A 54,093-nucleotide genomic window follows, 5' to 3' on the forward strand; every position below is an offset into this window, starting at 1 on the left:
TGTGGGCCGCGCCGCAAGCCCGCGGGATCGGAGGACCGCCTGAACCAGCCCCAGCCCCTCGCGCCGCTCATTCTCACGCTGCGCTTCGACGACCCGGCCTTCGCGCGGCTGGATTCGCTGCGCCGGGCACATTTTCCGCCCGAGCGGAACCATATCCCGGCCCATCTCACCCTTTTCCACGCGCTGCCGGGCGAGGCGCTGGAGGAGGTGCTTTCCGGCCTGCGCTTCGCCTGCGCTGCGACCCCGCCCTTCGTCCTACGCTTCACCGGCGTGCGGTCGCTCGGCCGCGGAGTGGCGCTGGAGGTCGCCTCGCCCGAACTCGTGGCGCTGCGCCGGGCCCTGGCCGCGGGATGGTCGCATATGCTGACGCGGCAGGACGCAGGGGGCTTCCGCCCGCATGTAACGGTGCAGAATAAGGTGGCCACGGAGGCCGCCACCGGGCTGCTGAACGAGATGACCGCGGGCTTCGAGCCATGGGAGGCCCGCGGCGAGGGCCTGCTCCTCTGGCACTATCGCGGGGGCCCCTGGGAGCCCGCCGCCACTATTCCCTTCGGGGGTTGAGGGGCCTCAGCGATGGGCCTGCCTGGAGGAGCGGCGCGGCTGCGGCGCGGCCACGCCCTGCGCCGCGGCGGCCCGTTGCCGCACGAGTTCGTTCCGCGTCAGGGGCCGACCCTGGGTGTTGAAGTCGGAAGTGGGGGCGCCGCCGCGCGACCAGCCAGGACGGGAGATGGCGCCGGTCGCGCCCTGCGCGAGAGCGGAGGTGCCGGCAGACACGCCAGCCAAGACAATAAGCATCGCGACACGGGTGTTCATTGTCTCTGCTCCGGGACGTTTTGCACCGTTACTTAATCGCGCGCTCGTGATCATGATGCAAGCGCTTGCCGGGCGCCATCACACGCTCGCCAGCAGCCCCGCGAGCAGCTTGGCCCGGGGAACGATGCTGTCCTCGCGAATGTACTCGCCGAGCGTGTGGTAGCCGGCGCCGAGCACGCCCAGCCCGTCCAGCGTCGGAATGCCCATCGCGCCGGTGAAGTTCCCGTCCGAGCCGCCGCCGGCGCTCTCATGGCCCATGCCGTGGCCGAGCGCGGCGGCGAGGGTTCTGGCGCGTGCGTAGAGATCCATCACCGCCGCGTCCGGCTCCCACACGGGGCGGGTGACGCCGCGGCGCACCTCGAGCACCGTGTCCGGCGCGCTGGCGCGCAGGCCCAGCATCCGCGTCACCGCCTCGTCCAGGTCGGATTGCCGGCGGGCCATGGTCAGCGCCTCGGCGTCGCAGTGAGTGGCGACGCAGTTCACCCACTGCCCGCCATGGATGACGCCGACCGAATAGGTGGCGGCGTCGGTGGTCATCGCCTCGATCGCCAGGATCTGGCGGCACATCTCGCGGATTGCCGAGCGTCCGTCCGAGAGCTTTGCGCCCGCGTGGCTCGGGCGACCGGTGGTACGCAGGTTGAAGCGGGCGATGGCGTAGCGGCCGGTGACCACGCCGCCCATCGGACTGTCGCCTTCCGGCCGCCCTGGCTCGGGCACCAGCACTACCGCGTGGCGCGCGGCCTCCGCCTCGATCAGGTCGCGGGTGGAAGGCGTGCCCACCTCCTCGTCCGGGGTGAGCAGGACGGTAACGGGGCGGGAGGTCGGGATGCCCGCGCGCGCCAGCTCCCGCAGGGCTTCAAAGGCGAGCAGCGTGCCGCCCTTCATGTCGCAGATGCCAGGGCCGTAGCAGCGCCCGCCCTCCCGCCGGAAGGGCAGGGCGGAGAGGGTCCCGACGGGGTGCACGGTATCGAGATGCGCGAGCACGAGGATGCCAGGCGCATCGCCTGCCGCGTGGGGGAAGCGCGCCCGCACGGCATCGCCGAAGCCCATCCGCCTGGGGATGCGCTCCACCCGCGCGCCCATCATCGCAAGGTCGCGCCCGGCAAGGTCGAGCATCCGGTTCACCGCCGCCGCATCGAAAGTCGGGCTCTCACACTCCACCCAGGGCCGCAGGCGGCCGAGAATCGCCTCCGCGTCGAAGGGCAATGCGAGGGCGGGATGGGCCGGCAGGGCGTCCATGGGGCGGGCTCCTTGGCAATGGAAGAGTCAGCCTGCGCGCTCCGGGGCGCGGGGTGAAGGGCTGCATCCTTTGGCGCCGTGCTGCTCGCCGCGGTAAGGAGGGGCGGATGAGTGACCCCCTGAACGTCGTCCCGCGCCGCCTGGTGCCGATTGCCGGCACGCTGGCCTGGCTTCCCGCCGACCTTCCGCCGAGCGAGCAGATGATCCCGCTCGGCGCCGAGCACGCCGCGGAGCTGGCTGGTTCCGGCCCCACCCCGCGGCTCGACGCGCTGGCGGAGGAACTGCGCCCCCGGCTGGACCACGGCCGCGGCTTCGCCCTGCTGCGCGGCCTGCCCATGGGGGAGGACCCGGCGGCGCCACTTCAGACCCTGACCGCGCGGCTCGGGACGCCCGTTCCGCCCGGCCCCAGCACGGGCACGCGGCATGTGGAGGCCTGCGACGTGCTGCTGCTGCGCGCGACCGCGCCGGCTTTGACCGTGCTGCGCGCCGCGGCGGGCGTGCACAACGCCCTCCTCCGCAGCGACCGCGCCGCCCTAGCTGCGCTATACGAGGCGCGCGGGGAGCCCCCCGTGCCGGTCTTCTGCCATGACGGCGGTATTTTCGCCGCCCGCTGGGACGACGCGGTGTTGCCGCCGGATCGCCTGCCCTCGGCCCTGCCGGAGGCGCTGGGCGAGGGTCTCGCGCTGAGCCTTCGCACCGGCGACATCCTCGCCCTCAACCCCTTCCTCGTCTGGGCGGACCGGGTGCCCGGTGCCATCGCGGCCGCGTGCCGGGCCGATCCCTCGCGGCTGGACAGCGCGGCCTTCGCCGGGCTCGCATAGGGCTATGCGAATCCTCCTGGCCAACGCCAACACCACCGAGGCCATCACCGAGCGCTGCGCGGAGGCGGCGCGCGCCACGGCCTCGACGGGCACCGAGATCGTGCCGGGCACGCCGCGCTTCGGCCCGGCCGTCATCTCCTCCCTGCTGGAGAACGCGATCGCGGCCCATGGCGTGCTCGATCTGCTGGCCGAGCACGCGGGGGCGGTGGATGCGGTGGTGCTGGCCGTCTCCCTCGACACGGCGCTCGATGCCGCGCGCCAGCTCATGCCCTGCCCGGTGGTTGGCATGACGGAAGCCGCCTGCCTGACCGCCTGCATGCTCGGCAACCGCTTTGGGCTGGTGACCTTCGGCGGGACGGAAGCCTACCGCCTGCTGATCGAGCGCCACGGCCTCTCCGGCCGGCTTTCCGGCCTCATCGGCGTGGACTTCACCCCTCAGCGCGCCCTGGCCGACCCCGAGGGCGCGGTGCGCGCGGTGGCGCAGGGAGTGGTGGCGCTGGCAGCGGGCGGGGCGGACAGCGTCGTGCTCGGCGGCGCGGCGCTCGCGGGGATGGAGCCGGCGCTGCGCGCCGCATCGCCCGTGCCCCTGCTCGACGGGATCATCTGCGGGGTGCGGATGGCGGAGACCCTCGTCGCGCTCGCTCCGCCCCGCGCGCGGCAAGGACCGATGGCACCGGTGCGCGGGCGGGATTCAGTCGGCCTCTCCCCGGCCCTCGCGACGCTGCTGCGGGGCGGCGACTAGACGGGGATCGCCTCCAGCACGCGCAGCAGCAGCGCGAGATCGTGCGGGCGCGAGAGGCGGTGGTCGCCGTCCTTGATGAGGATCAGCTCCACGTCCGGGCCGGGCAGGGCCTCCACGAGGCGCAGAGCGTGCCCCCAGGGCACGTCCGGGTCCGCCATGCCCTGCAGCAGCCGCACGGGGCCGGTGTAGGGAATGGGGCCGGGCAGCAGGAGGTGCGCGGCGCCTTCCTCCAGCAACCGGCGGGTAATCGGGATGGGCTCGCCATATGCCGAGGGGGCGCGCAGCACGCCGGCCCGCTCAAGCGTCGCGCGATGCTCCTCCGTCAGGGCTGGGCGGATCAGCGCCTCCGTGAAGTCGGGAGCGGCGGCGAGGCCAATCAGCCCGCGCACGCGCGCCTCGCCCAGCCGGCGCGCGAGGAGAAGCGCAATCCAGCCACCCATGGAGGAACCGACCAGTACCAGCGGTCCGGGCGCTTGCGCCTCAATCACCAGCGCCGCGTCCTCGGCCCAGGTGCCGATGGTGCCCGCCTCAAAATCCCCGCCGCTGGCACCGTGGCCGGAATAGTCGAGCCGCAGGAAGGCGCGGCCGCGCGCGGCGCAGGCGTCGCGCAGGTGAAGCGCCTTCGTGCCCTCCATGTCTGAGCGAAAGCCGCCGAGGAAGACCACAGTCGGGCCGCTGCCGGGCACGGCGGCCCAGGCAAGGGGGGTGCCGTCGGGGCGGGGGAGGGTACCGCGGGTCTCGTTCATCGGATGGGGCTTGCCGCACCCCGGCCAGGGGCACAAGCGCGACCAGGGTGACGCACGGCCCGGCGCCTTGTAAGGGGCAGCGCAATGTCCGCGCCCCCGCCTACCGTCCTGCAGGTGCTGCCCGCCCTCGGCGCGGGCGGGGTGGAGCGCGGTACGCTGGAGATCGCGCGCGCCCTGGTCGAGGCCGGCGGCCGCGCCCTGGTGGCCTCCGCCGGCGGCCCCTTGGTGGCGGCACTGGAGGCTGCGGGCGCCCGCCACATCGCCCTGCCGCTGGACCGGAAGAACCCCGCCGCGCTCCTCGCGGGCGCCGCCTCCCTAAGCCGTCTCATTAAGGAGGAGGGGGTGCGCATCGTCCACGCGCGCAGCCGCTTCCCCGCCTGGTCCGCGCTGATGGCGGCGCGGGCGACCGGCACGCATTTCGTGACCACCTATCATGGCACCTACAACGAGGACTTCCCGGGCAAGCGCCTCTACAATTCCGTCATGTCCCGGGGCGAGCGGGTGATCGCCATCAGCGAGCACATCGCAGCTCTGGTGCGGGAACGGCACGGCATCGGGCCGGACCGGCTGCGGGTGATCCCCCGCGGCGTCGATCCGGCGCGCTTCGATCCGGCCGCCGTGGACCCCGCGCGGGTCGAGGCCCTGCGCCGTGCCTGGGGCCTGCCCGCCAACCGCCCTGTGGTCCTGCTGCCCGGGCGGCTGACGCGCTGGAAGGGGCAGGTGGTTCTCCTGCGCGCTGTCTCCCTCATGCCCGAACCCCGCCCGCTGGTCGTGCTCGCCGGCGACGCCCAGGGGCGCGAAGCCTATCGCGCCGAGCTACAGACGCTGGCCGCCGGCATCGAGGTGCGGTTCCCCGGCCCGGTCGAGGACATGCCCGCCGCGCTGCTGCTGGCCGACCTCGTCATCCACGCGAGCACCGACGCCGAGGCCTTCGGCCGCACTGTGATCGAGGCGCAGGCCATGGGGCGCCCTGTCATCGCCTCCGACCTCGGCGGCCCGCGGGAGACGGTGGAGGACGGGGTGACGGGCTGGCGCGTGCCGCCGGGGGACCCGCGCGCGTTAGCCGGGGCCCTTGCCCGTGCCCTCTCGCTGCCGAAGGAAGCGCGCGCTGCCATGGCGCGGGCCTCCCGCGCCGCGGTGCTTGCGCGCTACACCACCCGCGCCATGCAGGAGGCCACCCTGGCCGTCTACCGGGAGCTGACGTGAGCGCGCGGATTCTCGTCATCAAGCTCGGCGCGCTCGGTGACTTCGTGCAGGCCTTCGGGCCCTTCGCCGCCATCCGTGCGCACCACCCGGGGGCCGAGATCACCCTTCTCACCACCCCACCCTTCACGGAACTGGCCCGGCGTAGCCCGTGGTTCGACCGGGTCTGGGACCACGGCCGACCGCGAGGCGCCGACTGGCGGCGGCGGCTGGCGCTGCTCACCACCCTGACGCGCGAGCGCTTCGACCGGGTCTATGACCTGCAGACTTCCCCGCGCTCCTCGCGCTACCGCCTGTTGGTGGGGCGGCGGGCGGAGTGGTCCGGCGTTGCGCACGGCGCGAGCCACCCGCACGCGAATCCCGATCGCAACGCGATGCACACGGTGGACCGGCAGCGTGAACAGCTGCGGAGCGCCGGGATCGACCGTTTCCCATCGCCGGACCTCTCCTGGCTCGAGGCCGATCTTTCCGGGCTGTCGCTGCCACCTCGTTTCGCCCTGCTGATCCCCGGCGCGAGCCCGTCGCGGCCGGGGAAGCGCTGGCCGGGCTTTGGAGCACTGGCCGCCGCCCTCTCCGCCGCCGGCCTGCCATCGGTGGTGGCGGGCGGACCGGGGGAGGCGCCTCTGGCAGCGGAGATCCTGGCCGCGGCTCCTGGGGCGATCGACCTTACGGGCCGCACGAGCCTTTTCCAGCTCGCGGCCCTCGCGCGGCGCGCAGCGGTCGTCGTCGGCAACGACACCGGCCCGACCCATCTTTCCGCTGCTGCCGGCAGCCCCACCCTTGCCCTCTTCGGCGAGGAGAGCGACCCTGCCCGCTGCGCGCCGCGTGGCGCCGAGGTTTCCGTGATGCGGCGGGAGCCGATCGCGGCGCTGACGCCCGCGGAGGTGGCAGCGGAGGCTCTCCGCCTCGCCGCCCTGCCCGGATAAGCGGCACGGCTCGCCGGCCTTAGGCGCCATCGGCCCGAGCCCGCCCTTGCGCGCGCCCCGCCGCGGTGTCGAAGATGCTTCCGGAATCGTCCCGGCACCCCCGGCGCGCAACGGAGCAGACCCATGGCCCTTACCCGTCGGAACCTCGTCGCAGCCGGTACTGCCGGCGCCGCAAGCCTCGCCGCCCTCTGCGAGGCCCGCGCGCAGGCGGCGACGCGATGGCAGTTCGCCACCCCCTACGCGGACACCAATTTCCACACCCGCAACGTGAAGGCCTTCGTGGAGGACATCCAGAAGGCGACGAACGGCGCGCTGCAGGTGCAGCTCCACACCAACGGCTCCCTCCTGCCGATGCCGCAGATCAAGCGCGGCGTGCAGCAGGGCCAGGTGCAGCTCGGCGAGATCCTCATCTCCGCCTATGGCAACGAGGATCCATTCTTCGAACTGGACGGCGTGCCGCTGCTGGCCCCGAACTTCGAGGCGGTGGTGAAGCTGGCCGCGGCGTCCCGCCCCTTCATCGAGGCCCGCTTCCAGCGCACGGGCCTCACCATGCTCTACAACGTGCCCTGGCCCCCCGGCGGCTTCTACAGCAACGCGCCGATCGAGAACCTGGACGCGCTGAAGGGCACGCGCTTCCGCACCTTCAACACCATGACCAACCGCTTCGCGACGCTCGTCGGCGCCAACCCCACGCTCGTCCAGGCGGCCGAGGTCCCGCAGGCCTTCGCGACGGGCGTGATCAACGCCATGGTCACCAGCGCCGCGACGGGCGTCGATTCACAGGCCTGGGACTACTGCAAGGTCTTCACCCCCGTGAACTTCAGCTACACCAACAACGTCGTTTTCGTCGGCCGCCGCGCGCTGGAAGCACTTCCGGCAGCGCAGCGCACGGCGGTCATGGAAGCCGCCAAGGAGGCGCAGGCGCGCGGGCTGGAAATGGCGCGCGCCTCCGACAAGGAGGCGCAGGACATGCTCGCCTCCCGCGGACTGAAGATCGAGCAGCCGAGCGCGGCCCTTAAGGAGGGTCTGAACCGCATCAGCGCCACCATGACCGACGAATGGGTGGCCAAGGCCGGCGAGGACGGCAGGAAGCTGATCGACGCCTACAAGGCCGCCTGAGCGCGGCCCGGTGATCCGGCGCGGGCTCGACGCCCTCTACGCGGTGGGGGCGGCGCTGGCCGCGCTGTCCCTCCTCGGCATCTTCCTCGTCATGATGGCGCAGGTGGCCTGCCGCTTCCTCAACACGCCCTTTCCGGGCGCGGACGACATCAGCGCCTATCTCTGCGTCTCGACCACCTTCTTCGCTCTTGCCCTGACGTTCAAGCGCGGCGAGCTGATCAGGGTCGGGCTGCTGCTGGAGAAGCTTGCACCCGGGCCGCGCCGGATCATGGAGATGCTCGCGCTGGCGCTCGCCGCCATCGGCTGCGCCTATGCCGTTTGGTGGACGGCGGACGACGTGCGCTTCTCGATCGAGATCGAGGACGTCGCCCAGGGCGCGCTCGCCATCCCGCTCTGGATCCCCAAGCTCGCCATGCCGCTCGGCGCGGGCATCCTCCTTGTCGCGGTGCTGGACGAGCTGGCAACCGTGCTCCGCGGCGGGCGCCCGAACTACGTCATCGCCGCGGAGGAGCGCGCCGCGCGCGGCGACTTCTCGGCCGAGGTATAGATCCCGATGGAATTGCTGGAACTCTCGGGCCTGCTGCTCCTGCTGCTGGGCCTCCTCCTCGCGGGCGGGCTCTGGATCGGGATGAGCCTCGCGCTGGTGGGCTTCGTCGCCGTCAGCTTCGTCCATCCCCAGCCCGGCACCTATCTCGCGAGTGCCTTCTGGGAGGCGACCGGCTCATGGACACTGGCCGCGCTGCCGATGTTCGTGTGGATGGGCGAGATCCTGTTCCGCACGAAGCTGTCCGAGGAATTGTTCAACGGCCTCGCCCCCTGGGTGCGGCGCATCCCCGGCCGGCTGCTGCACGTGAACATCCTTGCCTGCGGCATCTTCGGCTCCGTCTCCGGCTCCTCCGCCGCCACCTGCGCGACGGTGTCGAAGATCGCGCTGCCGGAACTCAAGCGCCGCGGCTACGACGAGGACGTGGCGATCGGCAGTCTCGCCACCTCCGGCACGCTCGGGATCATGATCCCGCCCTCGATCATCATGGTCGTCTACGCCGTCGCGGCGGAGGTCTCGATCGTCCGGGTCTTCATCGCCGGCTGCATTCCCGGCCTCATTGTGATGGTGCTGTTCAGCCTCTACATCGCGGTCTGGGCGCTGCTGAACCCGAAGAAGCAGCCGCCGATGGAGCCGCGGATGTCGCTTCGGGAGAAGTTGCGGGAATCCGCTCAGCTCATTCCGTGCGCTATCCTCATCGTCGGCGTCATCGGCACGATGTTCGTGGGCTGGGCGACGGCGACCGAGGCCGCAGCCTTCGGCGTGCTCGGAAGCCTGCTGCTGGCGGCGGTCACGCGCTGCCTCACCTGGGAGAGCTTCCGCGACAGCCTGACGGGCGCGACGAGGCTCTCCTGCATGATCATGTTCATCCTGGCAGGCGCCGCCTACCTGACGAAAGCGATGGCGCTGACCGGCATCCCGGCCGCGCTCGCCACCGCCGTCGCAGGGTTGGGGCTTGGGCCCTACGGCATCATCGCGATGCTCACCGTGGTCTATGTGCTGCTCGGCACCGCGCTCGACGGCACCTCGATGATCGTGCTCACCACATCCATCGTCGTGCCGATGATCCAGCAGGCCGGCTTCGATCTCGTGTGGTTCGGCATCTTCATCGTGCTGCTCGTGGAGATCGCCGAGATCACCCCGCCGGTCGGGTTCAACCTCTTCGTCATGCAGACGATGACGGGCAGGGAGCAGACGGCCGTCGCCAAGGCGTCCCTGCCGTTCTTCCTCATGCTGGTGGTGACGGTCGCGATCATCACGCTCTGGCCGCGCACCGTGACCTGGCTGCCGGACGTCCTGCTGAGCCGCTGACATGAAAAACGCCGCCGGGACCTGCCCGGCGGCGCTTCTCGACCTTTCCCGGGGCCTCGCGGCCTCGGGGCCTGCTCACATCACGGGGCGCAGGCTGCCGTCGGGGGCGCGCTCGAAGACGCCGCCGCCGCCCATGTAGGCGCCGTCCGGGTTGTTCGCGGCGCGGCGGTTGGCGCGCATCTCGCGGCGCATCGCCTGGCGCTCGCGCATCGCGCGGCGATGGTGCATGCCGCTGTGCGGCATATCGGAAGCGGCCGTGCCGGAGGACATCGTGCCGCTGGTGGCGGGCGCCATCGCGCGGCCGCGCGGCATAGGGGCGCCGGACATGCCGGCGGCCGGGTTCGCGCCCGGGGCGACCATGTCGCTCTGGGCCTGGGCATGGGCACCCGGCGCGGCGGCGACGAGGGCGGTGAAGGTGAAGGCGGCGGCGAGCACCGTCAGCTTGCGGGACATGGAAGTCTCCTGTTCTGCGATCCCTCGGGCGCGGCGAGGGCCCGTCCTCGGTGGATCGGGGACGCAACGTGGCGAAGGTGTCGCGGGTTTCCCGCAACTGTCCCGCCGCCGGCAACCGCGGCTGGGCATCCTCGTTGCGCCCCTATGTGGGAAGCGCTGAAAGCCTTGTTCCGTTCCTGGGGGCTGGTGGCGCTTGCCACGCTGCTCGGACTGCTGGTGGCTTGGCGCTTCGTTTCCCCGCCGCCGCCCGAGACCATCCGCTTCGCCATCACCGCCGAACCCGGCAGCGCCTATAACCGTGCGGTGGACCGCTATGCTGAGGAACTCGAGGCCGAGCGCTTCAAGGTGGAGCGGGTGCCCGCGCAGGGATCGGTCGAGAACCTCCGTCTCCTGCGGGAGGGACGGGTGGACCTCGCCCTCGTGCAGGGCGGCGTGCCGTCCTCCGTTGGGGCTGCCGGGCTGGCGACGCTCGGGCAGGTTTTCTACGAGCCGACCTGGGTGTTCGTCCGCTCCGCGCCGGAGGGAGGCAATCCGGTCGCGGCGCTGCGCGGCCGGAGGGTGGCGGTAGGGCCGGAGGGAAGCGGCACGCGGGTGCTGGCGCTGGCCCTGCTGGCGGCGAACGGCTTGCCGGCGGAGGCGGTCGAAGCGGTGCCGCTCGCGGGGATGGCCGCAGCGGAGGCGCTCCTCAGCGGCGACGTGCAGGCCGCGGTCCTGGTCGCCGCCGAGCCGAGCGCGGGGATCGAGCGCCTCGTCCGTGCACCGGGGATCACGCTGTTGAACTTCGCCAGCCGCGCTGCGGCCTACGAGGCCCAGCTACCTTACCTGTATCGGGTCGTGCTGCCCAACGCGGCGCTCAGTCTGGCCGAGGGGCTGCCGCGGGGTGACGTGACGCTGATGGCGCCGGCCGCCTCGCTGCTTGCGCGCGCCGACCTCAACCCGCAGGTGGCCGCGCTGATGATGCGGATCCTGCGCGACACCCATAAGAACCGCCCCCTCTTCGCCCCGGCGGGGCGCTTTCCGTCGGGCCTGGACCACGAGGTGCCGCTGCAGGCCGATGCCTCGCGCTTCTACGAGAAGGGCATCTCCTTTCTGCAGACTTACCTGCCGTTCTGGCTGGCGATCACGGTGGAGCGGCTCTGGGTGCTGCTGATCCCGCTCGTCACCTTGCTGCTGCCGCTCGCCCGCATCGCACCGCCCATCTACACGTGGCAGATCGAGCGCCAGCTCTGGAGCATCTACAGCCGCGTGCGGAAGGTGGACGAGGAGAGCGAGAAGGGCCTCTCCATCCGCACCGCTGCGCGGCTGGACGCTCTGGAGAAGGAGGCTGCCGCGCTGCAGCTGCCCGACAGCTACGCGGACCGCATCTACGAGCTGCGGCGTCACATCGCCTGGTTGCGGGAGCGGAAGACGGGAACCGTGCCCGCCGTGCCGCTAAGCTAACAGCCGTCCTAGAAGGAGACGCGCCCGAACAGCGCGTGCAGGATCGCGAAGAGCGCGCCGCCTGCGAGCGCCCCGACCACAGTGCCGTTGATCCGCACGTATTGCAGGTCGCGCCCCACGCGCAGCTCGATCTTGTCCACGACGGTCGCCGTGTCCCAACCCGCGACCACGTCGCCGATGAAGCCGGCGATCCGCCCCTGCGCCGCCGGCAGCACCGCGAGCAGGGCGGCCTCGATCCCACGGTCCAGCCGCGCCCGCGCCGCGCCGTCCTGCTCCAGCAGGTCGCCAAGATTCGTCAACAGACCTGCGATCAGGGACACCGTGCGGCCGGAGGGGCGGCCCGCATCCGCCTCCAGCGCGCCACGCAGCCGCGTCCAGGCATCGCCTAACCAAGCGGCGACGGCGGGGTGGGAAAGGGCGCCGCGCAGGGCTGCGGAGATCGCTTCCGCCCGGCCGGGATCGTTCTCCAGCCGGTCGATCTCCGCTTCGAGCCAGGCTTCGAAGGCGGCACGCAGCTCGCTGTCCTCCGGGTCCATCTTCTCCAGTTCCGCGTTCAGCGCGGACAGGACGCGCCGGGCCACGGCGGCGCCGGCCATCCAACCGACCAGCGCGCCCCCTTCCGCCCGCACGCGCTGGGCAATGGCGGCCTTCAGGCTCTCCTCCTTCGCCGCCATCAGGGCGCGCAACTGGGAGAGGGCGAGGTCGAACACCTCCTGGTGCCGCCCGCCTTGCATGAGCAGGCGAAGCGCCCGCGCGACCAGCCGGGCGGCGGCCGGGCCGGAAACCATGCGCGGCAGCAGCCGGAACAGGAGCCGCCGCGCCCGGCCGTCCTCCAGCGACCGCAGGATGCGGGGAAGGGCGGCCGCCACACCCTCGGCCATCGGGCGCACCGTCTCAGGGTCCGAGAGGAAGCGGCGCAGCAGGGCAGGGGCGTCGATCCGCCCAGCCACGCGCCGCACCTCCGCCTCGGTCAGCACATGGTTGGCGACGAAGCGGCCCAGACCCTGGCCCAGCCGTGCTTTCTCGCGCGGGATGATGGCGGTGTGCGGGATGGGAAGGCCCAGCGGGTGGCGGAACAGGGCAGTGACCGCGAACCAGTCCGCCAGCCCGCCCACCAGCCCGGCCTTGCCCGCTGCCTGGAGCAGCTCGGTCCCATAGCCCGGCGGCAGGGCGTAGGAGCCGAGCGTCACCCCGGCCATGCCCGCGAGGAGCCCGTTCGCGATCCTCCGCTGCCGGCCCAGGCGCGCCCGCAGGGCATCGTCGCCACGGTCCACCCGCGGGGGTTGGAGAAGAGAGGCATTGGGGGGCGTCATGTCCATCCTGGCGAAGAGTGGCGATCCGGCCACTGCATCTCCAGGGCTGCCGTTCCTTACCCGGGGACCGGCGGGCGTTGAACGCGGGGGAGGGGAGGCGTATGTTATGTCGTAACACCATGACCGATACCCGCCGCCTCCGCCTGGAAGACCCGCTCTCGCTCGCTGCCGGCGCCCTGCCGCGGCTGGGCTGGGGCGCTGCCGTTTCGGCCCTGCTCTGGGGTGCGGTCGCCTGGGCGCTCGCGGCGTGAGCGGGGCGATTCGCCTCCGCGACGTGACGCTCTCGCACGAGCGCCACCCTGCGGTTCACCATCTTTCCGGCGAGTTCGCCCCCGGCAGCCTCACGGCGGTGGTGGGCCCGAACGGCGCCGGCAAGACGACGCTTCTGCGGGCTATCGCGGGGCTCCACCCGCTGGACGAGGGACGGATCGAGTGGCCGGAGGGGCGCATTGCCCTCCTGCCGCAGATGTCGGCCCTCGACCGTTCCTTCCCGATTGCCTGCCTGGACGTGGCGCTGCTCGGCCACTGGTCCCGCACCGGCGCCTTCCGCGCCATCGGCGCATCGGAGCGCGCGCGGGCGGAAACGGCGCTGGAGGCGGTCGGGCTCGGGGGCTTCAGCCGCCGGCCAGTTGGCAGCCTCTCAGCAGGGCAGTTCCAGCGGCTGCTCTTCGCGCGGCTGCTGGTGCAGGACGCCCCCATCATCCTGTTGGACGAGCCCTTCAACGCCGTGGACGCGCGCACCGCGGCCGACCTGCTCCGCCTCGTGCGGGAATGGCACGGGCAGGGGCGTACCGTCATCGCGGTGCTGCACGACCTCGACCTCGTGCGGCGGGAATTCCCCGAAACCCTTCTTCTCGCCCGCGACCCCATCGCCTGGGGCGGCACGGAGGAGGCGCTGGGCGCCGCCAATCGGATGCGCGCCCGCATGATGGCCGAGGGCTGGGACGCCGCCGCCGTGCCCTGCGAGCGGGCCGCCTGATCCCCTGCTGTCCGGTTCCCTTCCCTACGACCTCCTGATCGCGCCCTTCGCCGAGTTCGGCTTCCTGCGGCGCGCGCTGGTCGGTTGCCTCGCGCTCTCGGTCGCGGCGCCCCCGCTCGGCGTCTTTCTCGTGTTGCGCCGGATGAGCCTGACGGCGGACGTGCTTGCCCACGGCATCCTGCCGGGCATCGCCGCAGGCTTCCTCGTCGCGGGCCTCTCGGTCACGGCCATGTCGCTCGGCGGGCTGGTGGCGGGGCTGGTGGTGGCGCTCGGCGCCGGGGCGCTCTCCCGCGCGACGGGCGGGCGGGAGGATTCGACCCTCGCTGCCCTCTACCTCGTGGCGCTCGCCCTCGGCGTGGTGATGATCTCGATGGGCGCGGGATCGGTGGAGCTGACCAACCTTCTCTTCGGCAGCGTCCTCGGCGTGGACGACCCGGCGCTGCTGATGATGGCCGGAGTGGCGACGCTGACCCTCCTCGCCCTCGCCCTCGCCTGGCGGCCGCTGGTGCTGGAGTGCTTCGACCCTTCCTTTGCCGCGGCCGAGCGCGCGGGCGGCGGGCTCTGGCACATGCTCTTCATGGGGCTGGTGGTGCTGAACGTGCTGGCGGCCTTCCAGGCGCTGGGCACGCTGATGGCAGTCGGGCTGATGATGCTGCCCGCCGTCGCCTCACGGCACTGGGCGCGCGGCGTGGGTGGCATGGCCTATGCGGCCTCCAGCATCGCCATCCTCTCCTCAGTCGCGGGGATCCTCGCCTCCTATCACCTGGACGTGCCCACCGGGCCGGCGGTGGTGCTGGCAGCCGGGCTGGCCTGGCTGGTCTCGGTCCTCGCAGGACCGGTCGAAGGGGTGCTCGCACGGGTGCTACGGCGCCGGCATCTCGCGGGCTGAGCGGGACGCCTGCCACGCGCCCGCGCCTGCCGCGTTTCTCTTCGATCCCCGCAAGGATGACGAAGGAGATGGACATGGCCTCGAAATGGGACGACCGGCTGCGCCAGGCGGCGGAGACCCGCGGCACGGTGACGATCACCTGCACCGAGGGTGAGAAGGACGATATCGCCGCGGCGGCCGAGGCGGTCGGCGCGCGCTACCGGCTGCACCCGCAACTCGACCGGGCGCCCGCCAACGGCATGCGCGTCGGCTTCCGCCACGTCGGCGGCGAGGGCGAGCCGCCGCTGAGCTGAGCGTGCCGCGGCCCGCTGGCGGCCGCACGGCGCGCCCGCGCCGGCAGCAGGCGCCTCGCCCCGCGAGGGTGCCCCGCCGATCCCTTCCCGCAGCCCCTTGCTGGCAGGCCCGGCCGGGCGGCACAACGGCCCCGCTAGGATAAGCGGCAGTGAGGACAGGACATGATGGCAATCCGGCGTCTGGCGGAGGAGGAGCGTCTGAGCGGCGCGACGGTGGCGGGCGGCTTCGTCTTCCTGGCCGGGCAGGTGGCCGACGACGCGACCCTCGACGCCGAGGGGCAGACCGCCGACATCCTCCGCCAGATCGACGCCCTGCTGGTCGAGGCGGGCACGGACAAGCGCGCGCTGCTCCAGGTGCAGATAATTCTGGCGGACATCAAGGACGCGCCCGCGATGAACCGGGCCTGGGATGCCTGGCTCGACCCTGGCGCAAAGCCCGCGCGGATGACGATCCAGGCGCCGCTGGTGAACCCGTCCTGGCGGGTGGAGATCACCGGCATCGCCCTGGCCCCCGCGGGATGAACCTGACCGGCCAGCACGCCTGGCTACGGCCGTTCCTCGCCACGATGGGTCTTGGCGGCCTCGTGGCCTTGGGGGTGGGGGATGACGGGATCTGGTTCCCCATCGTCGTGCTGGCGACGGCCGGCTTTGGCTTCGCGGTGCTCTTTCGCGTCTTTCCGAGGGGGCTCGACTTCGCGCTCGGGGCCGCAATCGGCTTCGCGACCTATGCCGCGCGCTTTGCGGTTATCGCGCGCACGGCTTTTCCTGAGGCGCCGGACGCGTTGGTGGGCCTCGCCTTCCTCCTTCCCATGGCGAGCTTCCTCCTTGCGGTGCTGGCGAGAGAGGCCTCGCTCCGCCGCATCGTCGAGGAGGGCGAGACGCCGGACGAGCGGCACTTGCGGCGCATCGGCCGCATCATCCTGCTGCTCGCCATCATCGCGACGGCGAGCCTCTCCTTCCCGTTCAACCGGCTGGCGCCGTTGTGGCAGGGGATCGTGATGCTGGGCGGTGCCGGCCTGATCGGCGCGCTGGCCGCCGGCACCGTGCGGGAACTCGTCCGCCTGATGGTGGACATGGCGCAGCTGATGGACGCGATGAGCGGGCGGGTGGTGGCGCTGGTAGTGCCGATCGCGGCCTATGCCGCGCTCTTCTCCCTCATCACCATCGTCTTCGCCTGCCTGTTCCGCATCGCGGACGGCCATTCGCAGATCGCCCTCTTCTCCGGCCCTGGCGGGCCGATGCGGCTGAATTTCCGCGACGCCCTGCACTTCAGCATCGTGACCATCTCCACCGTCGGCTACGGCGACATCTGGCCGGTGGACGACGGGGCGCGGCTGCTGGCGGCGGTGGAGGTGTTGGCGGGGCAGATCCTCCTTCTCTTCGGCTTCTATGAGATCACCCGCAGCCGCCTCTCCTCCGGAGACGGTCCGGGCGAGGGAGGGTCATGAGCCCGCCGTTCCGGCAAGGCACCCCCTGGACAGTGCCCGGCCGTCGCCGCAATTCGGTCCCTCTTCCGCCCCGGCCAACGGCCAGGATGGGCGATGCCGGGCAGCCGGCGCGGTGCAAGGGGCGGCGATGAGCGGGGTTTGGCACGGCAGGCGGGTTCTGGTCACGGGCGGAGCGGGCTTCCTCGGCTCCGCGCTCTGCCAGGCGCTGGGAGAGGCGGGGGCGGAGGTCGTGGCGCTCGACGCGCTCATGCCCGGCACCGGTGCCCGCCGGCGCAACCTCGACGGCAGCGGCGCGCGCCTAGTCGAAGGCGACCTGCGGGACATGGACCTGCACCCGCTGGCCGAGGGCGTTGATGTCCTCTTCAACATGGCAGGGCAGACGAGCCATGCGGGCAGCCAGGCCGATCCCTTCACGGACCTCGCGATAAACGGCCATGCCCAGCTAAGGCTGATCGCGGCGCTGCGCGAGGCGGCACCGCTGGCCCGCGTGGTGCACGCCTCCACCCGCCAGTTCTACGGCCGCCCGCGGAGCCTGCCCGTGGCCGAGGACCACCCGATCGTGCCGCCCGACGCCAACGGCGTGTCGAAATTCGCGGCGGAGCAGTACTGGCTGCTGGAGAACCGGGTGCATGGGCGGCCGGTGACGGCCCTGCGCCTGACGAATTGCTACGGGCCCCGGATGCGCGTGGTGGATGCCCGCCAGACCTTCCTTGGCATCTGGGTGCGCCGCGTGCTGGAAGGGCAGCCCTTCGAGGTCTGGGGCGGCGAGCAGCTGCGCGATTTCTCCTATGTCGATGACGTGGTGGCGGCCTTCCTTGCCGCCGCTCTCGCGCTTGAGACGCCCGGCGGCGCGGCGGGCCGGCCCTTCAATCTCGGCGGGGATGCCCCGGTGAGCCTCCAGTCCTTGGGCGACGCGATGGTGGCGGCAGCCGGGGAGGGGAGCTACCTCCTCAAGACCTTTCCGGCCGAGCGCGCGGCCATCGACATCGGCTCCTACCACGCCGACGATTCCGCCTTCCGGGCGTTGACCGGATGGGCCCCGCGCGTCGCGCTGGCCGAGGGGCTGCGCCGCACGGTGGACTGGTTCCGCCCCCGCCTTGCCGCCTACCTCGCCGACGAGATCTGAGGCCTGCCCCGATGAACGCACAGGATGTCACTGTTCCCCAGGCCGATCTCGGCGCCGCCTATCGGGCGCACAAGGAGGCGATCGACGCGGCCGTGGCGCGGGTGCTGGCCAGCGGCTGGTACATCCTCGGCCAGGAGGGCGCCGCCTTCGAGCGGGAATTCGCCGGCTGGCTCTCCGTCGGCGGGCCCGGCATGACGGCGGTGGGCTGTGCGAACGGCACGGATGCCATCGCCCTTGTTCTCCGCGGCCTCGGCATCGGGCCGGGCTGCACGGTCGCGACCGTCTCCCACACCGCGGTCGCCACGGTCGCCGCGATCGAGATGGTCGGTGCGACGCCGCTGCTGATCGACATCGATCCACGCACCTTCTGCATCGACGCGGCCGAGCTGCTGGAGGTCCTGCGCAGCCCGCCCCCCGGCCTGCCGCCGATCCGCGCCGTGATCCCCGTGCACATCTACGGCCATGCCTGCGACATGGACGCGATCGTGGGTCCCTGCCAGGCCGCAGGCATCGCCGTGGTGGAGGACGTGGCCCAGGCCCATGGCGGGCGCCTCCACGGCCGGATGCTCGGCACGATTGGGGATGCCGCGGCCTTTAGCCTCTATCCAACAAAGAACCTCGGCGCGTTGGGGGATGCCGGCATCACCGCAACGTCCGATGCCGCGCTGGCCACGCGCATGGGTGCCATCCGCCAGTACGGCTGGCACCGCCGCTACATATCGGACGAGCCCGGCGTGAACAGCCGGCTGGACGAGATGCAGGCCGCGATCCTACGCGTGCGCCTGCCGCTGCTCGACGCCGGCAACACCCGCCGCCGCGAGGTCGCCGCCGCCTATGACGCCGCCCTGACCGATGGCCCCTTTGCCGCCCCCTATCGCGCCGTGGGCGTGGAGCACGTGTTCCACCAATACGTGCTGCGCGTGCCGAACCGCGAGGCGGTGATGGAGCGCCTGCGGGTGCAGGGCGTGGCGACTGCCATCCACTACCCCGTGCCGGTGCACGAGCAGGCTGCCTACAAGGGCCGCACCGCCCTCGGCCCCGCCAGCTGCACCGAGACCGCCCGGGCGGCGGGGGAGGTGATGAGCCTGCCGATCTTCCCCGAGATCACCGACGCCCAGGTGGAGCGCGTCTGCGCCGCGCTGCGCTCGCTCTAGTCGGCCGCAATTCCCGCCGCCCGGTAGCCCTGGGCATAGAGCAGGGCGCGTAGGTCGTTGTGGTCCACCCGCGCCCGCGCCGCCGCGGCGACCACCGGCTTAGCGTGGTAGGCGATGCCGAGCCCCGCCGCGCCGATCATCGCGAGGTCGTTCGCGCCGTCCCCAACGGCGAGCGTCGCCGAGAGCGGCAGCCGCTTCTCCGCGGCCAGCGCGGTGAGGGTGGCGAGCTTCGCGTCCCGGTCGAAGACCGGCTCGGCGACCATCCCCGTCAGCGCCGCGCCGTCGTCGAGCAGCACGTTCGCGTGGTGGCTCAAGAAGCCGCAGAGCTCGGCCACCCTCCGCGTGAAGAAGGTGAAGCCACCGGACGCAAGGGCGCAGTGGGCGCCGTTCGCGACCATCGTGCGCACCAGCGCGCGGGCGCCGGGCATGAGATGCGTTCCCTTCCAGGTGGCTTCGAGAGCGTCCAGCCGAAGGCCCTTCAGCATGGCCACCCTTTCCCGCAGGGCAGTGGCGAAGTCGATCTCCCCGTTCATGCTGCGGCGCGTGATCTCCGCCACGCGCTCCTTCAGCCCGGCATAGGCGGCGAGCTCGTCGAGCGTTTCCGAGGTGACGATTGTGCTGTCCATGTCGGCGATGAGCAGCGCCTTGCGCCGACCCTCGACGGGCTGGGCAATGGCGTCCACGGGGGCCTCGCCGATCGCGGCGCGCACCGCGGCCACCGCCTGCTCGGGGTTGAGGCCCGTGAAGGGCAGGTCGGCGGCCTCCGCTTCAGCCAGCCAGTCCGGCGCGCCCGGATCGGCGCCAAGGGCGGCGATGGCCTCCCGCGCGCGGGCGGGAAGGGTGGGCGGGAGCTGCCCCGGGGGTGCGACGAGGGTGAGGACGTGCGACATGGGCGCGGTTCATGCCCGCGGAGGGAGATTGGAGCAATGAGCGCCGAGAACCCTCCGGCCCTTCTCCTCGCCGGCCCTACTGCCTCGGGCAAGTCGGCGCTGGCACTCCGCCTGGCCCGGCGGCTCGGCGGCGTGGTGATTAATGCCGACTCGATGCAGGTCTACCGGGAGCTGCGCGTACTGACGGCCCGCCCCTCGCCCGAGGAGGAGGCGCTGGTGCCGCACGCGCTCTACGGCGTGCACCCGGCGGCCAGCGCAGCCTCCGTGGCCTGGTGGCGCGAGGAGGCGCTAGGGACGATGGAGCAGGCGCGGGCGGAGGGCCGCCTGCCGATCCTCTGCGGCGGCACCGGCCTCTATTTCAGCGCCTTGACGAGGGGCCTCTCCTCCATGCCGACCATTCCCGATGAGGTGCGGGAGGAGGCGCGGGCGCTGCTGGAGCGGGAAGGGCCGCCGGCGATGCACGCCCGTCTCCTAGCCGAGGATCCGAGGAGCGCGGTCCGGTTGCGGCCTGGGGATAGCCAGCGTCTCGCCCGCGCCTGGGAGGTCCTGCGCGCGACAGGGCGGGGCATCGCCGAGTGGCAGGCCGAGGCGCCCTCCACCGGTCCCGCGCCCTATGCCTTTCGCGCTATCCGGCTGGATCCGCCGCGCGACATCCTACGCGCCGCGATCGCAGCCCGCTGGGAGGCGATGATCCGAGCAGGCGCGGTGGAGGAGGTACGGGCGCTGCTCGCCCAGAGGCTCAACCCTTCGCTGCCTGCGATGCGCGCCCACGGCGTACCGGAGATCTCCGCGATGCTTTCCGGTTGGCTGACGGCTGAGGAGGCGGGGCGGCGAGCCTGTCTCGCGATCGGCCAGTACACCAAGCGGCAGGCCACCTGGTTCCGCCATCATGAGCTTGCCCCGTGCTGGACGCATATCATCAATGCGCGAATCGAGCATGAGGCGCAATTTTCGGAAAGTCAGATCGACGAAATCTTATCATTAATGAAATTGCTGCATTGACGCGCTGCAGTACGCCCCGTAGATGACGCTTCCCGCGAGACTTCGCCGGAGGAGCCGCCATGTCCGCCACCCTGCCTGCCCAGATCGACCAGAGCACCCTCACGGGTGCCGAGATCGTCCTCCGCGCGCTGAAGGAGCAGGGCGTCGAAGTTATCTTCGGCTATCCCGGCGGCGCGGTACTGCCGATCTACGACGCGCTGTTCCAGCAGAACGCCATTCGCCACGTCCTGGTTCGCCACGAGCAGGCGGCGGTGCACGCGGCGGAGGGCTACGCCCGCTCCACCGGCAAGGTGGGCTGCGTGCTTGTCACCTCCGGCCCCGGTGCCACCAATGCCGTGACAGGACTGCTGGACGCGCTGATGGACTCCGTGCCGCTGGTCTGCCTGACAGGCCAGGTGCCCACGCACCTCATCGGCAACGATGCCTTCCAGGAGGCGGACACGACGGGCATCACGCGCCCGGCCACGAAGCACAACTACCTCGTGAAGCGGATCGGCGACCTCTCCCGCACCGTGCATGATGCCTTCTACGTCGCGCGCTCCGGCCGTCCGGGCCCTGTGGTGATCGACCTGCCGAAGGACATCCTGCTGGCGAAGGGCAACTACGAGGCGGCGCCGCGCGAGGAGCACCGTTCCTACCGCCCGCAGACGCGGCCGGACGGAGCGGCCATCGCGAAGGCCGTCGCGCTGCTCAAGGGCGCACGCCGCCCGGTGGTCTATGCCGGCGGCGGCATCGTCAACGCGGGGCCCGAGGCAAGCGAGTTGCTGACGAAGTTCGTGCGAATGGCGAACATGCCCTGCACGAACACGCTGATGGGCCTTGGCGTCTTCCCGGCCAGCGACCCGCGCTTCATCGGCATGCTCGGCATGCACGGCACCGTCGAGGCGAACCTCGCGATGCACGGCTGCGACGTCATGTTCAACATCGGCGCCCGCTTCGATGACCGCGTGACGGGGCGGCTGAACGCCTTCTCGCCGGAATCGAAGAAGATCCACGCAGACATCGATCCGTCCAACATCAACAAGAACGTCAAGGTGGACGTGCCCATCGTGGGCGATGCCGGTGCCGTGCTGAGCGCGCTCATCGAGGCCTGGGAGGCCGACAGCGCCGAGCAGGACCGCGAGGCGGTCGCCGCCTGGTGGCGCGAGATCGACAGCTGGCGCGCCCGCGACTGCCTGCGCTACGAGCAGTCGGGCTCGATCATCAAGCCGCAGCACGCCGTGAAGCGCCTGTATGAGATCACGCGGGAGATGGGGCGCGACACCTTCATCACCACCGAGGTCGGCCAGCACCAGATGTGGGCCGCGCAGTATTTCGGCTTCGAGAAGCCGAACCGCTGGATGACCTCGGGCGGGCTGGGCACGATGGGCTACGGCCTTCCCGCCGCCGCCGGCGTGCAGATCGCCCACCCCGACGCGCTGGTGATCGACATTGCCGGTGAGGCGAGCATCCTGATGAACATCCAGGAGATGGGGACGCTCGCGCAGTACCGCCTGCCGGTGAAGGTCTTCATCCTCAACAACGAGTACATGGGCATGGTGCGCCAGTGGCAGGAACTGCTGCACGGGTCGCGCTATTCCGAGAGCTACTCGGCCTCGCTGCCCGATTTCGTGAAGCTCGCCGAGAGCTTCCACGCCCGCGGGCTCCGCGCGACGGATGCGAGCCAGCTCGACGACGTGATCCGCGAGATGATCGCGCATCCCGGCCCGGTCATCGCCGACATCTGCGTGGACCAGAAGGAAAACGTCTTCCCGATGATCCCCTCGGGCGCGGCGCATAACGAGATGATCCTCGGCGCGGGGCAGACGGGTGGCGTCGCCGGCGTCACCGACGAGGGCAAGGTGCTGGTCTGAGCATGTCCGACACGACACAGCGCACGGCGACGATCGCCGTGCTGGTGGAGAACGAGGCCGGCGTGCTCGCGCGCGTCATCGGCCTCTTCTCCGGCCGCGGCTACAACATCGAGAGCCTGACCGTGGCGCCGGTTGATGCGGAACGCCGCCTCTCGCGCATCACCGTCGTCACCACCGGCACCGACATGATCATCGAGCAGATCAAGGCGCAGCTCGACCGCCTCGTGCCCGTCCACACCGTTTCCGACCTCTCGCTGGAAGGCCCACACCTCACGCGCGAACTCGCGCTCATCAAGGTGATCGGCCGCGGCGACGCCCGCATGGAGGCGCTGCGCCTCGGCGACGCCTTCCGCGCCCGCGTGGTCGATGCGAGCCACGAGAGCGCCACCTTCGAGATGACCGGCACGGCCGAAAAGATCGACGCCTTCGTGGCGCTGATGCGGCCGCTGGGGCTGGCGGAGGTGTCCCGCACGGGCGCCGTCGCCATCGCGCGGGGTCCGCGCAGCCTCGCGGCCTGACGATATCCGACCACAAGGAGTGACTATGCGCGTTTACTACGACCGCGACGCGGACGTGAACCTGATCAAGGCCCGCAAGGTCGCGGTCATTGGGTTCGGCAGCCAGGGCCATGCCCACGCGATGAACATGCGCGATTCCGGCGTGAAGGATGTCGTCATCGGCCTCCGCCCCGGCGCCTCCGCGAAGAAGGCCGAGGCCGCGGGCTTCACCGTCATGTCCCCGGCCGATGCCGCGAAGTGGGCCGACGTCGTCATGGTCCTGACCCCCGACGAGGGGCAGGGCGACCTCTACCGCGAGCACCTGCACGCGAACCTGAAGGAGGGCGCGGCCCTTGCCTTCGCGCACGGCCTGAACGTGCACTTCAACCTGCTCGACCCGCGCCCCGACATCGACGTGTTCATGATCGCGCCGAAGGGCCCCGGCCACACGGTGCGCGGCGAGTACCAGAAGGGTGGCGGCGTCCCCTGCCTCGTGGCCGTTCACCAGAACCCGAGCGGCAACGCGCTCGAGATCGCGCTCTCCTACGCCTCCGCCATCGGTGGCGGCCGCTCGGGCGTCATCGAGACGACCTTCAAGGAGGAGTGCGAGACGGATCTGTTTGGTGAGCAGGCGGTTCTCTGCGGCGGCCTCGTGGAGCTGATCAAGGCGGGCTTCGAGACGCTGACCGAAGCCGGCTACGCCCCCGAGATGGCCTATTTCGAGTGCCTGCACGAGGTGAAGCTGATCGTCGACCTCATCTACGAGGGCGGCATCGCGAACATGAACTACTCCATTTCCAACACCGCCGAGTACGGCGAGTACGTCACCGGCCCGCGCATCGTGACCGCCGAGACGAAGGCCGAGATGAAGCGCGTGTTGGACGACATCCAGTCTGGCAAGTTCGCCCGCGACTGGATGCTCGAGAACAAGGTCAACCAGGCGAGCTTCAAGGCCACCCGCCGCCGCCTGGCCGAGCACCCGATCGAGCAGGTGGGCGAGCGCCTGCGCGGCATGATGCCCTGGATCAAGAAGAACCAGCTCGTCGACCAGACCAAGAACTGAGGCCCCCGCCCCCTCCCGTTACCGGGAGGGGGCACCCTTTCAAGCTTGCTTCAGCCGTCCTTGGAAGTTACCATCCCACTCATGCAGGCGAGCCACGCCCGTTTCGCGCCCACCCGCACCGGCCTCCTGGCCGCTGCCGCCGCGCGTCCGGCCCTCGCCCTCCTTCCGCTTCTCCTTCGACTTCCTCGCCCCTGGGCGTGACGCGCGGCTGAAGGCCCGCATCGCTCAGGGGGAACCCCGGGCGACGCGCCCGCATGTCATTCCATCGAGAGATCAGAGGAGCGGCCCATGTCCGCGAACCATCCCAGCTTCGGCAACATCGCCGACGACCGCGTCATCATCTTCGACACCACGCTGCGCGACGGCGAGCAGTCCCCCGGCTTCTCCATGAACCTGGAGGAGAAGCTGCGCATGGCGGAAAGCCTGGCGGAACTTGGCGCCGACGTGCTGGAGGCCGGCTTCCCTATCGCCAGCCCCGGCGACTTTGACAGCGTCCACTCCATCGCTACCCGCTTCGCCAAGGACGGCCCGGTAATCTGCGGCCTCTCGCGCTCGGCCGATGGCGATATCCTGCGTGCCGCCGAGGCCATAAAGCCCGCCGCCCGTGGCCGCATCCACACTTTCATCTCCACCTCCGAGTTGCACATGCGCGTGAAGCTCCGCATGTCCAACGAGGAGGTGCTGGCCGCGGTGGTGCGCAGCGTCACGCTGGCCCGCAACCACACGGATGACGTGGAGTGGTCCGCGGAGGACGGCAGCCGCACGGATCCGGAGTTCCTTTGCCGCTGCGTGGAAGCCGCCATCAAGGCCGGCGCGACCACCATCAACGTGCCGGACACGGTCGGCTACGCCCTGCCCGAGGATATGACGCGCATCTTCTCCATGCTGCGCGAGCGCGTGCCGGGTGCGGATGGCGTGATCTTCTCCACCCACAACCACGACGACCTGGGGCTTGCCGTCGCTAACACGCTCGCCGCCATCCAGGCCGGCGCACGGCAGGTGGAGTGCACGATCAACGGTATTGGTGAGCGCGCGGGCAACGCCTCTCTCGAGGAGGTTGCGATGGCGCTCCGTACGCGCGGCAACGCGATCGCGCGGCGCACCGGCATCAACACGCCGAACATCCTGCGCACCTCCCGGCTGCTGGCAACCATCACCGGCTTCGACGTTCAGCCGAATAAGGCCATCGTCGGCCGGAATGCCTTCGCGCATGAATCGGGCATCCACCAGGATGGCGTGCTGAAGGACGCCTCCACCTACGAAATCATGACGCCGGAGAGCGTGGGCTGGACCACCAACTCCCTCGTCCTCGGCAAGCATTCCGGCCGTGCCGCCTTTCGCGACAAGCTGAAGGCCCTGGGCTACGAGCTCGGCGACAATGCGCTGAACGACGCCTTCCGCCGCTTCAAGGAACTCGCGGACCGTAAGAAGGCGGTTTACGACGAGGACGTCTCGGCCCTGGTCGATGACGAGGTGGTCCGCCAGAACGACCGCGTGAAGCTGACGGCGCTGACCGTCACCTCCGGCCTGAACACCCGCCCCATGGCCACGCTGAAGCTTGAGATCGACGGCGAGGAGATCGAGGGCACGGCGGTGGGCGACGGCGCGGTGGACGCCACCTTCAACGCCATCCGCTCGGCCTATCCGCACGAGGTCGCGCTGAAGCTCTACGCCGTGCAATCCGTCACCGGCGGCACCGACGCCCAGGCGCGCGTCACCGTGCGCTTTGAGGAGAAGGGCAAGCTCGTGGACGGGCAGGGGGCGGATACCGATACGATCGTCGCTTCCGCCCGCGCCTATGTCCACGCGCTGAACAAGTTGCTCGTGAAGCGCGAGCGCACCGCGCCCGCGGAAATGACCGTGCCTGCCGCTTGAACCAGTCGCGGTCGCGCCATGCGGCGCGGCCGCCCGGCCCTCAAACCTTCAGCCGGGGAATCAGCGCCTCGGCATTGCCGCACTCGATGGCGCGCATCGTCGCCGCGTCCAGCCCGCATCCCGCCAGCCCCTGAATCTGCTCGGGGCTCGTGCGATAAGGGAAGTCCGTCCCCAGCACGATCTGGCTCGTCGGTACCACCTGCCGTAGCGCCCCCAGCGCGACCGGGTTCGCGGCCTGCGCCGTGTCATAGAGGAAGTGGCCCAGCGCCGGCCGCACTGCGCCGCCGAACAGCTTCGCCGACTGCGCCGGCGGGCGGGCCTGGAAGTCCAGCCGCTCGATCAGGAAGGGCAAGGTTCCGCCCGCGTGCGAGAAGATGAAGCGGATCTCCGGGTATTTAGCCGCCGTGCCCGAGAACATCAGGCTCGCGATGGTGCGGCTGGTATCCGTGCCGAACTCCACCACCGTGTCCGCGATCTGCGGCACCACATTCGTGCAGCACTGCGGCGAGAGCGGGTGGGTGGCGACGATCGCCTTGCGGCGGTTCAGCTCCTCGTAGAGCGGGTGCAGCTTCTCGTCGCCGAGCCAGGTGTTGCCGTAGCTGGTGAAGAGCAGCAGCCCGTCCGCCTTCAGCGTGTCAAGCGCGTACACCGCTTCCGCCAGCGCGCCATCGACGTCGGGCAGCGGCACGGCGGCGAAGGAGCCGAAGCGGCCTGGGTGGCGCTGGGCCATCTCCGCCGCGTACTCATTGCATACACGCGCCAGACGGCGCCGCTCCTCGCCCTCTGCAAAGCCGAGGCCGGGGGTGCTGACCGAGAGCATGGCCACGTCGATCCCGGCGGCGTCCATGTCGGCCACGGTCTTCTCGGGTGTCCAGTCCCGGGCAGGCGGCGACATCTCCACGCGGCGCAGCGCGGCGTCCTTGTAGATCGGCGGCGTCAGGTGGTGATGCACGTCGATGCGGCGGGGCCGGGGAGCGGCCACCTGGGCGAATGCCGGTGCCGCAATGAGGCCCGAGCTCAAGGCTGCGCCCAGTGCAGCCACGCCGCGCAACAGCCCGCGCCGTCCGGTTCCGCAGCCGCATGCCGGCGCGTGCGCCACCGGTTCGCAGGTGAATATAGCCATTTCTTCGTTTCCCACCCTTGGCGCGCCGCGTGAGGGGCGTCGCCTGACGGATGGAAAACCCCGTTCCCGGCCCATGCAAGCTCAATCGTTTGCAACGACGGCGGGAAAGAAAGCGAGGCGCCTCCGAAAAGGCGCCCCGCTCAACGCGTGTCTGGGAAGCAGGTCCGGATCAGCGCCAGGCGGGGCGCCCGAGATTCACGTCGTTGCCGCTGGTCAGCGCGCCGCCGGCCGCACCGGCCGCGCCGCCGATCAGCGCGCCCGCACCGGCATTGCCGGAGAGGGAGCCGATGACGCCGCCGGCGCCGGCGCCGAGCAGGCCGCCCGAAACCGCGCGGTCGCCGGTGCTGTAGCCGCAGGCGCCAAGACTCAAACCGGCGAGGGCGAGAAGGGCGAGGCTGGTCTTCCTCATGGGCTTGTTCCTTGCGTTGTTGATCGCTGGCTTAGGAACGTCTGCCCGAGCGTACGGTTTCCGTAACGTCATCTTCCCGCCTCGGCTGGCGGTTCGGACTTGAGCGCGTCCCCCCTTGCCGCTAGTCACCGCCACGCCCGGCGCGCCGGGCTCGTCCCGTTCATGCCGAGGCCCGACGCCCATGCTCTCAAGCCTGTTCGGCTTCCTCTCGGCCGACATGGCCATCGACCTCGGTACGGCCAACACGCTGGTCTACGTGAAGGGCCAGGGCATCGTTCTGAACGAACCTTCGGTCGTCGCCATCGCCGACCTTCGCGGCCGCAAGCAGGTCCTCGCGGTGGGGGAGGAGGCGAAGATCATGCTCGGCCGCACGCCCGGGAACATCTCGGCCATCCGGCCCCTGCGGGACGGCGTGATCGCCGATTTCGAAGTGGCGGAGGAGATGATCAAGCATTTCATCCGCAAGGTGCACAACCGCCGCTCCTTTGCCTCGCCGCTGATCATCGTCTGCGTCCCCTCCGGCTCCACCGCCGTCGAGCGGCGCGCCATCCAGGAGAGCGCCGAGTCGGCCGGCGCGCGGAAGGTCCTGCTGATCGAGGAGCCCATGGCGGCTGCTATCGGTGCCGGCCTGCCGGTGACGGAGCCCTCCGGCTCCATGATCGTGGATATTGGCGGCGGCACGACGGAGGTGGCCGTCATCTCCCTCGGTGGCATCGTCTACGCCCGCAGCGTGCGCGTTGGCGGGGACAAGATGGACGAGGCGATCATCTCCTATGTCCGCCGCGGATTTAACCTCCTCATCGGCGAGAGCACGGCCGAGCGGATAAAAATGGAGGTCGGCGCTGCCACCGCCCCGGAGGACGGGGAGGAGGGGCCGATCTGCGAGGTGAAGGGCCGCGACCTCGTGAACGGCGTTCCGCGCGAGGTCTATGTCTCCCGTCGCCAGATCTCCGAATGCCTGGCGGAGCCCGTCTCGCAGATCGTGGAGGCGGTGAAGGTCGCGCTTGAGAACACGCCGCCGGAGCTCGCGGCGGACATCGTGGACAAGGGCATCGTCCTCACCGGCGGCGGCGCCCTGCTGCACGGCTTGGACGCGGCGCTGCGGGAGCAGACCGGCCTGCCCGTGATCGTGGCGGAGGAGGCGCTCTCCTGCGTGGCGCTTGGAACGGGCCGGGCTCTTGAGGAGATGAAGCGGCTTCGCCACGTCCTGTCCTCGATGTATTAATGCATCACTCGTGATGGAGCGGAGCCGCAGTGAACTGGGCCCTGCTGATTCCTGATCCTGCGGCGTTAAGGAGTTGCGGCGTCTTCATCCCGGCCCGGATGAACTGAAGCCGAGGCGGACGAGGACGATCCGGCTGAGCGCCCCCCGCGCCAGGCCCTCGCCCGCTTCTCCGTTCCCGTGCTCATCGCCGCCGCCTTCGGCATCATGCTCATCGGCAAGGCCGACACCACCCTCGTGGAGAGGGGCCGCATGGCCGTGGCCGACCTGCTGGCACCGATCTAAGCCGCCGCGTCCTACCCGGTTTCGGCGGTCCTTTCCGTCCTGCTAGAGGCCTAGGGCCTGCTCGACCTCCGCCGCTAGGCCACGCGCCTGCGGGAGGAGAATGAGCGGCTGCACCGCTGGCAGGCCGCCGCCCTCGCGCTGGAGGCGGAGAACGCCATGCTGCGCCGCCAGCTCCTCTTCGTGCCGGACCCCGCACCGAGGTTCCGCACCGCCCGCGTTGTGGCCGATGCCGGTGGCACCTATGCCCGCGCCTTGCTCATCGCGACGGGCCCGTGCCTCCAGGTGGAGAAGGGGCAGGTGGCACTGGACGAGCGCGGCCTAGCGGGGAGGGCGGCGGAGGTCGGCGCCCGCATCCTGCTCGTCACCGACATGAACAGCGGCATTCCGGTGGTCCTCAAAGGATCCCGGGCGCGGGCGATGATGGTCGGCACGAACGGCGCCCGGCCAAGGCCGCAGCACTGGCGCCGGGGCATGCAGCCGCAGGGGGGAGCGCGTGGTTACCTCGGCTCAGGCAGCGACCTTTCCGGCTGGCCTGCCAGTTGCCGTTATGCGGGCGGGCGAGAACGGCTGGCCCGAGGTGGAGCTCTTCACGCAGCTCGACCGGCTGGACCTGCTGCGGATTTTCGAGCTCGGCCTCGCCGGCATCCTGCCGCCCGGGGCCTTGGCGCGCCCCGACTCCGCGTGGAGAGGGCACTAGCGACGGCATGGCCATCAAGGGACGTCCCGCGAAGGCGCCCGGCCTCCTCGCGCTCGCGATCGCCTTCGCACTGCTCACGGCGCTCCGCTGCCGCCATCAGTTCGGCCGACTGCTCGCTCTGGGCCTGGGGGTGAACTTTCTCTTCTATGTCTTCATCAACATCGCCATGGTGACGGGCAGCATCCCCGTGGGCGGCGGACCGTTTCCGCTGATCAGCCGCGGCGGATCAGCGACGATCACGGTCATGCTCGGCTTCGGGTTGCTCGGCAGCGCATGTGTCCACCCGGACGCGGAGTTCGCCTCCTCCTCGGAAAGAGGGCTGCTTTAGGGGGTTGACCTGCCGGGCGGATGGGGTAGAAGGCGCCGCCCGGGCGATGCGAAACAGCGCCGCTCCGGAGCCCCGAAGCCGAAAGGCCCGGGATGGTGGTGTGGGCGCATAGCTCAGTTGGTAGAGCAGCTGACTCTTAATCAGCGGGTCCAAGGTTCGAGCCCTTGTGCGCCCACCATCCACGCCTGAAACCCAGGTTCCATCTTCCCCCTGAGATTTCACCTGTTCTGTGCTCGCGGCGGCTGCGCACGCCGGAGGCGTCTGAGCGCAGCTCTCTCCCCGAGCCAAAGCAAGCCCGCGAGCTTTCCGAGCGTCGGCGCAACAGTATCGGCATCGTTTGAACCCTTGGCAGGGCTGTGGCGTGGCCCGGGGCTGCGGCATGATAGGCCCGACCGGGCCGCATGCCCGCGATCGGGAGAAACGATGCCGCAGCGCCGAACGCCCCGCTTCCGTCCGGCCCTCGCGCCGCTCCTCCTGGTTGGCCTGGCGCTGCCGGCCTGTTCCGAGTTGTTGACTGAGGGCAGCGCAGCCGTGGCGGGGCTGGCCGGCGCGGGCCTCGCGAATGCCGTCGGCGCCGGAGCCACCGCCACGACGGGGATCGGTCTCGGCGTGCAGGCCGGGGCACGGGCGGGGCTGCACTATGCCCAGCGCCGCGCCCATGCCGCCGCACAGGACAGCGTGGCTGGGGCCGCAGGTCCGCTGCCGGTGGGCGGGGTGGCGGCCTGGTCCGTCACCCATGACGTGCCGATCGAGCCTGACGAGCGCGGCCAGGTGACAGTCGTGCGCGTGATCGAGGCGGGGCCGATCCACTGCAAGGAGATCATCTTCTCCGTCGATGCGACGACCCGGCCTGAAGAGACACCGCGGCGGGGGTTCTACACCGCCTATGTCTGCCGGGACGGGGCAGCCTGGCGCTGGGCCTCCGCCGAACCGGCGACGGAGCGCTGGGGCAGCCTGCAATGAGGCGCGGCCTCGCGCTGCTCCTGCTGATGCCGCTCGCCGGCTGCGGCTTGGCGGCGGACCTGACGGGGGCCGCGGCCGGCATCGCCGCCGGCACGGTCACGAGCAATCCGGCGGCCGGCTTCGCCATCGCTGTCGGCACCCGCGCCGGTATACAGGCAGGCCTTGACTGGGCCGTCCGCGCGCGGGCGAGGGGCGAGCAGGACGCGGTCGCCGAGGTCATCGGAAGCCTTGCGCCCGGTGAGGTGCGGCCCTGGCGCATCCGGCACGACATCCCCTTCGGCAACGACGAGGGCGAGGTGCGCCTGCTGCGCGAGATGACCAGCCCTCTCTCGACCTGCCGCGAGGCGCTGTTCAGCGTGTCGGAGGGCGGATGGTTCGTCACCACCGCCTGCCGACAAGGCGAAGACTGGAAGTGGGCGGCGGCGGAGCCCGCCGTGCCGCGCTGGGGCGCCCTGCAGTAGGGACGCTTCCGGCCGAAAACCCGCGCGAGTTGCCGAAAAACCCGCCTGCTACACGCATCGTTCATCGGCGTCCCCGAATGGACACTGAACGGCCCCGATCCTCGGGGCTGCTGGGAAATGCCCGTCGTGAAGAAGCTCGCGCTCGCCGCCTGCCTCCATGCCTGTCCTGCTCCTGGGTCATGCTGCGCAGGCGCAGGGGGCGATGGGCATGTTCTACCAGATGCAGATGGCGCCGCGCGTCTGCCGCTGGACCAACGCCGCCCCTGCGGCAAAGAGTGACGCGACGCTCGCTGTCCAGGAGCAGGGTCTGCGCGTCACTGCGGCCGAGCGCGCCGAATAAGGCGCCTCGCGGAAGCCGAGCTTCGTTCGACGCCTTCCAATTGCGCGGCCGACGGCACGGTCCGCATGATGTACGACGCCGCCTTCCGGTGAGCGCCACTCGGTCGGAGAGTTTTACATTCATGGTGAGCTGAGACGGAACTGCTTCCAGAAGGCCTGAAAACACTGGCCTCCAGCAAAGGCACGGATCTTGCCCGCCTCTGATTCTGGTGCGGCAAGATGCCCCGCGCCGCGTTGAATTCAGGGCAACCCGGGGAAAGTAATGAGTGCTGGATGGCTTGAACCGGCTGCCGGGAGGTGTCGCCGTGCCTGCGTGCGTCCGCAGGGGCTCTCTGTCCGGCGCGGACTGCGGTCCCGAGGGCAGTGCGGGCGCGGTCGCTCGGCTGAGCGGCACCGGCGACACAACTTCCCCGCGTCCCACCCGTGAAGTGGGCTTCACGGGGTGACTCCCGCTGCGCGCCCTGCGAGTTAGGGGCGGCGGCGAAAACCGGCCGCCTCTCCGCCGCGCGGCCTCGCCGCCACGCCGGTAGGAGTGGGGGGCGGCGCGGTTGGTCCGCGTCTGCAGGAGCGAAATTCATGAGGCGCCGTCCTCCCAAGCCCGCGCGGACATCGCGCCACCGCTCGGACCCGAAGGCCGAGCTCGTCCAGCTCCGGCGCGAGCTGGAGGAGGCGCGCGCCCGGTTACGGGAGGTGGAGGAGAGGGGAACCGACGCCTTCCTCGCCCGCCGCCTGGCGGAGCTGGAGGAGGGCCGTCAGGTCGCGCGCGGGCAGGCGGTGGAGGCCACCGTCGCGAAATCCCGTGCCGAGGCGGAACTGCGCGCGCTGCGGGACGCAATCGGCAAGGCGCCGGGCGTTTGGGGCTGGCTGCTGCGCCGGGCGAAGCGGAAACTGGAGACGCCGTGACCGCCAGCCCCGATCGCGGCGGGTCTGCAGCCTGGCACGCACCGCGTGACGCGCCATGACGCCGCTCGACGCGGATCCCCTGCGACGGCGCCGCCACCGCCTGCCCTGGCCGGTTGCGGCCGTGCTCGTCCTGCTGACTTCGGGCGTCCTCTGGTGGCTGCTCGGGAAGATCCTGTTCTGGCTCCTGCCCTGACCGGCGCGGACGCCGGGCGCTAGGCCACGGGGCACTAGGACAGGGAGGCCCACCCGCTCAGCCCCGGCGTGGCAGCGGGCACCACAGCCCGCGGGCCGCTCCCGCTCAGCCGGGCCGGAGGGGGGCCGATAAGGGTCATCTCGCCCCGCAGGAGGTTGAACAGCACCGGAAGCTGGTCGATCCGCGGCCGCTGGAGCAAGCGGCCAACCTGCGTGGGCACCGGTGGCTGAAGGGCGCCGCTCCAGCGAACGCAGCGGAATGTCAGCAGGGTGAACACGCGGCCGCCCTCGCCGAGATGCGCCTCGCGCAGGAGGATCGGCCCGGGGCTCTCGATGCGGATGGCCAGGGCAGCGAGCACCATCAGCGGGAAGGTGATGGCCAGCAGCGCGATCGCCGCGGCAATATCCGTCGCCCGTCGCGCCATCGACCGGCGGCGCGGTGCGCCGTGCCCGTCATGGGATTGGTGCGCCGTGCCGTTCAGCATCAGGATCAATGGCTGCTGAGGGGCCTCGGCAGGCGCGTTCAGCGGAAGTGACGAACACAGCAAGAGCAGCAACCCCTTCACCGGGCGGTAGGGATGGGGTTCATCCCTGGCGTGGCGGCGAGGTGCCACCTTGCCCGAAGCAGGGTGCCTATCCCCGGCTAATCGGGCAAAGGTGTGACAAGGGTGTGGTCATGTTGCGCAGCACGGCAGCAATTCTCTTTTTCTAGCCGCCCGCAGGCCTCTTCTCCCAATCGTCCGGGGTCGCGTGGAAACGCCTCTTCCCGATGGCGCGGCCGGTGGTGCCCTACCCCTCCGCAGATGGCGACGCAGCGCGCCTGGCCTCGACCGCGTGGCGCAACTGTTCGACGATCAGCCGGTCCGTCACCTGAAGGCGCGCGAGAAGACGCCGGGCGGGGGGCAGCAGTTCGGTCATGCCCAGTTCGGAGAGGCTCAGGATCATCTCGCGCTGAAGGGCAATCCTCGTTTTCTGCGCCCGCGCGCGGAGGAAGGCCTCCTCGCAGGAGATACTGTCCGGCTTTACCATCCCGCCCTCCCTGGTGACCTGCTGACGGAGAAAACGCCGCCCCCGCGCGCCGGCGGGGGCACGGCGCTTCAGGCGCGGCGGGGGCGCACCAGTGGTATGCCCGGCCGCGCCGCGTTCCAGCGGAGAAGCTCCCGCCGCGCGGCTTCCCAGGCCTCCTCGGCCCCGGCGAAGCCGCTGTCGGAGACGGCCAGGGACTCGTCGCCGCTCCGGATGCTCCAGAGCCAGGGCAGGGGCGGGAAGCGCCGCCGCTCGACCGCTATGTGCAGGTCGCAGCGCGGTTCATCGTGGACCCTGTGGGGCCTGATCTTCTTTCGCATTGCCCAAGCATGCGGAGCGCGCCGGCTGCCTCCACAACCTATGATGAGCACGCGTCTGGCCACCGGTCACAATCGGAGAACCAGCCTCGCCACGTCCGTGGATGGCTGACGGCGCTGGACGGGCGCCCCTCGGCCTGTTCTGCTGCCCCAAACAACACGGAGGAAAAGAATGGTCCAGCGGCGCACCCTCATCGGCGGCCTGTCCGCGCTGCCCTTCGCGGCGGCGGCGCAGGAGACCTATCCGACACGGCCGATCACCATGCTCGTCGGCTTCGCGCCCGGCGGGGGGACGGACATCGTCGCCCGGATGCTCAGTCCGCGCCTGCAGGAGGAGCTCGGCCAGCCCGTCACCGTGGAGAACCGCCCGGGCGCGAGCGGCACCCTCGCGGCGGCCGCCGCGGCGCGAGCGCGGCCGGACGGCTACACGCTGGTGACCGGCACGGTGAGCACCCAGTGCACCGTCGCACCGATGATGCGGCCGCCGCCCTACGACCAGCTCCGCGACTTCACGCCAATCATGCTCGTCGGCACTCTGCCGCTGGTGGTGGTCGTGCGGGCCGAGAGCCCGGCCCGGGCCGTTTCGGACCTCGCTTCCCTCGCCCGCGAGAAGCCGGACGGGCTGAACTACGGCACTTCCGGCGTCGGCAGCCAGCAGCATCTGGCGAGCGAGCTGCTCGCGCAGCGCATGGGGCTGCGGATGACCCACGTGCCCTATCGCGGCACGGGCCAGTCCGTCACCGCGCTGCTGGCGGGGGACGTGGACGTCAACATCGACACCCTCGCCACCTACCTGCCGCATATCCGCGCCGGGAGGATGCGGGCGCTCGCGACAACGCTGCCAGAGCGCGCATCCTCCTTGCCAGACGTGCCGACCGTGCAGGAGTCGGGCATCCCCGGCTATGACATGTCGGTCTGGTACATGGTCCTCGGCCCGGCGGGGCTGCCGACGGAGGTGGTGCGCCGATGGGAGGGGGCGCTCGGGCGCACAATCGCCGATCCTTCCATCAACCGTCGGCTCGTGGAAAGCGGGTACATCCCCGGCGGCGGAACGGCGGCCGATGCGGCGGCCCTCGTCAGGCGCGACGCCGACCGGCTCGGGCAACTCGTCCAGGCCGCGGGCATCCGGCTGGAGTGACACGCAACGCACCATAAGCCTGCGGAAGGGAGGTCACGCACGCGCCAGGGTTGTTCGTGCCTCCCGGTGACTGTACTCCTTTCTTCGTGATCGTCGGGTGTCCAGGGCTGTGGGGAGCCCGGCGAGGGAGCGGTCAACATGCGCTTGCCCTGGGATGCGATGCGGACGGCCTCGCGCGGCCACATGCCACGCCGGCCGGCCCCTTCGCGCCTTGCGCGGGCGCTTCTTCCGACCGCGCTTCTCCTCGCAACTCCTCCTTCCCTCCTTGCCCAGACGCCCCCTGCCGCCATCGCGGGGCCGGCGGCGGATGCGCCGATCCGGCTGCAGGTGGTGGGCGGGTTGGACGGCGTGAGCCAGTACACGCGGCTTCAGGAGCCCTTTTGGACGCGGCGTCTGCCGGAGGTGACGGGCGGCCGGGTCACGGCCGACATCGCCCCGTTCGATCGCAGCGGCATCCGCGGCCCAGAGGCGCTGCGCCTGCTCCGGCTGGGCGTCACCCTCTTCGGTACCGCGCTCCTCCCGGTCGTCGCAGCCGAGGAGCCGGAGCTGTCCTCGGTCGACCTGCCGGGGATCGCCCCCGATATGGAGACGCTCCGGCGCATCGTTGCGGCCAAGCGATCCTGGCTGGAGAATACGCTGCGAGATCGGCACGAGACGGAGCTTCTGGGTATTTATGTCTACCCGGCGCAGGTCCTCTTCTGTAACCGGCCGCTCTCGGGGATGATGGACCTGCGCGGACGGCGCGTCCGCACCCCCTCCGCCGCCGTCTCGGAATGGGTCGCGGGCCTCGGCGCTGTCCCGGTCCTGACCACCTTCGCCGAAACCGTCCCCTCCGTGCGGATGGGCATCGTCGAATGCGCCATTACCGGCACGCTGTCCGGGTGGCAGATCGGCCTCAACGAGGTCACGACCCACGTCCATGCCATGGCGCTCGGCTGGGGCGTCTCGATCTTCGGTGCGAACAGGGCGGCCTGGGCGGCCCTGCCCCCAGCCGTGCGGGAGATGCTGCGGAGCGAGCTCTCCGCCCTCGAGGCGAGGATCTGGGACGCGGCCGACACCGAGACCGGGCTCGGCCTGGCCTGCAACACCGGCCACCCCAACTGCCCCGCCGAACTGATGGCCTCATCGTCCGGTCGACGCGCGAGGGGCCGCATGACCCTCGTTCCCGTCACACCCGAGGACGACGCCACCCGCCGCCGCCTGGTGAAGGACGTGATCATGCCCCGCTGGGCCGATCGCTGCGGCCCGGGCTGCGCGGAGACCTGGAACGCGCAGGTCGGCACCGCCCTCGGCATCGCGGCGCCGCAGGAGCGCTGACCGTGGCGGCACTCACACCAGGCTCCCGTTTCGAGGGGATGGCGATCCCCGCGCCGGCCGACGGAGGGGTGCGCCGGGCACGCCGGACCTGGCCGCTGCGGCTGCCGTCGAACGGCGGCGCGATCCTCCTGGCCGCGCTCGCGCTGCTCGCGGCCGAGGCCGAGACGGCCTCGCAGATTGTCCAGCGCGGTCGCGCCACCGCACTTGCCGACGCGCGGGCCGCGGCCACCGCCGCCGCCGAGGGCGCGGCGACCGCCGTCAACCGCGGCTTCCTCGCGGCGGACAGCGCGCTCGCGGGGCTGCCGAACCTGCTCGCCGCCGCGCTGCCTGGCGGCGACGGCGGAACGGAGGCCGAGGCCGCCCTGCGCACCGGCACCCTCTCCCGCGTCCTGATGGGCCTGGTGGAGAGCAGTGCCGGCCTCCGCGACCTCACGCTGTTGCCGGCGCAAGGCGGCGCACCCATCGCCTCAGCCCTGCCGGTTTCCCGCAGGCGCCCGCCGCCTGTGCCGCACGCAGCGCTGCTCCCCGAGGGCACGCCGGTGGCCGGTGCCGGGGGGCGGCTGACCATCGCCGGCCCCGTGCCCAACCCGGCGACCGGGGAATGGGCATTGTTCCTGTCGCGTCGTGTCTCCCTGCCGGGCCTGCCGCCGCTGCTGGCCGTCGCGGAGCTGCCGGTCTTCGTCGTCGCCGCCGAGCTCGCTGGCCGGGGCGCCTGGGGCGAGCTGGAAGGTCAGCGTATCCTTCTGGCGCGGTCGGACGACCGGGTGCTGCTGGCCAGCGCCCCGCACGACGAAGCCCGGATCGGCCGCCCCCTGGCGCGCGCCCTGGCCGAGGGCGTGGAGGCCGGCCGCGTGATCGGCCTGCGACGCACCCTCTATCCTGCCATCAATGTCGTGGCGGTGCAGGACACCGGGCCGGCGCTGGCCGGCTGGCAGGAGAACGAGCGGCGCATCCTGCTCGCGGCCGGGGGGCTCGCGATCCTCATTGTCGCGATCACGGGGCTGCTGCTCGCGATGCTCCGGGAGCGGGACCGGGCCGAGGCCGAGCGCGCCCGTGGGCGGGAACTGCTAGAATCCTCGATCGAGGCCATGTCGGACGGCTTCGTCATGTGGGACGAGCAGGACCGGCTGATCGTCTGCAACCAGCGCTACCGCGACTTCTACCGCGAAAGCGCCCCGGCGATCCGCCCTGGCGCCACGATGACCGAGATCATGCTCTACGGTGCTCATCACGGCCAATATCCGCAGGCCGGCCCCGACAAGGCGCGCTTCGTGGCGGAGGCGATGCAGCACTACCGCCGTGCCTGGAACACCGCACCCGTCGAGCGGCTGCTGCCGGATGGACGATGGATCCTCGTGACGGAACGGCGCGTGCCGGGAAGCGGGTCGGTCGGCATCCGGACGGACATCACGCAGCAGAAGCGCGCGGCCGCCGATCTCGCGGCGGCGCGCGACGAGGCCGCGGCGGCGGGGGCGGCGAAGTCGCGCTTCCTCGCACGGATGAGCCACGAGCTGCGCACGCCGCTGAACGGGGTGCTCGGCATGGCCCAGGCGTTGGCGAGCGACCCGGCGCTGCCGCCGGCGCATCGCGACCGCGCCGCGATGCTCGAGGCCGCGGGGCGCCACCTGCTGGACGTCGCGAACGACGTGCTGGACCTCGCCCATGTCGAGGCTGGGCGCATGCCGCTCCGGCGGATGCCGGTCGTCCTCGTGCCGCTGCTGGAGGCCTGCGCCGCGCTGATCCGCCCCGGCGCTTCCGCTGCGGGCATCGCCGTGGCCACCGAGCACGACGCCTCGCTGCCGGAAGCGGTGCTGCTGGACCCGATGAGGGTCCGACAGCTCGTGCTGAACCTTCTCTCCAATGCCGTGAAGTTCTCGCCGGAGGGGGGGCTCGTCCGGTTGCGGAGCCGGTGCACGGCGGAGGGTGCGGGACCGCCGCGGCTTCGCCTCGAGGTCCTGGACCAAGGACCCGGGGTTCCCGCCAGCGAGCGCGCGAAGGTCTTCCACGATTTCGTCCGCCTGCACCACGCGGCCGCGACCCCGCGCAGCGAGGGCTTCGGCCTCGGCCTCGCAATTGCCCAAGGAATCGTCGCGGCGATGAGTGGCCGGATCGGGGTGGAGGACAACCCGGACGCGGCCGCCCAAGGCGGGACCGGCGCCTGCTTCTGGGTGGAGCTGCCGCTTGAGGCAGGCGAGATTCCCGAGCTTGCACCCGCGCCCGAAGTCGCTGCGGCGCACGGGCTGCGTTCGCTGCGGGTCCTGGTTGTAGACGACGTGCAGACGAACCGGCTGGTGGCCGGCGCCCTGCTGGAGCGCGCCGGGCACCGGGCGGAACTGGTGGAGAGCGGGGAGAGGGCGCTGGCGGCGGTGGCCCATGCTGCCGGGAAGGGGGAGCCCTTCGACGCCGTGTTGATGGACCTTGCAATGCCCGGGATGGATGGGCTGGAGGCCGCGCGGCGCCTGCGCGCCCTGCCGCCGAAGGAGGGCGGGACCGTGGCCGTGGTGGCACTGACTGCGGGCGTGATGGAAACCGACATCGCCGCCTGCCGCGCCACGGGCATGGCCGGCTACCTGTCCAAGCCCCTCACGCAGGAGGCGCTGCAGGCGGAGCTGGCGCGGATCGTGCCCGCCTCGCAGCCCGCCCTGGGATGAGGCGTCAGAAACCCTCCGCCGCGACCTCCTCCGCCCGGCGCCAGACGCGGAGAAAATTGCCGGCCCAGAGTGCGCCGATCGCTTCGCGGTCGTAGCCGCGGCGGTGCAGCGCCTCGGTCAGGCCGCCCGTTTCGCCCGCGTGCATCCAGCCTCTGACACCACCGCCGCCGTCGAAGTCGGAGGACAGGCCGACATGCTCGAGACCGATGCGGCGCACGGCGTGGTCCACGTGGTCCGCGATGTCTTCAACGCTCGCGGCGAAGCGCCCATCGGGTCCGGGGTCGCGCAGGAAGGCGGGCACGGCCGTGATCTGAATCAGCCCGCCTGAATCCCGGAGCGCGTCGAGCTGGGCGTCATCGAGGTTGCGCGGGTGGGCACGCAGCGCGGCGCAGCAGGCGTGGGTAGCAACGATGGGTGCGCGCGAGCACTCCACCGCCTGCATCATCGAATCGCGGGAGGCGTGGGAGACGTCCACGAGCATTCCCAGCCGGTTCATTTCCTCCACCGCCTGCCGGCCGAGGGGGGAGAGACCGCCGTGCAGGACCGCCGGCTCCGGCCGGCCGTGGCGCGGGCGGGCGGCGTCGGCGAGGTCGTTGTGCCCGTCATGGGTGAGGGTGAGATAGATCGCCCCCAGCCCGCGCCAGAGCGCGAGGCGGGAGAGATCGTGGCCCATGGCATTGCCATTCTCGACAGCCAGCAACACCGCCGTGGCGCCGAGGGCGTGGGCGGCCTCCAGCTCCGCCACGCGAGTGACGATACGGCGGCCCTCGCCATGGGCGGTGTCGCGGATGTGGCGGAGCATGGCCTCGGCGCGAGCGCCGGCCTCCGCGTGGTCCTCGGGCGTGCGCGGGCCCTGCGGCGTATAGGCGATGAAGACCACCGCCTTTAGCCCGCCGGCCTTCATCCGGGCGAAATCGACGTTCCGCTGCGTCGTCCCGCGCGGGTCGATCATCTCCGGCCAGGGGATGTCGACATGGGTGTCGAGGGTGAGGGTTTCGGCGTGGATTTCGGCGTGCATGGCTTCAGTTCGTGCGGGCGTCGGAGACGCGGGCGATCATCCCTGGCAGGGCCTCAGGGTGGAGCCAGCGAAAGACGGCGACGAGGCGGGTGGCGGGCTCGATCCAGATCGTATTCCCACCCGCGCCGACGGCGAAGAGGCTGGCGCGGTCGGCTTTCGGGAAGCGGCCGCTGCTGTTGAGCCACCAGAGCAGGCCGTAGTCCGGGTGCAGCGACACCGGCTCGCCAGAGGCTGCGACCCAGCCTTCGGGCAGGATGCGGCGGCCGTTCCAAGTGCCGTCGTTCAGCATCAGCAGGCCGAGTCGCGCCTGGTCCTCGGCATGAGTGACGATGCCGCCGCCCCAGTGGCCGCCGCCGGGCACGGAAACGACAGGTTCGCCGCCGAGATCGACGGTGGAGGTGCGGTAGCCCTCCCAGCGCCAGTCGGGGGAGGCGCCGATGGGTTCCATCACCCGTTCCAGCCAGATTTCCGGCAGGGCGCGGCCGAAGGTGCGGAGAAGGGCGAGGGAGAGGACGTTCACGCGGACGTCGTTGTATTCCCAGTGTTTGCCGGGCTCGGCGAGGGGGCGGGGCCAGCCTTTCGGCTTCTTTCCCTCGCTCGCGAGATCGCGGCCGCGGTCGATCTGGTCCGCCTTGCCGAAGAGCGTGCCCTCCCACTCGCTCGTCTGCTGGAGCAGCATCCGCCAGGTGATGGCGCCGTTGCGCGGGCCGTCGAAGGCGGGGTCGTCGACGCTTTCCGAAACGCGGGCGTCGAGGTCGGGGATCAGCCCGTCGCCACGGGCAATGCCCGCGAGGACCGAGAGGCAGGACTTCGCGACCGAGAAGGTCATGTCGGCCTGGCGGGTGTCGCCCCAGCGCGCCGCCAGCACGCCGTCGCGTAGGATCAGCCCATTGGGCGCGCCGCGCGACTGGACGGGGCCGAGCACCTCATTGTCGGGTGCCGGCTCGAAGTGGCCGCCTTCCAGATGCGCGAGGAGGTCGCGGGGGAAAGGCGTCTCGCGGGACTCGGCGAAGGCGACAGCCTCGCCAAGCTTCGCCGGGTCGAAACCGAGGGATTCGGGCGCGGCCTCGGGGAACGGGGCCGGGTGGGGGGCGGGGAAGGTCATGACGGCGCAAACTGGACCGATGCGCGCCGGAGGGCAAAGGGGGTGGCCCGGCCCTGCCTTGGTGAACGGACCCGAGATAACCATATTCCGCGCATGATCGAGAACCCTGCTTCCCCACCCGCCGGCTCCGAGGTCGCGCTCCTCGGCGGCGGCTGCTTCTGGTGCCTCGACGCCGTGTACCGCAACCTGCAAGGCGTCTCCGAGGTGCTGTCCGGCTATGCCGGGGGCCATGTGGACAACCCCTCCTACGAGCAGGTCTGCGGCAAGCGGACGGGCCATGCGGAGGTGGTGCGCGTGGTCTTCGACCCCGCCGTGGTCTCTTACGCGGACATCCTCCGGGTTTTTTTCACGATCCACGACCCGACCACGAAGGACCGCCAGGGCGCCGATGTGGGCCCGCAATACCGCAGCGTGATCTTTTTCGACGGAGCCCAGCAGGAGGCGACCGCGAAGGAGGTGATGGCCGAGGTAGAGCGGGAGGGCCTCTATGACGGGCTCATCGTGACCGAGCTTGCCCCTGCGCCGACCTTCTGGACGGCTGAGGCGGAGCACCAGGACTACTTCAACCGCAACCCGTGGTCGGGCTACTGCCGTGCCGTCGTGGCGCCGAAGGTGGCCAAGTTCCGCAAGGGCTTCGCCCATCGCCTGAAGGAGCGCGCGGCATGAGCGACGAGAGCTACCCGATCCAGCGCAGTGACGCCGAGTGGCGGGAGAGCCTCTCGCCCGAGGCCTATCGCGTGCTGCGCCACCACGGTACGGAGCGCCCCGGCACCAGCCCGCTGAACGTCGAGAAGCGGGACGGCGTGTTCCACTGCGCCGGCTGCCAGTCGCCGCTCTTCACGAGCGACACGAAGTACGAGAGCGGCAGCGGCTGGCCCTCCTTCTGGAAGCCGATCGAGGGCGCCGTCCGCACCACGACCGACCGCTCCCACTTCATGACCCGGACGGAGGTGCACTGCGCCACCTGCGGCGGGCATCTAGGCCATGTCTTCCCTGACGGTCCGCGCCCGACCGGGGAGCGCTACTGCATGAACGGCGCCTCGCTCAGCTTTCACCCGCGGGATGAGGACGGCGCGGCCGTCGAGTAGCGCCGGCGCCGCACTGGGCATCGAATGCCGTGGCTGAAGCGCTGCCCCGTGATAAACGGGGTGGCGCGGCACAGGGCGTCATCTTATTCCCGGAACCGCCCTTCGCAACGCATCCGGCCCGGAGCCAACCGTCCATGCGCAGCTACCTTCTCGCGCTGCCCCTTCTCCTCGGTTGGAGCATACAGGGGGCGAAGGCGGAGGTGCTCTTCGTCGTCAACTCCATGGATCCGGGCATTCAGGTGCTGGACGCGGCGACGCGGACGGAGTTGCGGCAGATCCCGGTGCTGCGCGAGCCGCACCACCTCGTCCTCTCCCCCGCGCGCGACGTGCTGCTCGTCGGCGATTCGGGGGGCAACGAAATCCTCTTCATCGATCCGGCCACCGGCGAGCTGCGCAAGCGGGAGCGGATTGCGAACCCCTACAATCTCGAGTTCAGCCCGGACGGGAAGATGCTGGTCGTCACCGGCCTTCGCCGTGACCAGGTGGACATCTATGCCTGGGAGGCAGGGACGGCGAGCCTCAACCTCCTCGGCCGCGTGAAGCCGGGCGACATGCCCAGCCACATCGCCTACCGACCCGACAGCAAGATGGCCTACGTCACCGTGCAGGGCAGCCGTGCCATCGCGGCGATCGACCTCGAGACGCGGCAGATCGCCTGGACGATGCAGGTCGGGCGCGAGCCGGCGGGGATCATCTGGCACAACGGCAAGCTTCTCGTCGGCGTCATGGGCTCGGATTTCGTCGCCGTGGTGGACCCGGAGGGGCGCCGCGTGGAGCGCCAGATCAAGGTCGGCCGCGGGGCCCATGCCCTGTTCCAGTCTCCGGGCGGCGGGCCGGTTTACGTGACCAGCCGGGTGGACAGCCGCATCACCGCGCTCGACCCGGTCACCCTCGACATCATGCGCGTCTACGACGTGCCGGGCGGACCGGACTGCATTTCCTTCGACGAGCGGGGGCGGCTCTGGACCACGCTGCGCTGGACTCGGCAGATCGGCCTGCTGGATCCGGAGACCGGGGAGGTCTCGACCTCGCCCGTCGGGCGCTCGCCGCACGGCATCCTCTTCCAGACGCGCAACCTGGCCCCGCGCGCCGATGCGACAGCCGCGCGCTAGCCTGCGGCGACTGCTGCTGGCAGGGATGGCGGCGCTGATAGCTCTGCCGGCCGCCGCCCAGAGTTGCCGCGGCACGCTCTACCTGACGATCGACACCGGCTGGTCGCGGGAGGCGGAGGAGATCGCGGCCATCCTCCGCCGCCGAAACGTGCGCGCCACGCTCTTCGTGGCCGACGAGCCGACGGCGCGTGGCGAGCGCACCCTCTCACCGGCCTGGGCGTCCTTCTGGCGGGCGCGGGCGGCGGAGGGGCATGTCTTCGCCAGCCACACCTGGCGGCACTGGTATTTCTCCGGCGATGCCGGGTCGGGGCGCACGCGCTACGCCTCGCGCGCGGGCGAAGGGTCCGAGGTGTTGGACCAGGCGGCGCTCTGCGCCGAGCTGGAGCAGCCGATCCAGGCGCTGCGGGCCATGGTGCCGAACGCGACCGTGCTGCCGCTCTGGCGCGCGCCGGGCGGGCGCACCACGCCGGGTGCGATCGCCATGGCGCGGCAATGCGGGCTTACCCATCAGGGCTGGACGGCCAACGGCTTCCTCGGCGACGAGCTGGACGCCAGCGCCCATCCAAACCGCGCGCTGCTGGCCAGCAATCTCGCGCGCATCCGCGACGGAGAGGTGCTGATCATGCACTGGGGGGTCCGCAGCAGGCGAGAGCCCTTCGCCGGCATCCTTGAACCCTTGATTGCCGGGCTCCAGGAGCGCGGCTTCTGCTTCGCCACGCTTCCGGCGGAGGGCCGCCGCTGATGTTCGACGCTGCCGTCCGCCTCTACGACTCCTTCACCAGCTGGCTCTTCCAGGTTGCCGTCCAGCCGGCGCTCTACCAACTCGGAATGATGGAGTGGGCGGAGGACGCCTTCTCCTGGATGGACTTCTTCGTCTTCGGCTTCGTGCAGGTGATCGTGGTCTATGCCGTCTGCCGCCCGCTGGAGGCCTGGCGGCCGGTGGAGCGCTGGGACGACCGGCGCGTGGTAGGGACCGACGTCGCTTACACCCTCCTCTCACGCCTGGGCGTGCTGCCGCTGATGGCCTTCGTCATCCTCGCGGGCGTGCAGGCGCAGGTGGCGGGCTGGATCGCCGATCTCGGCTGGGTGGCGCCCAACCTCGAGACGTTGGTGCCAGGGCTGGAGAGCCGGCCGCTGGCGGCCTTCCTCGTCTATATCCTCATCCTCGATTTCGGCGAGTACTGGCGACACCGGCTGCAGCACAGCATCCCCTGGTGGTGGGCGCTTCACTCGATCCACCACGCCCAGGAGAAGATGACCTTCTGGACCGACGACCGGAACCACGTGATCGACGACATGATCGCGGCCCTCTGGTTCGGCGGGCTCGCGCTGCTGATCGGCGTGCCGCCTGGTCAGTTCCCGCTCATCGTCCTCATCCTGCGCGTGGCCGAGAGCCTGTCCCACGCGAATGTCCGCCTCTCCTTCGGCAAAGTCGGAGAGCGGCTGCTCGTCTCCCCGCGCTTCCACCGCCTGCACCACGGGGTGCTTTCGGTGGGGCAGGAGGGGCGGAACTTCGCGGTGCTCTTCCCTCTCTGGGACATGATTTTCCGTACCGGCGACTTCCGCCGGGATGTCTTCCCCCACACCGGCGATCCCGAGGCGCCGCGCGAGTTCGTGCAGGGCGGCTGGTGGCGCCAGCAGGTGGCGGGGACGCGGCGCTTCTGGCGCGCGCTGCGCGGGCTGCCTGCCCGGGGCTGACGCCGGGCGGCCCCTACTGCCGTGACCTTCCGGCCGCGTCGTTGCGGCCAATGGAACCATTCCTCGCTTCCGCGGTTTTCAGAACGCAGCTGACGGGGCGCCGCGCGTCCTTGGCGCCGTCCCGGTTCCGTTGCCGCTCCAAGCCGGGCGGTGCGGAGCAATCTGGGCGCGTCCTGGCGGATCATTGGGAGAGTTGGCGCATGAGCGACTTGTCGAGGGACAATCCATCAGTAAGCCGCCCGGCCGGCGGCCAGCCTTCCCTCGCCGATGCAGGGGAGGATCTGCGTGCCGCAGCCTCCAGCATCGGCTCGCAGGCCTCGGAGGCGAAGGAGCGGATCGGCGAGCAGGCCGGCTCCGTGATCGATGAGGCGAAGGCGCAGGGTGCCGAGGTTGCTGACGCGGCGCGCGAGCGGGTCGAAGACCTTGCCGAGCAGGGCAAGGCCGCTGGGGCGGAGCGGGCGCATGGCCTGGCCAACGCCGTGCGCCGTGTGGCCGACGACCTCGAAGGCACCTCGCCCGAGATCGCGCGGCATGTTCGCGCCGCCGCAGAGTCTGTAGACGGCGTCTCCGCCGCGCTGCGCGAACGCAGCGTAGGCGATCTGGTGAACGAGGTAGGCGACTTCGCACGCCGTCAACCGGGCGCCTTCTTCGGTGCGGCCCTGGTGGCGGGTTTCGCCATCTCCCGCTTCGCCAAGAGCTCGGCGGAGGGCGTGGCCGCTTCCTATGGTTCCCAGAGCGGCGCCGCGCAACGCCCGTCCTCGCAGGCAGGTGCCGGCAGCACGACGCGGCAGGGTTCCGACCTCGCAAACCCCGCGGCTCTCGACCGCACGACCGCCTCGGGCGCGCCGGGCTGGGTGCCGGAGGTCGGCGCGGCCGTCACCGCGCCGCATCGCAGCCACCCCGCAACCATGGCCGCCGCGAGCCTTGGCGGTGCGGTCGCGCACCGCGCGGGCGATGCCGCCCCGGGTTCAATGCCCACGGATGTGGAGGTTGCCGCAGCCCCTGCGCTTCCTGGCAACCCGGCGGGGAGGTCCGCGTGATGTCCGACATGAACCGCTCCGTCCCTGACCTGCTGGGGGATCTCGTCCAGCAGACGACCACCCTCGTCCGCAAGGAGGTCCAGCTCGCCCGGGCCGAGATAGGCGAGAAGGTGAGCAAGGCCGGTGCCGCGGCGGGCGGCATCGCGGTCGGCGGCGTGCTGCTGCTCGCGGCGCTCGTGATCCTGCTGGAGGCGGTGGTCGCCTTCCTTGTCACTCTCGGCCTCTCGGCCCCGCTCGCCGGGTTGATCGTCGCCGTTGTGGTGGCGCTGATCGGCTACATCATGTTGCAGAGCGGGCTGAAGGCCTTGAAGGCGGGAAACCTGACCCCCGAGCGGACGGTGAACCAGCTCTCGCGCGATGCGCAGGCGGCGAAGGAGACGGTGCGGTGAGCGCGACGAACATGGACCAGAGCACGGATCCTGGAAACAAGTCGGCCAGCGAGATCGAGGGCGAGGTCGAACAGACCCGGGCGCGCGTGACGGAGACGATCGAGGCGCTGCGCGATCGAATGTCGCCGGGGCAGATGGTCGATCAGGTCATGGAATACGCGCGCGGCTCGGGCGGCGCGGATTTCATGCGCAACTTCGGCACCTCCGTGCGCGACAATCCGCTGCCGGTCGCGATGATCGGCGCGGGCATCGCCTGGCTGATGCTGTCGGGCGACCGCAAGGCCTCGCCCGGGCGCGACGCGATGCTCGCCTTGCCGGCGCCGGTCGCGCCCGCCACCACGATGCACGGCACCTCGGCCTCCGGCAGCGGGATGATGGGCACTGCCCGCGCGAGGGTCTCGGGCGTGGCCGAAGGCGCGCGAGATGCGCTCGGTTCTGGTGCCGGGGCGATCGGCGACGCGGCGGAGCGGGCGCGCGGCGCGGCCTCCCGTGCGGTGGATGCGATCACCGGTGTTGCCTCCAGCGCGGCGGAGGCGATCTCGGACACCGCTTCCGGCGCCGCCAACGCGGCCTCTCGCCTCGCGGGAGGCGTCGCGGATGCGACGTCCGATGCGGCTTCGGGCGTGGCGGGCACGGCGGACCACCTGCTCCACCAGGCACGCGAGGGTGTCGGGCGGGCCGCCGATGCGGGCTCCGCCCGCGCGGGGTCGCTCGCCTCCTCCGCCTCGAGCGGCTGGAGCCGGATCGCCGAGGAGCAACCGCTGCTGTTGGGCGCGCTGGGCCTCGCCCTCGGTGCGGCGCTCGGTGCCATCCTCCCGCGCACGCGGACCGAGGACGAGCTGATGGGCCGTACCAGCGACGAGCTGACCGAGCGCGCAGGCGCCGCTGCCCAGAGCGGGATGGAGCGTGCGGCGGAGATGGCCGGGCAGCAGCTCAACCGGGCGCAGTCGGTGGTGGCGGATACCTATGCCATCTCGAAGGACAAGCTGAACAAGGACGGCCTCACGGCCGATACGGTCGGCGACGTGGTCGGCACCGCTGCCTCTCGCCTCGCCGATGCAGCGAAGGAAACCGTGCGAGGCGTGACCGAGGAGGCCCGCAAGGGGTTGGGAAGCGAAGGGGGAGGGGAGCAGCAGGCTTCGCCGCCGCCGGAAACGGGGCAGGCTAAGCCCGTTGCTCCGGCGAGCGGCGCGACTGGCCCGACCGCCTTTCCCGCGGCGACGCCTAGCTCCGGCGCCGGCTCGACAACGCGTAGCGGGCCGCTTTGAGGCGATCGATTCGCTGCGCCCATGGAGAGGGCTCTGCCCTCTCCGCATATCCAGGGCAGTGCCTTGGATCCATCGAGGGTTTGAGGCCGTCTGATTGCCGTCTGGATATCGCGGAGCCTTGCTGAACATGCCGGCGCCTCCGTGATGCCACGCAGAGCGAAGAAGATGATGGTGAGGGGCCTGCTGGCGGACATTCAGGAGGAGGCTGATGCCGCCTCGAGCGCTTCAGCCATTAGATCGAGCAGAGCGCTGGCGAAGTCGCGCATGTTCCTTGCCCGGACGGCCGATCCTGTCTCGATCGTCCGCACAAGCTCGATCGGCCCCGAGATGGCGAGACAGCTGTGGCCTGCGGCATCGCCGTAGCGGTTGCCGGAGGGCCCAGCGGCGCCGGTTTCGGCGATGCCCCAACTCGTCCCGAAGCGTTCCCGCAACGTGCGGGCGAGAAGTTGGGCATAGGGCTCGGAGGAGGAGCGCATGCCCGCCATCCGCTCGGGCGTAATGCCAAGGAGCGCAGCCCGGGCCTCGGCCGTGTAAACCACGGCGCCGCCCAGGAAGTACGCGCTGGCCCCGGGCACGGCGAGTAGCGCGGCGGAGACGAGCCCGCCGCTGGAGGACTCTGCGACGGCGATCGTCTCCCGGCGGGCCTTCAGCATGGCCCCGATGGCGGCCGCGCGGGGCAGGATGACGTCCATGGCTTCACCTCGGGCCCGTTTCCTCCTCATTCCTGTCGCAACGGCCGGGCGCGGGCAAGCCGCGGCCCGGCCGCTGGCGTTTAGCCCGGCGAGGCCGGGGCGGGCTGCGGAGCCGGATCGGCAGGCGCGGGCTCCGGTACCGGTGGCGCGGCGCGCAACCGCGCGGCGTTCTCCTCGAGCGTGGAGATCTCCTGCCGACGCTGGGTCGCCTGCTCGATCAGCGCCGCCACCTCGGCCCGAAGGCGCTCCAGGCCGGAGCCGGAGGTGGTGATGTCCGCCTGAAGCGCGGTCGAGCGGCCCTCCAGCGCGCGCAGACGTGCCGTGGCTTCCTCGATGTTGCGGGCCAGTTCGGCATTGCGTGCGGTGCTCTCCTCCACCTCCTTGCGGCGGGCGGCGAGGTCGTTCTCGCTGGCCGCCGCAGCCTGCCGGAGCTCGCCGAGGCGGCGGTCGGCCTCGGCCAGGGCCTGCTGGCGACCGGCCAGCGCGGCCTCGGCCTCGCTCACCTGGGTGCGGAGTGCGGTCGCGCGCTCCTCCATAGCGGCGGACTGCTGCTGGGAAGCGGCGGCCGCCTGCTGCGCCGCGGCGGCGGCCTGCTGGGCATTGGCGAGGTTGCCGTTCAGCTCCGCCAGCCGCGCTTCGGCTGGTGCGATCGCCTCCGCCGCCTGGCGCAGCTCGCCGAGGCGGCCCTCGGCCGCGGTCGCGGCGGCGGTTGCCTCGGCCACGCGGGCCTGCGCCACACGCAGCGCCTCGGCGGCGGCCTGGGTATTGCGGTTCAGCTCGGCTAGCCGCGTCTCGGCACCGGCCAGGTCGCCCTGGCGGGCGGCGAGGGCGGCTTCGGCGGCGGTGATCGCCTCGCGCAGCTGCTGGGCACGCCCGTCGGCGCCGGCAATGGCGGACTGGCGGGTGGTCAGTGCCTCCTGCGCCTGCCCGGTTTCGGCGACGAGGGCGGCGACGCGGGCCTGGGCGGCCTCGGCGGCGGCGCTCAGCTCGGCCGTGCGGGCCTCGGCCTCGCGGAGCGCGCGGGTAGCGGCCTCCTGCTGGCTGCCGAGCGAGGCGAGTTCCGACCGGCGCTGAGCCAGGGCGGTCTCGGCCTCGGTCACCTGAGCGCGTGCCTGATCGAGCGAGGCGGCCGCTGCCTGGGCCTGCTGGCGGAGGTTATTCACTTGGCCTTCTGTGGCGCGGGAAGCGGCGGTCAGCTCGTTCACCCGCGCCTCCGCGGCGCTGCCCTGCTGGCTCAGCTCGGCGAGACGGGCCTGGGCGGCCTGCGTGCCGGTGGCGAGTTCACGGCCGCGGGCCTCGGCCTGGGCCGTCGCGGCGCGGGCAGCTTCGGCGCGCTGGTTAAGCGCGGTGAGGTCGCCATTCGCCTGCCGCTCGCGCGCCAGGGTGCCGTCGAGGTCCGCGAGACGGGCGGCCTGGCCGCGCCGGGCGGCCTCCGCGGTTTCCAGCCGGTTCCCGCGCGAGATCGCCAGGGACCAGCCAATGACGAGCAGGAGGAGAAGGACGCCGAGCGTGCCGATGACCGTCCAGGAAAGGCCGAGAAAGCCTGGCTTGGGCGCGGAAAGGCCGGGACTGGCTGCCGGCTTCGTCGCGGTCGGGGAAGGCGGCGCTCCCCGGCCCGGGGGAGCGCCGTTGCGCTGGTTGTTTGCCATGGTGTCGCGCCTCACAGAGGGGGTGGCGGTGCGCCGGGCCTGGGGGTGGCCGGGGTCGCGTGGCACTTAGCCGGGCAACGCGCGGGGCGCGAGACAAGGGGGAGGGAGCCCGCCGGAATGTGAGGGGGTGCCGGTGGTCTGCTTGCCTCTCCTGCCGGTGCGGCCTAGCCTTGCTAAAGGATTGAACGGAAAAGAACCCGCGCTCCTGCGCGCCGGGAAGGGGAGGGGCGAGGATGCGCGTTGCGCTGCGGTGCCTCCCTGCCGTTCGCACGGCCGGCTGGGAGGGCGCTTCCGACCCTCGCCCGGCGGCATCGTTGGAGAGCCCCACTTGACCGAACAGACCGCTTCCGTCCTCCGCGCGGGCGAGGCCTTCCGCTGGCCAGGGGGCGCGCGGGTCGGGATCGTTTTCAACATCGCCTATGAGGGCTGGTCAGAGGGGCAGGTGCCGGGGATCGGCCCGATGGGCAATCCGCTGAAGCCCGGCTTTTTCGACGCGAACGCCGCGAGCTGGGGCCTCTACGGCGCGACGCGCGGCATCTGGCGGGCGCTGGAAGTGGCCGCACGGAACGGCGTGAAGACGAGCGTGATGACGAACGGCGTGCTGGCGGAGAAGTGGCCGGACACGGTGCGCGCCATCCATCGCGGCGGGCACGAGGTGGTGGCGCATTCCTACGGGATGGACGTCATCCCTGTTTACCTCGACGAGGCCGGGCAGCGGGAGAACATCCGCCGCACCACGGGGCTGATTGCCGACATCACCGGCGAGGCGCCGCGGGGCTGGATCAGCCCGCGCGGCACGGGCAGCCCGATCCATGTCGGCCTGCTCGCCGAGGCCGGATACCTGCACCACGGCGACTGCAACGACGACGACCTGCCCTATCTCGCGCGGGAGGGCGGCGCGGAGATCGTCGCCATACCGCTCATCATGGACGTGAACGACCTGCCGAGCGCCATCCGCTACGGCAACAACGCCCGCGCCATGCTCGAGCAGTTCCAGGACGCCTTCTCCGCGATGCGCGAGCGCGAGACGCGGCCGGTGATGCTCGACGTGACGATCCACACCCATGTCTATGGCCGCCCCGCCGGCGCCTGGGTCTTCGACGAGATCATGCGGCAGGTGAAGGCCGCGAGCGATGTCTGGACAGGCACGCGGCTGGAAGCGGCGGAGCACCTGATGGCGAACCGCGGCGCGCTGACGGCCACCCCCCATGTCGCGGGTTAGCCGCGTGCTCGGCCGGCGCGGGTTGCTCGGCGGGGCGGGTGCGCTGCTGCCGCTGACAACCTTCGCGCAGGCGCCGGCGGGTGCCTGGCCCGATCGGCCGGTACGGATGGCCGTCGCCTTCGCGCCCGCGGGGCCCGCGGACCTCGTCGGGCGCATCGTGGGCGACCGGCTGACCCAGATCTGGGGCCAAGCGGCCGTGATCGAGAACCGCGCGGGAGCTGGCGGCAATATCGGCGCGCAACTCGTCGCCCGGGCACGGCCGGACGGCTACACCGCGCTCGTCACCACCAGCGCCTTCGCGGTGAACCCGAGCCTGTCCCGCAGCGCCGGCTACCGGCCGGAGGAGCTGGTGCCGGCGGCGCTCATGGCCTCCACGCCGAACCTGCTGGCGGTGCGGCCGGACTTTCCGGCGAAGGATATCGGGGAGCTGATCGCCTACGCGCGTCGGCAGCCGCTGAACTTCGGCAGCGCGGGCGTCGGCACCACGCCGCATCTCTCGGCGGAGCGGCTGTTCCGGCTGCTGGCGAAGGTGGACGCGCAGCATATCCCCTTCACCGGTGCCGGGCCCGCGTTGACGGCCGTGCTCGGCGGGCAGTTGGAGCTGGCCAGCGTGGCGCTGCCGGCTGCGATGGAGATGGTGCGGCAGGGAAGCGTGCGCGGGCTGGCCGTGACTGGTGCGCACCGCTCCGCCGCGCTGCCCGAGGTGCCGACACTGGAGGAGCAGGGCTTCACGGGCGTGGACGACGTGACCTGGACCGCCCTGTTCTTCCCCGCCGCCACGCCCGCCGCCATCGTCGCGAAGGCGAATGCCGACGTGGCGCAGGCGCTGGCCGATCCCGGCACGCGGAGCCGGCTGGAGGCGGTGGGCTTCGACGCGATGGGCGGGAGCCTGGAGGAGGCCTCCACCTACGTGGCGAACGAGATCCGCCGCTGGGGCGAGGTTGTGCGGGCCATCGGCATCACCACGGATTAGGCCGCCCCGCGGCTTACGAAGAGCACTCCATGACCAGCCCCGTCGATCCCCGCCCCACCCTCGCTGCGCCGGACGACGATCCCTGGCTTTGGCTGGAAGACGTCGAGGGGGAGCGGGCGCTCGCCTGGGTGGACGCGCAGAACGCGGCGACGCTCGCACGGCTGGCCGATGGGCGCTTCGAGGCGGAGCGGGAGGCGGTGCGGCGGGTGCTCGACCGGCCGGACAAGCTGCCCTTCGTCACGCGGCGTGGCGAATGGCTCTACAATTTCTGGCAGGACGCCGCGCATCCGCGCGGGCTATGGCGGCGGACGACGCTCGGATCCTACCGAGAAGCTGAGCCCAGCTGGGACGTGCTGCTCGACCTAGACGCCCTCGCGCGGGAGGAGGGGGAGGACTGGGTATGGGGCGGCGCCTCAACCTTGCCGGGGAGCCATGACCTGGCCCTGCTTCGCCTTTCGCGCGGCGGCGGGGATGCGGTGGTGCTGCGCGAGTTCAGCCTCGCCGACCGCCGTTTCGTTGAGGGCGGCTTCATGCTGCCAGAGGCCAAGAGCAGCGCCGACTGGATCGACCGGGATACGCTGCTCGTCTCCTCCGCGCTGGGGGAGGGAATGGCGACGCGCTCCGGCTACGCGCGCACGGTGCGGCTCTGGCCGCGCGGAACCGATCCGCTGGCGGCGCAGGTGCTCTTCGAATGTGATGCCGGCCATATGGGCGCCTGGGGTGGCGTGGACCGGGAGGTCCCGGGGCGGCTGGTCTTCATCGACCAGATCGGCTTCTACGACACCACGGTTCATCTCGGCGACAGGAGCGGCGCGAGGACGGCCATCGACCTGCCGGCTGACGCTGACTTCCGCTGGCAGCGCGGCTGGCTGGCGGTGCGGCCGCGCAGCGCCTGGACAGTGGGTGACGCGACCCACGCGCCCGACACGCTGCTTGGCATCGGGATGAACGCCTTCATGGCGGGAGCACGCGACTTCCGCGTGCTGTTCACGCCGGGCGAGCAGCGGGCGCTGCAGGGCTTCTTCTGGTGCGACGGGCGCCTCGTCGCCTCGGTACTGGATGAACTGCGGCCGGTCTTCACCGTCTTCACGCCGGATGAGGAATGGCGCAGCGCCGCGCTGCCCGGCCTGCCGGAAGCCGGCGTCGCGCATCTCTGGCCGCTCGACAGCGAAGCGGAGGAATCGGATGGCAGCTTGCTCGCGCAGTTCGAGGACCCGGTGACCCCGCCGAGCCTGCTGCTGACGGATACCGCGCTCTCGGCGCCGCAGCTACTTCGCCGCGCCTCCGCGACCTACGACGCGACCGGCTGCGTCGTAACGCGGCACGAGGCGGTCTCGGTGGACGGGGAGCGCATCCCCTATGTGCAGACGGGGCCGGCGGGGGAGACAGGCGAGGCGCCGGTGCACCTCTCGGGCTATGGTGGGTTCAGGATTTCCCGTCTGCCGAACTATCAGGGGATGCAAGGCAAGCTCTGGCTGGAACGAGGCGGCACGACGGTAGTCGCCAACATCCGCGGCGGCGGGGAGTTCGGCACGCGCTGGCACGAGGCCGGGCGGCGTAAGGGCAAGCGGCTGTCGCATGACGATTTCGCCGCCGTGGCCGCCGATCTCGTGCGCCGCGGGGTCACGCAGCCGGGGCGACTTGCGGCGGAGGGTGGCTCCAACGGCGGGCTGCTGATCGCGAACATGCTGACCCGCTATCCCGAGCGTTTCGGCGCGCTGTTCTGCAC

General features: G+C 71.3%; 59 protein-coding genes and 1 tRNA gene (2 of these 60 running past the window's edge). 45 read left to right on the forward strand and 15 right to left on the reverse strand.

Features of this window, described 5'->3' with window-relative positions:
• On the forward strand, nt 1-561 hold the 3' portion of the coding sequence (locus D9599_RS17470; protein ID WP_198382560.1) for a 2'-5' RNA ligase family protein. The gene continues 15 nt to the left of window position 1, outside the view; the window shows 561 of its 576 coding nt (coding positions 16-576); its start codon lies beyond the left edge, outside the window; the stop codon is at nt 559-561.
• A 6-nt stretch (nt 562-567) separates the two neighbouring features.
• Here D9599_RS17470 and D9599_RS17475 read toward each other — a convergent pair whose 3' ends face one another.
• Both D9599_RS17475 and D9599_RS17480 read right to left on the reverse strand, forming a co-directional pair.
• Nucleotides 568-813, reverse strand: a complete 246-nt coding sequence (locus tag D9599_RS17475; RefSeq protein WP_198382561.1) for a hypothetical protein — start codon at nt 811-813, stop codon at nt 568-570.
• Nucleotides 814-891: 78 nt separating this feature from the next.
• Nucleotides 892-2,052 (reverse strand): M20/M25/M40 family metallo-hydrolase, encoded by a 1,161-nt coding sequence (locus D9599_RS17480; RefSeq protein WP_198382562.1) that lies wholly within the window; start codon nt 2,050-2,052, stop codon nt 892-894.
• A 107-nt stretch (nt 2,053-2,159) separates the two neighbouring features.
• On the opposite strand from D9599_RS17480, the gene D9599_RS17485 reads away from it, so the two are divergent.
• Together D9599_RS17485 and D9599_RS17490 are read left to right on the forward strand one after the other, a co-directional pair.
• Nucleotides 2,160-2,873 (forward strand): hypothetical protein, encoded by a 714-nt coding sequence (locus D9599_RS17485; RefSeq protein ID WP_198382563.1) that lies wholly within the window; start codon nt 2,160-2,162, stop codon nt 2,871-2,873.
• Between the two features lie 4 nt (nt 2,874-2,877).
• Entirely contained in the window at nt 2,878-3,615 is a 738-nt protein-coding gene (locus D9599_RS17490) for an aspartate/glutamate racemase family protein (RefSeq protein WP_198382564.1), read from the forward strand.
• Here D9599_RS17490 and D9599_RS17495 read toward each other — a convergent pair.
• On the reverse strand, nt 3,612-4,361 hold the full coding sequence (locus D9599_RS17495) for an alpha/beta hydrolase (RefSeq protein WP_198382565.1): 750 nt from the start codon (nt 4,359-4,361) through the stop codon (nt 3,612-3,614). The genes D9599_RS17490 and D9599_RS17495 overlap by 4 nt on opposite strands.
• 84 nt (nt 4,362-4,445) lie before the next feature.
• Between D9599_RS17495 and D9599_RS17500 the strand changes: the two genes are divergently transcribed.
• From D9599_RS17500 to D9599_RS17520, 5 genes are all read left to right on the forward strand, one after another.
• Nucleotides 4,446-5,567 (forward strand): glycosyltransferase family 4 protein, encoded by a 1,122-nt coding sequence (locus D9599_RS17500; RefSeq protein ID WP_198382566.1) that lies wholly within the window; start codon nt 4,446-4,448, stop codon nt 5,565-5,567.
• Entirely contained in the window at nt 5,564-6,490 is a 927-nt protein-coding gene (locus tag D9599_RS17505; protein WP_198382567.1) for a glycosyltransferase family 9 protein, read from the forward strand. Before D9599_RS17500 ends, D9599_RS17505 begins: the two co-directional genes overlap by 4 nt.
• Before the next feature lie 123 nt (nt 6,491-6,613).
• Entirely contained in the window at nt 6,614-7,609 is a 996-nt protein-coding gene (locus tag D9599_RS17510; RefSeq protein ID WP_198382568.1) for a TRAP transporter substrate-binding protein, read from the forward strand.
• A gap of 10 nt (nt 7,610-7,619) precedes the next feature.
• Nucleotides 7,620-8,156: a TRAP transporter small permease gene (locus D9599_RS17515; RefSeq protein WP_198382569.1), complete on the forward strand. Its 537-nt coding sequence runs from the start codon at nt 7,620-7,622 to the stop codon at nt 8,154-8,156.
• A 6-nt stretch (nt 8,157-8,162) separates the two neighbouring features.
• Nucleotides 8,163-9,464 (forward strand): TRAP transporter large permease, encoded by a 1,302-nt coding sequence (locus D9599_RS17520; protein ID WP_043833603.1) that lies wholly within the window; start codon nt 8,163-8,165, stop codon nt 9,462-9,464.
• Between the two features lie 75 nt (nt 9,465-9,539).
• Here the strand turns inward: D9599_RS17520 and D9599_RS17525 are convergent, their stop codons facing one another.
• Complete coding sequence (locus tag D9599_RS17525; RefSeq protein WP_198382570.1) at nt 9,540-9,917, reverse strand: hypothetical protein; 378 nt, start codon at nt 9,915-9,917, stop codon at nt 9,540-9,542.
• A 165-nt stretch (nt 9,918-10,082) separates the two neighbouring features.
• Here D9599_RS17525 and D9599_RS17530 point away from each other — a divergent pair, with 165 nt between their 5' ends.
• Nucleotides 10,083-11,357: a TAXI family TRAP transporter solute-binding subunit gene (locus D9599_RS17530; protein ID WP_198382571.1), complete on the forward strand. Its 1,275-nt coding sequence runs from the start codon at nt 10,083-10,085 to the stop codon at nt 11,355-11,357.
• A gap of 8 nt (nt 11,358-11,365) precedes the next feature.
• On the opposite strand, the gene D9599_RS17535 is transcribed toward D9599_RS17530, so the two are convergent.
• Nucleotides 11,366-12,670, reverse strand: a complete 1,305-nt coding sequence (locus D9599_RS17535) for a DUF445 domain-containing protein (protein WP_198382572.1) — start codon at nt 12,668-12,670, stop codon at nt 11,366-11,368.
• 119 nt (nt 12,671-12,789) lie between these two features.
• Between D9599_RS17535 and D9599_RS31965 the strand changes: the two genes are divergently transcribed.
• The 8 genes from D9599_RS31965 to D9599_RS17570 all read left to right on the forward strand — a co-directional run bounded on the left by D9599_RS31965 (nt 12,790) and on the right by D9599_RS17570 (nt 18,559).
• Nucleotides 12,790-12,921 carry a hypothetical protein gene (locus tag D9599_RS31965; RefSeq protein ID WP_255531598.1) on the forward strand — a complete coding sequence of 44 codons (132 nt, stop codon included), beginning with the start codon at nt 12,790-12,792 and terminating at the stop codon, nt 12,919-12,921.
• The gene (locus D9599_RS17540) at nt 12,918-13,649 is read left to right on the forward strand and encodes a metal ABC transporter ATP-binding protein (RefSeq protein ID WP_198382573.1); all 732 of its coding nucleotides are present in this window, start codon (nt 12,918-12,920) and stop codon (nt 13,647-13,649) included. The genes D9599_RS31965 and D9599_RS17540 overlap by 4 nt, the downstream gene beginning before the upstream one ends.
• A gap of 7 nt (nt 13,650-13,656) precedes the next feature.
• On the forward strand, nt 13,657-14,538 hold the full coding sequence (locus D9599_RS17545; RefSeq protein ID WP_232480633.1) for a metal ABC transporter permease: 882 nt from the start codon (nt 13,657-13,659) through the stop codon (nt 14,536-14,538).
• A gap of 68 nt (nt 14,539-14,606) precedes the next feature.
• Nucleotides 14,607-14,831 carry a hypothetical protein gene (locus D9599_RS17550; protein ID WP_198382574.1) on the forward strand — a complete coding sequence of 75 codons (225 nt, stop codon included), beginning with the start codon at nt 14,607-14,609 and terminating at the stop codon, nt 14,829-14,831.
• 165 nt (nt 14,832-14,996) lie between these two features.
• A complete protein-coding gene (locus tag D9599_RS17555) occupies nt 14,997-15,353 on the forward strand; it encodes a RidA family protein (RefSeq protein ID WP_198382629.1) in 357 nt (118 codons plus the stop codon).
• On the forward strand, nt 15,350-16,279 hold the full coding sequence (locus tag D9599_RS17560) for a potassium channel family protein (RefSeq protein ID WP_198382575.1): 930 nt from the start codon (nt 15,350-15,352) through the stop codon (nt 16,277-16,279). Before D9599_RS17555 ends, D9599_RS17560 begins: the two co-directional genes overlap by 4 nt.
• A gap of 127 nt (nt 16,280-16,406) precedes the next feature.
• Complete coding sequence (locus D9599_RS17565; protein ID WP_198382576.1) at nt 16,407-17,405, forward strand: NAD(P)-dependent oxidoreductase; 999 nt, start codon at nt 16,407-16,409, stop codon at nt 17,403-17,405.
• Nucleotides 17,406-17,416: 11 nt separating this feature from the next.
• Nucleotides 17,417-18,559: a DegT/DnrJ/EryC1/StrS aminotransferase family protein gene (locus D9599_RS17570; RefSeq protein ID WP_198382577.1), complete on the forward strand. Its 1,143-nt coding sequence runs from the start codon at nt 17,417-17,419 to the stop codon at nt 18,557-18,559.
• On the opposite strand, the gene serB is transcribed toward D9599_RS17570, so the two are convergent.
• Entirely contained in the window at nt 18,556-19,449 is an 894-nt protein-coding gene (serB, locus tag D9599_RS17575; protein WP_198382578.1) for a phosphoserine phosphatase SerB, read from the reverse strand. The genes D9599_RS17570 and serB overlap by 4 nt on opposite strands.
• Before the next feature lie 36 nt (nt 19,450-19,485).
• On the opposite strand from serB, the gene miaA reads away from it, so the two are divergent.
• The 5 genes from miaA (at nt 19,486) to D9599_RS17600 (ending at nt 25,739) form a co-directional block, all read left to right on the forward strand.
• Nucleotides 19,486-20,451, forward strand: a complete 966-nt coding sequence (gene miaA / locus D9599_RS17580) for a tRNA (adenosine(37)-N6)-dimethylallyltransferase MiaA (protein WP_198382579.1) — start codon at nt 19,486-19,488, stop codon at nt 20,449-20,451.
• 59 nt (nt 20,452-20,510) lie between these two features.
• Complete coding sequence (locus tag D9599_RS17585; protein WP_198382580.1) at nt 20,511-22,304, forward strand: acetolactate synthase 3 large subunit; 1,794 nt, start codon at nt 20,511-20,513, stop codon at nt 22,302-22,304.
• A gap of 2 nt (nt 22,305-22,306) precedes the next feature.
• On the forward strand, nt 22,307-22,822 hold the full coding sequence (ilvN, locus tag D9599_RS17590; protein WP_043833632.1) for an acetolactate synthase small subunit: 516 nt from the start codon (nt 22,307-22,309) through the stop codon (nt 22,820-22,822).
• 25 nt (nt 22,823-22,847) lie between these two features.
• On the forward strand, nt 22,848-23,864 hold the full coding sequence (ilvC, locus tag D9599_RS17595; protein ID WP_198382581.1) for a ketol-acid reductoisomerase: 1,017 nt from the start codon (nt 22,848-22,850) through the stop codon (nt 23,862-23,864).
• A gap of 288 nt (nt 23,865-24,152) precedes the next feature.
• Nucleotides 24,153-25,739 carry a 2-isopropylmalate synthase gene (locus tag D9599_RS17600; RefSeq protein ID WP_198382582.1) on the forward strand — a complete coding sequence of 529 codons (1,587 nt, stop codon included), beginning with the start codon at nt 24,153-24,155 and terminating at the stop codon, nt 25,737-25,739.
• 40 nt (nt 25,740-25,779) lie between these two features.
• On the opposite strand, the gene D9599_RS17605 is transcribed toward D9599_RS17600, so the two are convergent.
• Nucleotides 25,780-26,760, reverse strand: coding sequence for an amidohydrolase family protein (locus tag D9599_RS17605; protein WP_198382583.1), 981 nt, complete (start codon nt 26,758-26,760; stop codon nt 25,780-25,782).
• A 271-nt stretch (nt 26,761-27,031) separates the two neighbouring features.
• Nucleotides 27,032-27,271 (reverse strand): hypothetical protein, encoded by a 240-nt coding sequence (locus D9599_RS17610; RefSeq protein WP_198382584.1) that lies wholly within the window; start codon nt 27,269-27,271, stop codon nt 27,032-27,034.
• Between the two features lie 181 nt (nt 27,272-27,452).
• On the opposite strand from D9599_RS17610, the gene D9599_RS17615 reads away from it, so the two are divergent.
• From D9599_RS17615 to D9599_RS17655, 9 genes are all read left to right on the forward strand, one after another.
• Nucleotides 27,453-28,496: a rod shape-determining protein gene (locus tag D9599_RS17615; RefSeq protein ID WP_198382585.1), complete on the forward strand. Its 1,044-nt coding sequence runs from the start codon at nt 27,453-27,455 to the stop codon at nt 28,494-28,496.
• 775 nt (nt 28,497-29,271) lie between these two features.
• Nucleotides 29,272-29,475 carry a hypothetical protein gene (locus D9599_RS31410; RefSeq protein ID WP_232480623.1) on the forward strand — a complete coding sequence of 68 codons (204 nt, stop codon included), beginning with the start codon at nt 29,272-29,274 and terminating at the stop codon, nt 29,473-29,475.
• A 7-nt stretch (nt 29,476-29,482) separates the two neighbouring features.
• Nucleotides 29,483-29,803 (forward strand): FtsW/RodA/SpoVE family cell cycle protein, encoded by a 321-nt coding sequence (locus tag D9599_RS17625; protein ID WP_198382586.1) that lies wholly within the window; start codon nt 29,483-29,485, stop codon nt 29,801-29,803.
• Nucleotides 29,804-29,905: 102 nt separating this feature from the next.
• Nucleotides 29,906-29,981 (forward strand) — tRNA-Lys (locus tag D9599_RS17630).
• 245 nt (nt 29,982-30,226) lie between these two features.
• Nucleotides 30,227-30,766 (forward strand): hypothetical protein, encoded by a 540-nt coding sequence (locus D9599_RS17635; protein WP_198382587.1) that lies wholly within the window; start codon nt 30,227-30,229, stop codon nt 30,764-30,766.
• A complete protein-coding gene (locus tag D9599_RS17640; RefSeq protein WP_198382588.1) occupies nt 30,763-31,227 on the forward strand; it encodes a hypothetical protein in 465 nt (154 codons plus the stop codon). Before D9599_RS17635 ends, D9599_RS17640 begins: the two co-directional genes overlap by 4 nt.
• A gap of 157 nt (nt 31,228-31,384) precedes the next feature.
• Nucleotides 31,385-31,567: a hypothetical protein gene (locus D9599_RS17645; protein WP_198382589.1), complete on the forward strand. Its 183-nt coding sequence runs from the start codon at nt 31,385-31,387 to the stop codon at nt 31,565-31,567.
• 575 nt (nt 31,568-32,142) lie between these two features.
• Nucleotides 32,143-32,469 carry a hypothetical protein gene (locus tag D9599_RS17650; protein WP_198382590.1) on the forward strand — a complete coding sequence of 109 codons (327 nt, stop codon included), beginning with the start codon at nt 32,143-32,145 and terminating at the stop codon, nt 32,467-32,469.
• 55 nt (nt 32,470-32,524) lie between these two features.
• Entirely contained in the window at nt 32,525-32,662 is a 138-nt protein-coding gene (locus tag D9599_RS17655) for a hypothetical protein (protein WP_198382591.1), read from the forward strand.
• Between the two features lie 34 nt (nt 32,663-32,696).
• Here the strand turns inward: D9599_RS17655 and D9599_RS17660 are convergent, their stop codons facing one another.
• From D9599_RS17660 to D9599_RS17670, 3 genes are all read right to left on the reverse strand, one after another.
• Nucleotides 32,697-33,146 carry a sugar transferase gene (locus D9599_RS17660; protein ID WP_198382592.1) on the reverse strand — a complete coding sequence of 150 codons (450 nt, stop codon included), beginning with the start codon at nt 33,144-33,146 and terminating at the stop codon, nt 32,697-32,699.
• Between the two features lie 304 nt (nt 33,147-33,450).
• Complete coding sequence (locus D9599_RS17665) at nt 33,451-33,690, reverse strand: hypothetical protein (RefSeq protein WP_198382593.1); 240 nt, start codon at nt 33,688-33,690, stop codon at nt 33,451-33,453.
• Between the two features lie 68 nt (nt 33,691-33,758).
• Nucleotides 33,759-34,007: a hypothetical protein gene (locus tag D9599_RS17670; protein WP_198382594.1), complete on the reverse strand. Its 249-nt coding sequence runs from the start codon at nt 34,005-34,007 to the stop codon at nt 33,759-33,761.
• Nucleotides 34,008-34,176: 169 nt separating this feature from the next.
• Between D9599_RS17670 and D9599_RS17675 the strand changes: the two genes are divergently transcribed.
• The 3 genes from D9599_RS17675 to D9599_RS32295 all read left to right on the forward strand — a co-directional run bounded on the left by D9599_RS17675 (nt 34,177) and on the right by D9599_RS32295 (nt 39,110).
• Nucleotides 34,177-35,142 (forward strand): tripartite tricarboxylate transporter substrate binding protein, encoded by a 966-nt coding sequence (locus D9599_RS17675; protein ID WP_198382595.1) that lies wholly within the window; start codon nt 34,177-34,179, stop codon nt 35,140-35,142.
• A 138-nt stretch (nt 35,143-35,280) separates the two neighbouring features.
• A complete protein-coding gene (locus D9599_RS17680; RefSeq protein WP_198382596.1) occupies nt 35,281-36,459 on the forward strand; it encodes a TRAP transporter substrate-binding protein in 1,179 nt (392 codons plus the stop codon).
• A gap of 2 nt (nt 36,460-36,461) precedes the next feature.
• A complete protein-coding gene (locus D9599_RS32295; protein WP_198382597.1) occupies nt 36,462-39,110 on the forward strand; it encodes a PAS-domain containing protein in 2,649 nt (882 codons plus the stop codon).
• A gap of 4 nt (nt 39,111-39,114) precedes the next feature.
• Here the strand turns inward: D9599_RS32295 and D9599_RS17690 are convergent, their stop codons facing one another.
• Together D9599_RS17690 and D9599_RS17695 are read right to left on the reverse strand one after the other, a co-directional pair.
• On the reverse strand, nt 39,115-40,128 hold the full coding sequence (locus D9599_RS17690; RefSeq protein WP_198382598.1) for a dipeptidase: 1,014 nt from the start codon (nt 40,126-40,128) through the stop codon (nt 39,115-39,117).
• 4 nt (nt 40,129-40,132) lie between these two features.
• Complete coding sequence (locus D9599_RS17695; RefSeq protein ID WP_198382599.1) at nt 40,133-41,233, reverse strand: serine hydrolase; 1,101 nt, start codon at nt 41,231-41,233, stop codon at nt 40,133-40,135.
• A 93-nt stretch (nt 41,234-41,326) separates the two neighbouring features.
• On the opposite strand from D9599_RS17695, the gene msrA reads away from it, so the two are divergent.
• The 8 genes from msrA (at nt 41,327) to D9599_RS17735 (ending at nt 47,828) form a co-directional block, all read left to right on the forward strand.
• Complete coding sequence (gene msrA, locus D9599_RS17700; protein ID WP_198382600.1) at nt 41,327-41,899, forward strand: peptide-methionine (S)-S-oxide reductase MsrA; 573 nt, start codon at nt 41,327-41,329, stop codon at nt 41,897-41,899.
• Complete coding sequence (gene msrB / locus D9599_RS17705) at nt 41,896-42,321, forward strand: peptide-methionine (R)-S-oxide reductase MsrB (RefSeq protein WP_198382601.1); 426 nt, start codon at nt 41,896-41,898, stop codon at nt 42,319-42,321. The genes msrA and msrB overlap by 4 nt, the downstream gene beginning before the upstream one ends.
• Nucleotides 42,322-42,455: 134 nt before the next feature.
• A complete protein-coding gene (locus tag D9599_RS17710; RefSeq protein ID WP_198382602.1) occupies nt 42,456-43,433 on the forward strand; it encodes a YncE family protein in 978 nt (325 codons plus the stop codon).
• Entirely contained in the window at nt 43,414-44,175 is a 762-nt protein-coding gene (locus tag D9599_RS17715) for a polysaccharide deacetylase family protein (protein ID WP_198382603.1), read from the forward strand. Before D9599_RS17710 ends, D9599_RS17715 begins: the two co-directional genes overlap by 20 nt.
• Complete coding sequence (locus tag D9599_RS17720; protein WP_198382604.1) at nt 44,175-45,131, forward strand: sterol desaturase family protein; 957 nt, start codon at nt 44,175-44,177, stop codon at nt 45,129-45,131. The genes D9599_RS17715 and D9599_RS17720 overlap by 1 nt, the downstream gene beginning before the upstream one ends.
• A 200-nt stretch (nt 45,132-45,331) precedes the next feature.
• Entirely contained in the window at nt 45,332-46,171 is an 840-nt protein-coding gene (locus D9599_RS17725) for a hypothetical protein (protein WP_198382605.1), read from the forward strand.
• Nucleotides 46,171-46,560 (forward strand): phage holin family protein, encoded by a 390-nt coding sequence (locus D9599_RS17730; RefSeq protein ID WP_198382606.1) that lies wholly within the window; start codon nt 46,171-46,173, stop codon nt 46,558-46,560. The genes D9599_RS17725 and D9599_RS17730 overlap by 1 nt, the downstream gene beginning before the upstream one ends.
• Nucleotides 46,557-47,828, forward strand: a complete 1,272-nt coding sequence (locus D9599_RS17735) for a DUF3618 domain-containing protein (protein WP_198382607.1) — start codon at nt 46,557-46,559, stop codon at nt 47,826-47,828. Before D9599_RS17730 ends, D9599_RS17735 begins: the two co-directional genes overlap by 4 nt.
• A gap of 194 nt (nt 47,829-48,022) precedes the next feature.
• Here D9599_RS17735 and D9599_RS17740 read toward each other — a convergent pair whose 3' ends face one another.
• Both D9599_RS17740 and D9599_RS17745 read right to left on the reverse strand, forming a co-directional pair.
• Nucleotides 48,023-48,520: a CinA family protein gene (locus tag D9599_RS17740; protein WP_198382608.1), complete on the reverse strand. Its 498-nt coding sequence runs from the start codon at nt 48,518-48,520 to the stop codon at nt 48,023-48,025.
• Nucleotides 48,521-48,600: 80 nt separating this feature from the next.
• Entirely contained in the window at nt 48,601-50,169 is a 1,569-nt protein-coding gene (locus D9599_RS17745; RefSeq protein ID WP_198382609.1) for a hypothetical protein, read from the reverse strand.
• A 328-nt stretch (nt 50,170-50,497) separates the two neighbouring features.
• On the opposite strand from D9599_RS17745, the gene D9599_RS17750 reads away from it, so the two are divergent.
• The 3 genes in view from D9599_RS17750 to D9599_RS17760 are tightly spaced (at most 29 nt apart) and all read left to right on the forward strand, a layout consistent with a single transcriptional unit that may run on beyond the window.
• Complete coding sequence (locus D9599_RS17750) at nt 50,498-51,391, forward strand: polysaccharide deacetylase family protein (RefSeq protein ID WP_198382610.1); 894 nt, start codon at nt 50,498-50,500, stop codon at nt 51,389-51,391.
• Complete coding sequence (locus D9599_RS17755) at nt 51,378-52,364, forward strand: tripartite tricarboxylate transporter substrate binding protein (RefSeq protein WP_198382612.1); 987 nt, start codon at nt 51,378-51,380, stop codon at nt 52,362-52,364. The genes D9599_RS17750 and D9599_RS17755 overlap by 14 nt, the downstream gene beginning before the upstream one ends.
• A 29-nt stretch (nt 52,365-52,393) precedes the next feature.
• Nucleotides 52,394-54,093 carry the 5' portion of a prolyl oligopeptidase family protein gene (locus D9599_RS17760; RefSeq protein ID WP_198382613.1) on the forward strand. 376 nt of this gene lie beyond the right edge of the window, so the window shows 1,700 of its 2,076 coding nt (coding positions 1-1,700); it begins with the start codon at nt 52,394-52,396; its stop codon lies off the right edge, out of view.

The sequence above is a fragment of the Roseomonas sp. KE2513 genome (assembly GCF_016107305.1).
In the GTDB taxonomy this organism is placed as follows: Bacteria; Pseudomonadota; Alphaproteobacteria; order Acetobacterales; family Acetobacteraceae; genus Roseomonas.

What these genes read in the sequence shown, in the direction of transcription:
- D9599_RS17475 (WP_198382561.1), bottom strand. Translation starts at nt 813, where the DNA reads ATGAACACCCGTGTCGCGATGCTTATTGTCTTGGCTGGCGTGTCTGCC.
- D9599_RS17480 (WP_198382562.1), bottom strand. Translation starts at nt 2,052, where the DNA reads ATGGACGCCCTGCCGGCCCATCCCGCCCTCGCATTGCCCTTCGACGCG.
- D9599_RS17485 (WP_198382563.1), top strand. Translation starts at nt 2,160, where the DNA reads ATGAGTGACCCCCTGAACGTCGTCCCGCGCCGCCTGGTGCCGATTGCC.
- D9599_RS17490 (WP_198382564.1), top strand. Translation starts at nt 2,878, where the DNA reads ATGCGAATCCTCCTGGCCAACGCCAACACCACCGAGGCCATCACCGAG.
- D9599_RS17495 (WP_198382565.1), bottom strand. Translation starts at nt 4,361, where the DNA reads ATGAACGAGACCCGCGGTACCCTCCCCCGCCCCGACGGCACCCCCCTT.
- D9599_RS17500 (WP_198382566.1), top strand. Translation starts at nt 4,446, where the DNA reads ATGTCCGCGCCCCCGCCTACCGTCCTGCAGGTGCTGCCCGCCCTCGGC.
- D9599_RS17510 (WP_198382568.1), top strand. Translation starts at nt 6,614, where the DNA reads ATGGCCCTTACCCGTCGGAACCTCGTCGCAGCCGGTACTGCCGGCGCC.
- D9599_RS17520 (WP_043833603.1), top strand. Translation starts at nt 8,163, where the DNA reads ATGGAATTGCTGGAACTCTCGGGCCTGCTGCTCCTGCTGCTGGGCCTC.
- D9599_RS17525 (WP_198382570.1), bottom strand. Translation starts at nt 9,917, where the DNA reads ATGTCCCGCAAGCTGACGGTGCTCGCCGCCGCCTTCACCTTCACCGCC.
- D9599_RS17535 (WP_198382572.1), bottom strand. Translation starts at nt 12,670, where the DNA reads ATGACGCCCCCCAATGCCTCTCTTCTCCAACCCCCGCGGGTGGACCGT.
- D9599_RS31965 (WP_255531598.1), top strand. Translation starts at nt 12,790, where the DNA reads ATGACCGATACCCGCCGCCTCCGCCTGGAAGACCCGCTCTCGCTCGCT.
- D9599_RS17550 (WP_198382574.1), top strand. Translation starts at nt 14,607, where the DNA reads ATGGACATGGCCTCGAAATGGGACGACCGGCTGCGCCAGGCGGCGGAG.
- D9599_RS17555 (WP_198382629.1), top strand. Translation starts at nt 14,997, where the DNA reads ATGGCAATCCGGCGTCTGGCGGAGGAGGAGCGTCTGAGCGGCGCGACG.
- D9599_RS17560 (WP_198382575.1), top strand. Translation starts at nt 15,350, where the DNA reads ATGAACCTGACCGGCCAGCACGCCTGGCTACGGCCGTTCCTCGCCACG.
- D9599_RS17565 (WP_198382576.1), top strand. Translation starts at nt 16,407, where the DNA reads ATGAGCGGGGTTTGGCACGGCAGGCGGGTTCTGGTCACGGGCGGAGCG.
- D9599_RS17570 (WP_198382577.1), top strand. Translation starts at nt 17,417, where the DNA reads ATGAACGCACAGGATGTCACTGTTCCCCAGGCCGATCTCGGCGCCGCC.
- serB (WP_198382578.1), bottom strand. Translation starts at nt 19,449, where the DNA reads ATGTCGCACGTCCTCACCCTCGTCGCACCCCCGGGGCAGCTCCCGCCC.
- miaA (WP_198382579.1), top strand. Translation starts at nt 19,486, where the DNA reads ATGAGCGCCGAGAACCCTCCGGCCCTTCTCCTCGCCGGCCCTACTGCC.
- D9599_RS17585 (WP_198382580.1), top strand. Translation starts at nt 20,511, where the DNA reads ATGTCCGCCACCCTGCCTGCCCAGATCGACCAGAGCACCCTCACGGGT.
- ilvN (WP_043833632.1), top strand. Translation starts at nt 22,307, where the DNA reads ATGTCCGACACGACACAGCGCACGGCGACGATCGCCGTGCTGGTGGAG.
- ilvC (WP_198382581.1), top strand. Translation starts at nt 22,848, where the DNA reads ATGCGCGTTTACTACGACCGCGACGCGGACGTGAACCTGATCAAGGCC.
- D9599_RS17600 (WP_198382582.1), top strand. Translation starts at nt 24,153, where the DNA reads ATGTCCGCGAACCATCCCAGCTTCGGCAACATCGCCGACGACCGCGTC.
- D9599_RS17610 (WP_198382584.1), bottom strand. Translation starts at nt 27,271, where the DNA reads ATGAGGAAGACCAGCCTCGCCCTTCTCGCCCTCGCCGGTTTGAGTCTT.
- D9599_RS17615 (WP_198382585.1), top strand. Translation starts at nt 27,453, where the DNA reads ATGCTCTCAAGCCTGTTCGGCTTCCTCTCGGCCGACATGGCCATCGAC.
- D9599_RS17625 (WP_198382586.1), top strand. Translation starts at nt 29,483, where the DNA reads ATGGCCATCAAGGGACGTCCCGCGAAGGCGCCCGGCCTCCTCGCGCTC.
- D9599_RS17635 (WP_198382587.1), top strand. Translation starts at nt 30,227, where the DNA reads ATGCCGCAGCGCCGAACGCCCCGCTTCCGTCCGGCCCTCGCGCCGCTC.
- D9599_RS17640 (WP_198382588.1), top strand. Translation starts at nt 30,763, where the DNA reads ATGAGGCGCGGCCTCGCGCTGCTCCTGCTGATGCCGCTCGCCGGCTGC.
- D9599_RS17645 (WP_198382589.1), top strand. Translation starts at nt 31,385, where the DNA reads ATGCCTGTCCTGCTCCTGGGTCATGCTGCGCAGGCGCAGGGGGCGATG.
- D9599_RS17650 (WP_198382590.1), top strand. Translation starts at nt 32,143, where the DNA reads ATGAGGCGCCGTCCTCCCAAGCCCGCGCGGACATCGCGCCACCGCTCG.
- D9599_RS17655 (WP_198382591.1), top strand. Translation starts at nt 32,525, where the DNA reads ATGACGCCGCTCGACGCGGATCCCCTGCGACGGCGCCGCCACCGCCTG.
- D9599_RS17660 (WP_198382592.1), bottom strand. Translation starts at nt 33,146, where the DNA reads ATGCTGAACGGCACGGCGCACCAATCCCATGACGGGCACGGCGCACCG.
- D9599_RS17665 (WP_198382593.1), bottom strand. Translation starts at nt 33,690, where the DNA reads ATGGTAAAGCCGGACAGTATCTCCTGCGAGGAGGCCTTCCTCCGCGCG.
- D9599_RS17670 (WP_198382594.1), bottom strand. Translation starts at nt 34,007, where the DNA reads ATGCGAAAGAAGATCAGGCCCCACAGGGTCCACGATGAACCGCGCTGC.
- D9599_RS17675 (WP_198382595.1), top strand. Translation starts at nt 34,177, where the DNA reads ATGGTCCAGCGGCGCACCCTCATCGGCGGCCTGTCCGCGCTGCCCTTC.
- D9599_RS17680 (WP_198382596.1), top strand. Translation starts at nt 35,281, where the DNA reads ATGCGCTTGCCCTGGGATGCGATGCGGACGGCCTCGCGCGGCCACATG.
- D9599_RS17690 (WP_198382598.1), bottom strand. Translation starts at nt 40,128, where the DNA reads ATGCACGCCGAAATCCACGCCGAAACCCTCACCCTCGACACCCATGTC.
- D9599_RS17695 (WP_198382599.1), bottom strand. Translation starts at nt 41,233, where the DNA reads ATGACCTTCCCCGCCCCCCACCCGGCCCCGTTCCCCGAGGCCGCGCCC.
- msrA (WP_198382600.1), top strand. Translation starts at nt 41,327, where the DNA reads ATGATCGAGAACCCTGCTTCCCCACCCGCCGGCTCCGAGGTCGCGCTC.
- msrB (WP_198382601.1), top strand. Translation starts at nt 41,896, where the DNA reads ATGAGCGACGAGAGCTACCCGATCCAGCGCAGTGACGCCGAGTGGCGG.
- D9599_RS17710 (WP_198382602.1), top strand. Translation starts at nt 42,456, where the DNA reads ATGCGCAGCTACCTTCTCGCGCTGCCCCTTCTCCTCGGTTGGAGCATA.
- D9599_RS17715 (WP_198382603.1), top strand. Translation starts at nt 43,414, where the DNA reads ATGCGACAGCCGCGCGCTAGCCTGCGGCGACTGCTGCTGGCAGGGATG.
- D9599_RS17720 (WP_198382604.1), top strand. Translation starts at nt 44,175, where the DNA reads ATGTTCGACGCTGCCGTCCGCCTCTACGACTCCTTCACCAGCTGGCTC.
- D9599_RS17725 (WP_198382605.1), top strand. Translation starts at nt 45,332, where the DNA reads ATGAGCGACTTGTCGAGGGACAATCCATCAGTAAGCCGCCCGGCCGGC.
- D9599_RS17730 (WP_198382606.1), top strand. Translation starts at nt 46,171, where the DNA reads ATGTCCGACATGAACCGCTCCGTCCCTGACCTGCTGGGGGATCTCGTC.
- D9599_RS17740 (WP_198382608.1), bottom strand. Translation starts at nt 48,520, where the DNA reads ATGGACGTCATCCTGCCCCGCGCGGCCGCCATCGGGGCCATGCTGAAG.
- D9599_RS17745 (WP_198382609.1), bottom strand. Translation starts at nt 50,169, where the DNA reads ATGGCAAACAACCAGCGCAACGGCGCTCCCCCGGGCCGGGGAGCGCCG.
- D9599_RS17755 (WP_198382612.1), top strand. Translation starts at nt 51,378, where the DNA reads ATGTCGCGGGTTAGCCGCGTGCTCGGCCGGCGCGGGTTGCTCGGCGGG.